Annotated in this window: 38 protein-coding genes and 3 pseudogenes; 37 read left to right on the top strand and 4 right to left on the bottom strand. The window is 64.3% G+C overall.

Going from position 1 to position 45014, the window contains the following annotated elements; all coding sequences use genetic code 11:
* Positions 1-125: 125 nt before the first annotated feature.
* Positions 126-359, bottom strand: a pseudogene (locus H7225_RS04120) (hypothetical protein); the annotation flags it as partial.
* Between the two features lie 354 nt (positions 360-713).
* Between H7225_RS04120 and H7225_RS04125 the strand changes: the two are divergent.
* Positions 714-4508: an ATP-binding protein gene (locus H7225_RS04125; protein WP_290659519.1), complete on the top strand. Its 3795-nt coding sequence runs from the start codon at positions 714-716 to the stop codon at positions 4506-4508.
* Positions 4509-4812: 304 nt separating this feature from the next.
* Positions 4813-5445: pseudogene (locus H7225_RS04130) on the top strand (MBL fold metallo-hydrolase).
* Here H7225_RS04130 and H7225_RS04135 read toward each other — a convergent pair.
* On the bottom strand, positions 5446-6282 hold the full coding sequence (locus H7225_RS04135; RefSeq protein ID WP_290659520.1) for a M48 family metallopeptidase: 837 nt from the start codon (positions 6280-6282) through the stop codon (positions 5446-5448).
* 19 nt (positions 6283-6301) lie between these two features.
* Positions 6302-7819, bottom strand: coding sequence for an MFS transporter (locus H7225_RS04140; RefSeq protein ID WP_290659521.1), 1518 nt, complete (start codon positions 7817-7819; stop codon positions 6302-6304).
* A 156-nt stretch (positions 7820-7975) separates the two neighbouring features.
* On the opposite strand from H7225_RS04140, the gene H7225_RS04145 reads away from it, so the two are divergent.
* The 16 genes from H7225_RS04145 (at position 7976) to H7225_RS04220 (ending at position 25908) form a co-directional block, all read left to right on the top strand.
* Positions 7976-9733: a methyl-accepting chemotaxis protein gene (locus H7225_RS04145; RefSeq protein ID WP_290659522.1), complete on the top strand. Its 1758-nt coding sequence runs from the start codon at positions 7976-7978 to the stop codon at positions 9731-9733.
* 264 nt (positions 9734-9997) lie between these two features.
* Entirely contained in the window at positions 9998-11080 is a 1083-nt protein-coding gene (gene tssA / locus H7225_RS04150; protein ID WP_290659523.1) for a type VI secretion system protein TssA, read from the top strand.
* Positions 11081-11136: 56 nt separating this feature from the next.
* The gene (gene tssB / locus H7225_RS04155) at positions 11137-11628 is read left to right on the top strand and encodes a type VI secretion system contractile sheath small subunit (protein ID WP_290659524.1); all 492 of its coding nucleotides are present in this window, start codon (positions 11137-11139) and stop codon (positions 11626-11628) included.
* A 12-nt stretch (positions 11629-11640) separates the two neighbouring features.
* Positions 11641-13131 carry a type VI secretion system contractile sheath large subunit gene (tssC, locus tag H7225_RS04160; protein WP_290659525.1) on the top strand — a complete coding sequence of 497 codons (1491 nt, stop codon included), beginning with the start codon at positions 11641-11643 and terminating at the stop codon, positions 13129-13131.
* A 65-nt stretch (positions 13132-13196) separates the two neighbouring features.
* Positions 13197-13682, top strand: coding sequence for a type VI secretion system tube protein Hcp (locus tag H7225_RS04165; RefSeq protein ID WP_290659526.1), 486 nt, complete (start codon positions 13197-13199; stop codon positions 13680-13682).
* A gap of 96 nt (positions 13683-13778) precedes the next feature.
* Positions 13779-14270: a type VI secretion system tube protein Hcp gene (locus H7225_RS04170; protein ID WP_290659527.1), complete on the top strand. Its 492-nt coding sequence runs from the start codon at positions 13779-13781 to the stop codon at positions 14268-14270.
* A gap of 11 nt (positions 14271-14281) precedes the next feature.
* The gene (locus tag H7225_RS04175; protein ID WP_290659528.1) at positions 14282-15145 is read left to right on the top strand and encodes a type VI secretion system accessory protein TagJ; all 864 of its coding nucleotides are present in this window, start codon (positions 14282-14284) and stop codon (positions 15143-15145) included.
* A gap of 9 nt (positions 15146-15154) precedes the next feature.
* A complete protein-coding gene (gene tssE / locus H7225_RS04180; RefSeq protein WP_290659529.1) occupies positions 15155-15661 on the top strand; it encodes a type VI secretion system baseplate subunit TssE in 507 nt (168 codons plus the stop codon).
* Between the two features lie 10 nt (positions 15662-15671).
* Positions 15672-17546: a type VI secretion system baseplate subunit TssF gene (gene tssF / locus H7225_RS04185; protein WP_290659530.1), complete on the top strand. Its 1875-nt coding sequence runs from the start codon at positions 15672-15674 to the stop codon at positions 17544-17546.
* Positions 17546-18595, top strand: a complete 1050-nt coding sequence (gene tssG / locus H7225_RS04190; protein ID WP_290659531.1) for a type VI secretion system baseplate subunit TssG — start codon at positions 17546-17548, stop codon at positions 18593-18595. Before tssF ends, tssG begins: the two co-directional genes overlap by 1 nt.
* Before the next feature lie 30 nt (positions 18596-18625).
* Complete coding sequence (tssH, locus tag H7225_RS04195; protein ID WP_290659532.1) at positions 18626-21388, top strand: type VI secretion system ATPase TssH; 2763 nt, start codon at positions 18626-18628, stop codon at positions 21386-21388.
* A 33-nt stretch (positions 21389-21421) separates the two neighbouring features.
* Positions 21422-22441 (top strand): M35 family metallo-endopeptidase, encoded by a 1020-nt coding sequence (locus tag H7225_RS04200; RefSeq protein ID WP_290659533.1) that lies wholly within the window; start codon positions 21422-21424, stop codon positions 22439-22441.
* An 85-nt stretch (positions 22442-22526) separates the two neighbouring features.
* Positions 22527-22856 (top strand): hypothetical protein, encoded by a 330-nt coding sequence (locus H7225_RS04205; protein WP_290659534.1) that lies wholly within the window; start codon positions 22527-22529, stop codon positions 22854-22856.
* A gap of 70 nt (positions 22857-22926) precedes the next feature.
* Positions 22927-23907 (top strand): hypothetical protein, encoded by a 981-nt coding sequence (locus H7225_RS04210; RefSeq protein ID WP_290659535.1) that lies wholly within the window; start codon positions 22927-22929, stop codon positions 23905-23907.
* Positions 23908-23998: 91 nt separating this feature from the next.
* The gene (locus H7225_RS04215) at positions 23999-25006 is read left to right on the top strand and encodes a hypothetical protein (protein WP_290659536.1); all 1008 of its coding nucleotides are present in this window, start codon (positions 23999-24001) and stop codon (positions 25004-25006) included.
* 8 nt (positions 25007-25014) lie between these two features.
* The gene (locus H7225_RS04220) at positions 25015-25908 is read left to right on the top strand and encodes a hypothetical protein (RefSeq protein WP_290659537.1); all 894 of its coding nucleotides are present in this window, start codon (positions 25015-25017) and stop codon (positions 25906-25908) included.
* Here H7225_RS04220 and H7225_RS04225 read toward each other — a convergent pair.
* Positions 25883-27250, bottom strand: coding sequence for a type VI secretion system contractile sheath large subunit (locus H7225_RS04225; protein ID WP_290659538.1), 1368 nt, complete (start codon positions 27248-27250; stop codon positions 25883-25885). The genes H7225_RS04220 and H7225_RS04225 overlap by 26 nt on opposite strands.
* Positions 27251-27341: 91 nt before the next feature.
* Here H7225_RS04225 and H7225_RS04230 point away from each other — a divergent pair, with 91 nt between their 5' ends.
* From H7225_RS04230 to H7225_RS04325, 19 genes and pseudogenes are all read left to right on the top strand, one after another.
* Positions 27342-28634 carry a tetratricopeptide repeat protein gene (locus tag H7225_RS04230; protein ID WP_290659539.1) on the top strand — a complete coding sequence of 431 codons (1293 nt, stop codon included), beginning with the start codon at positions 27342-27344 and terminating at the stop codon, positions 28632-28634.
* Between the two features lie 15 nt (positions 28635-28649).
* Positions 28650-30647, top strand: a complete 1998-nt coding sequence (locus H7225_RS04235; RefSeq protein WP_290659540.1) for a type VI secretion system tip protein VgrG — start codon at positions 28650-28652, stop codon at positions 30645-30647.
* Positions 30648-30653: 6 nt separating this feature from the next.
* The gene (locus H7225_RS04240; RefSeq protein ID WP_290659541.1) at positions 30654-31859 is read left to right on the top strand and encodes a DUF6861 domain-containing protein; all 1206 of its coding nucleotides are present in this window, start codon (positions 30654-30656) and stop codon (positions 31857-31859) included.
* A gap of 11 nt (positions 31860-31870) precedes the next feature.
* Positions 31871-32329: a hypothetical protein gene (locus tag H7225_RS04245; protein ID WP_290659542.1), complete on the top strand. Its 459-nt coding sequence runs from the start codon at positions 31871-31873 to the stop codon at positions 32327-32329.
* 102 nt (positions 32330-32431) lie between these two features.
* Complete coding sequence (locus H7225_RS04250) at positions 32432-32713, top strand: hypothetical protein (protein ID WP_290659543.1); 282 nt, start codon at positions 32432-32434, stop codon at positions 32711-32713.
* On the top strand, positions 32710-32901 hold the full coding sequence (locus H7225_RS04255) for a hypothetical protein (protein WP_290659544.1): 192 nt from the start codon (positions 32710-32712) through the stop codon (positions 32899-32901). Before H7225_RS04250 ends, H7225_RS04255 begins: the two co-directional genes overlap by 4 nt.
* Before the next feature lie 6 nt (positions 32902-32907).
* The gene (locus tag H7225_RS04260) at positions 32908-34101 is read left to right on the top strand and encodes a DUF6861 domain-containing protein (RefSeq protein WP_290659545.1); all 1194 of its coding nucleotides are present in this window, start codon (positions 32908-32910) and stop codon (positions 34099-34101) included.
* Positions 34098-34469, top strand: coding sequence for a hypothetical protein (locus tag H7225_RS04265; RefSeq protein ID WP_290659546.1), 372 nt, complete (start codon positions 34098-34100; stop codon positions 34467-34469). The genes H7225_RS04260 and H7225_RS04265 overlap by 4 nt, the downstream gene beginning before the upstream one ends.
* Complete coding sequence (locus H7225_RS04270; protein ID WP_290659547.1) at positions 34466-34957, top strand: hypothetical protein; 492 nt, start codon at positions 34466-34468, stop codon at positions 34955-34957. The genes H7225_RS04265 and H7225_RS04270 overlap by 4 nt, the downstream gene beginning before the upstream one ends.
* 169 nt (positions 34958-35126) lie before the next feature.
* Positions 35127-35612, top strand: a pseudogene (gene tssI, locus H7225_RS18315) (type VI secretion system tip protein TssI/VgrG); the annotation flags it as partial.
* Between the two features lie 572 nt (positions 35613-36184).
* A complete protein-coding gene (locus tag H7225_RS04285) occupies positions 36185-36754 on the top strand; it encodes a hypothetical protein (protein WP_290659549.1) in 570 nt (189 codons plus the stop codon).
* Between the two features lie 86 nt (positions 36755-36840).
* Positions 36841-37380, top strand: coding sequence for a DUF4123 domain-containing protein (locus tag H7225_RS04290; protein ID WP_290659550.1), 540 nt, complete (start codon positions 36841-36843; stop codon positions 37378-37380).
* Between the two features lie 7 nt (positions 37381-37387).
* Positions 37388-39097: a hypothetical protein gene (locus H7225_RS04295; RefSeq protein ID WP_290659551.1), complete on the top strand. Its 1710-nt coding sequence runs from the start codon at positions 37388-37390 to the stop codon at positions 39095-39097.
* A gap of 8 nt (positions 39098-39105) precedes the next feature.
* Positions 39106-39921 (top strand): hypothetical protein, encoded by an 816-nt coding sequence (locus tag H7225_RS04300; protein WP_290659552.1) that lies wholly within the window; start codon positions 39106-39108, stop codon positions 39919-39921.
* Positions 39922-39931: 10 nt separating this feature from the next.
* Positions 39932-41632 (top strand): type VI secretion system-associated FHA domain protein TagH, encoded by a 1701-nt coding sequence (gene tagH, locus H7225_RS04305; RefSeq protein WP_290659553.1) that lies wholly within the window; start codon positions 39932-39934, stop codon positions 41630-41632.
* Positions 41633-41646: 14 nt separating this feature from the next.
* Complete coding sequence (locus H7225_RS04310) at positions 41647-42402, top strand: protein phosphatase 2C domain-containing protein (protein ID WP_290659554.1); 756 nt, start codon at positions 41647-41649, stop codon at positions 42400-42402.
* 30 nt (positions 42403-42432) lie between these two features.
* Complete coding sequence (locus H7225_RS04315) at positions 42433-42819, top strand: DUF4280 domain-containing protein (RefSeq protein ID WP_290659555.1); 387 nt, start codon at positions 42433-42435, stop codon at positions 42817-42819.
* A 188-nt stretch (positions 42820-43007) separates the two neighbouring features.
* Positions 43008-43787, top strand: a complete 780-nt coding sequence (locus H7225_RS04320) for a transporter (RefSeq protein ID WP_290659556.1) — start codon at positions 43008-43010, stop codon at positions 43785-43787.
* A gap of 23 nt (positions 43788-43810) precedes the next feature.
* Positions 43811-45014: methyl-accepting chemotaxis protein (locus tag H7225_RS04325; protein WP_290659557.1), on the top strand; the 1204-nt coding region annotated here is incomplete at its 3' end.

Below are 45014 nucleotides of genomic sequence, written 5' to 3' on the forward strand. Positions count from 1 at the left end.
GAACCCCGAAAGGGGCCTGAAATCACGTTGGAAACGTCCAAAGCCATGAATTCCGGCTGAATTTGACCGTCATCGCGACATTCAAGCCCACGATAGCTGCTGGGTGTGCGTGAAGCGGTCATTGATCAGCAGCTCCCTAACTCATGCCTCATCTTGGTGGGTTGACTGGCGAGATGCCAATAACAGTTGGCCTCAACTTCTGCTGGAGGGATGCAACCGTTGGGTTCAAGCAGCCGGTTATGGTTGAACCAAGCCACCCATTTCAGCGTAGCCAGCTCGACAGATTCCTTGGTTTTCCATGGTGCCCGCCGATGGATCAATTCAGCCTTGTAGCGCCCATTTGAAGACGCAGGGATCGAAGCCGAGCAGCCGGGTCGGCGCAGTTTTGATGGTTCTGCTCTGGATAGGAGTCGGCACTGTGTTCTGGATTTGGCTTGAACAGCGGTGGTCTTAGCCATCGTCAGTTGCCCGCTACAGTTTGCACTGTGCCTCCTGTTCTTCCTCCCTGAGAAGGCCTCGCGCGATACAGCGTGAAGGATTTAAATCCCCAGCCTTGCGGCCATGGCGCTTCTTCATCACGATAGGCTCGTCATCGTGCGTCGAAGGCCTTCCCCTGTTGTCTTGCCCACCGCCCTTTCCACAGTTGAGTAAACTGTGTTGTTAGGTAACCAGGTTCGCAGTGCCATGGCGCCGGACCGTACACGCGAGCGTCCATGAATCGAAATGACCAGCCAGCCTCCGATTCGGACCCCCAGGCCTTCCTGAAGGGGGGCGGCGAGATGGGAGGCCTGATCCGGTCGATGGACTGGTCAATGACCTCACTGGGGCCTGTTGTCCAATGGTCGCAGAGCTTGCGAACGACCGTCAGCATCTGCCTAGCTTCAGACCTGCCCATTTGCATCATCTGGGGTCCAGGCCTTGTCCAGCTTTACAACGACGGCTATAGGCTCATTTGCGGCGACAAGCATCCCAGGTCGATGGGGCAGAACTTTCCCGACTGCTGGAAGGAAGCGTGGCCGGTCATCGGCGAGGCGCACGACTCGGCTCTGGCTGGCAACACGGCCTTCCTAGAGACACAGCACATCTTCCTCGAACGGTACGGGTACCTGGAGGAGTGCTTCTTCACATTTTCGTTCAGTCCCATCCGGGGCGAGACCGGGCTGGTCGGCGGCCTGTTCCACCCTGTCATCGAGATGACGAGCAAGGTGATCAGCGAGCGGCGAACACGCGCGCTCCGTGACCTCGCTGCCCGCACAAGCAAAGCAAAGACTGTTGACGAAGCCCTGGCCTTGTCAGCCCAGACACTCTCTGAATACGATCTGGACCTGCCCTTCGTCCTTCTCTATGCACTGGAACCCGACGGCCACCAAGCCCGCCTGGTCGGCACAACCGGCCTGAAGCCGAATGGGGCGGCCAGCCGAAGCACGGTCGATCTGGACGTGCCGGAACAAGCTGTCTGGCCATTGAGCGAAGTTGTTCGTTCCGGGACAGCGGTGCAGGTAGACCAGGTGGGGCAGCGGGTCGGCCCGGGCTTCGTCGGCCCCTATCCCGAGCCGCCAACCGCGGCATTGGTACTGCCGATCATTCCGCCAGGAGCGACTCGTGCCGCTGCGGTCTTCATTGCCGGGGTCAGCTCTCGCTTGCCAATGAGCGAGGCCTACCGAAGCTTCTACGACCTTGTTGCTTCAGGCATCACCACCGCCGTCGCCAATGCCCGTGGTCATGAAGAGGAACGGCGGCGGAGTGAAGCGCTGGCTGAGTTGGACCGTGCCAAGACCGCCTTCTTCTCCAACGTCAGCCACGAGTTCCGCACGCCACTGACGCTGATCCTCGGCCAGGTCGAGAACTTGCTCGCGCACAGCCGCACTGACCTGACCCCGAACGCCGCAGCCCAGCTCGAAGTCGTGAATCGAAACGGGATGCGGCTGCTTCGCCTGGTCAACTCGCTGCTCGACTTTTCTCGCATTGAGGCCGGGAGGGCCCGTGCCGCATATCAACCGGTAGACCTTGCCGCTTTTACGGCCGAACTCGCCAGCGTGTTTCGTTCCGCCGTCGAGCGAGCCGGCCTGGCGCTTACAGTCGATTGCCCACCCCTGGACCAGCCGGTCTACGTGGATCGGGAGATGTGGGAGAAGGTGGTCCTGAACCTGTTGTCCAATGCTTTCAAGTTCACCTTCGAAGGTGAGATCGCCGTTACCCTCCGTCAGGTAGGCCGCGCTGCCGAATTGGTCGTGCGCGATACCGGCACGGGCATTCCGGCAGCCGAAATTCCCCGGCTGTTCGAGCGGTTCCATCGTGTTGAAAATGCCCGAGGGCGCACCCATGAGGGAAGCGGCATCGGGCTGGCCCTCGTGCAAGAACTGGTCAAGCTGCACGGCGGCGCGATCACCGCAGAGAGCGAGTTTGACAGAGGAACCACCTTTCGCGTCTCGATCCCGCTCGGCACCGAACACCTTCCTCGCGAACAACTCGGGGGTGGCGATGTCGCCGCCCAACCCAAAACGGAGGCAAGTCCGTTCGTGCAAGAGGCGTTGCGCTGGTTGCCGGAGGGCGACCCGCCCCACGCTCCAGGTGCGGAGTTGCCATCACCAGAAGATCTGCTTGCCTCTGCTTCGTTGTCCCCGCGGATCGACGCCAACCGGCCCCTCGTGCTGGTGGCCGACGACAATCTCGACATGCGCCAGTACCTCGAGCGGCTGCTAAAGGGGCAGTACCACGTTGAGGCTGTGCCAGACGGGGAGGCAGCGCTGGCAGCGGTGCGCCGCCAGCTTCCCGACCTCATTTTGACGGACGTGATGATGCCCCGGCTGGACGGTTTTGGCCTGTTGAAGGCGCTGCGTGCCGATCCCCGGACAGCAGACGTGCCGGTCATCCTTCTGTCGGCCCGTGCAGGTGAGGAAAGCCGAATCGAGGGAATGGAGGCAGGTGCCGACGACTACGTCGTTAAGCCGTTCAGCGTCCGCGAGCTGGTTGCACGCATCGATGCGCAGGTGCTCAGGCAACGACTTCGCGCCGCTGAGCGCTTGCAGGCAGATCGGCTCACCGAAGTATTCGCTCAGACTCCCGTCGGAATCGCCGTCTTGCGCGGCAACGAGCACCGGTTCGAATTCGTCAACGATGCGTACCTGCAATTGCTCGATGGACGAGCTATACAAGGCCTGCCGATTCGCGAGGCCCTGCCGGAGTTGGCGGGACAAGGAATTTACGAGTTGCTGGACAACTGCCTGGTCACCGGCGAAGTTTTTCAGGCGCGCTCCATGCGCTTAATGGTCGATGACGGATCCGGGACCCGCAAAGAACGCTTTTTCGACCTTGTCTACCAGCCAACCCTCGGACCCGACGAGCGTGCGGTGGGCGTCGTGGTCGTGGCCTATGACGTCTCTAAATTGACCGAAGCCCGTCGCGAGGCCGACCGGGCCAATCGCGCTAAAGACGAGTTTTTGGCCATGCTCGGGCATGAGTTGAGGAACCCGCTCTCGCCGATCACCACGACACTCCACGTGATGCGCATGAAGTCGCCCCAGGTGTTTCAGGTCGAGCGCGCATTGCTCGAGCGCCAGGTGGGCCATCTGGTCCGGCTTGTCGACGACCTACTGGACGTATCTCGCATCGCATCGGGCAAGATGGAGCTGCGCCTGGCCAGTATGGATCTGCGAACCGCAGTTGCAATAGGCGTTGAAACCGCAAGCCCGGCGCTTGAGCGCCAACAGCACCGGCTCCTCCTGGAACTCGACAATCAGCCACTCTGGATCATGGGCGACGCTGCACGCCTGGCTCAGGTCGTCTCCAACCTGCTGGTCAACGCTTCCAAGTTCACACCGCCAAACGGCAAGATTCAGGTCCACGTTCATCGCGCCAGCAATAACCAAGCCGTGATCAAAATCATTGACAACGGCGTCGGCATTTCAGAGGAAATGCTTTCACAGGTGTTTGATATCTTCACGCAGGAGCGCCAAAGCGTCGATCGGGCTTCCGGCGGCCTCGGCCTCGGCCTGGCGATTGTCAAGAGCTTGGTACGGTCTCACGGCGGTGAAGTCGTTGCACGAAGCCAAGGCATCGGCAAGGGCAGCACGTTCAAGATTTCGATACCTTTGATGGCAGGAGACGAGGATTCGGGCACGACGGATCATTGTTTGCCGGCACTCTTCACGAAGATGTCGGGCCGGGTCTTGGTGGTCGATGACAACCAAGATGCTGCCGAAACGTTGGCCCATGCGTTGGCCGCAAGCGGGCTGCAGATTCAAACCGCTCCGGACGGGCCAAGCGCTCTGGAACTCGCCAAGTCGTTTCAACCGGACTTTGCCATCTTGGATATCGGCCTGCCAGTGATGGATGGCTACGAGTTGGCAAAGCTCCTGAAGATTGCGCACCCTTCCTTGATCAGGATTGCCTTAACAGGCTATGGCGCAAAGAGCGATGCGGTGGAAGGGAAATGCTTTGAAGCCCGGATGCTGAAGCCTGTCGATTTGCCGGCCCTGCTTTCGCTACTTGAACTCCTCCGGAACTAGTGCCGTGTCCCGCTGATACGTGAACAAAGTCGATTCAATTTTTCGAGGATTGAATCAGCGGTGGCAGTCCATTTGAACGGCTGGCAGACCAAAGCTATGTGGCTCGTCTACTTCCAGACACGCTTGACAACCTATGCGAGAAGTTGCCCACGCTAGGTGCTGGCGAGGCTTTGCTTATCGGTGAAGCGGTTGTCATGCCCTCGTTGGTTAAAGTTGAGCCCTGCAATCCAGGCCCCGGAAGTACCGTTTTGAAACTATGTTTTGAATTTTGAGACTTTGTTATCCGCGTCCTTGTCGCCCCACCATTTTCCACCGCCTAACCATCCCAGTCACCCGATTCGCCCAGAACGCCAGCCTTGTCTGGTGCGATGAAACCAACCACGCCGCCCTGATCGACCCCGGCGGCGACATCCCCGCCCTCATGGCCCCCATCCAGGCCCTGGGCTTGAACCTCAAGGCCCTGTGGCTCACCCACGCGCACATCGACCACGCAGGCGCCACCGGCACCCTGGCGCGCGAGCACACGCTGCCCATCGAAGGCCCGCACCCTGGTGATTAGTTCTGGATCGACTCCCTGCCCCAGCAATCGCAAATGTTCGGCTTTCCACCAGCCGAGCAGTTCAGCCCCACGCGCTGGCTCACCGATGGCGACACGGTTCAGATCGGTCACTGCACCCTGCAAGTGCTGCACTGCCCCGGCCACACGCCGGGTCACGTCATCCTGTTCGAGCCCACCACGCGCCACGCCTTCGTGGGCGATGTGCTGTTCGCCGGCGGCATTGGCCGCACCGATTTCCCGCAAGGCAACCACGCCCACCTGATCCACGCCATCAAGCACAAGCTGCTGCCGCTGGGTGACGACGTCACCTTCACGCCCGGGCATGGCCTAGAGAGCACCTTGGGCGAAGAGCGCCAGTACAACCCTTACCTGGTCTGATCAACGGGCCTGATCAAAGCGCTGCGCGGGCTTCTCAGCCCGCTGGTACAGCGGCATCACCTTGGGCAAGCTGGCCTGGATGTCCTGGATGCGCGTGCTGCTGGCCGGGTGGGTGGACAAGAACTGTGGCGGCGCGCCCTTGCTGGCCTCGCCCATCTTCTTCCACAGGGTGAGGCCGGCACGCGGGTCGTAGCCCGCGCGCGCGGCCAGCTCCATGCCCACCAGGTCGCCTTCGGTTTCATCCTTGCGGCCAAAGCTCAGGCTCAGCAAGCTGCGGCCCGCGTTCAACACCATGTCACCCGTGCTGCCCAGGCCCAACAGGCTGGACAGCAAGCTGGCGCCCAAACCCGTGGCCGCTGATTTGCCCATTTGCTCGCGCGCATGTTCGCGCAGCGCGTGGGCCATCTCGTGGCCCATGATCATGGCCACCTCGTCGTCGTTCAACTTCAGCTGCTCCAAGATGCCGGTGTAGAAGGCGATCTTGCCCCCGGGCATGCAAAAAGCATTGATCTCTTTGGACTGCAGCACGTTGACTTCCCAGCGCCATTGCGCAGCGCGCTTGTTCCACTCCAGCGCGTGGGGGATCAAACGCCGGGCGATGGCGCGCACACGGATCACCTGCGGGTGGTTGTCGGGCAGCAAAGCGTTCTGGGCCTTGGCCTGGGTGGTGAGCTTCACGTACTGCTGCGCCGCCATTTGCTCCACCTGGTCCGCCGACACCAGGCGCGACAGGCCTGATTGCTTGCCCACCTCCACGCCTTCGCGCGCCTGCGCGCCAAAACTGCACGCCACCAGAGACAGCAACACGGCCGCCCTCACCATCTGAACAGACTTCATTCGTTTATCCATGTTGACATTAACGCTCGTCGGAGCGATTCAGCATACGGCGCACCGCCGGCAGCAGCAAATAGGCTGGAAACGACAGCCAGAACGTCAAGAAGAAGAACGAGGCGTAGCCCATTTGCTCTACCCCCAAACCGCCAGCCCAGCCCGCCACCGCGCGTGAGAACGCGAAGATGGACGACAGGATGGCGTATTCCGTGGTGGCCCGCGCCTTGTGGGTGATGCCCATCAAAAAGGCCAGGAACGCGCCCGTGCCCAAGCCGCCCGTGAAGCTTTCCAGGCCACTGGCCGCGTACACCACCAACTGGTATTGCGGATCGACCATGCCCGGCAGGGCGTTAGGCACATACCAGGCCGCCGCCGCGTAGCCCAGGTTGGACAGCGCCTGGGCCAGCCCCAGCACCCACAAGCCCTTGAAGATACCGGCGCGGTCCACGTACCAGCCGCCCAACAGCCCCCCGGCGATCGACAGGCCCAGGCCTACATTGACGCTGACCAGGCCGATCTGGGTAGGCGTGAAGCCCGCGTCCACCCAGAAGGGCTTGACCATGAAGCCCATGGCCGCATCCCCCAGCTTGAACAGCAAGATGAACAACAGCACCGCCAGCATGCCCGGCCGTGCCAGCAGGCTGACCCAGGCGCCAAACACGGGCCCGTCGGCCAAGGCGTGGGCTTGGGGGCCACGGGCGGCCGTCACCATCAGGCTCGCGCCCGCGAACATCAAGCCCACCGGCACGGCCCCTTTGAACCACCAGGTGCCCGACACCGCCTGCACCCACGTCCAGTCAAAGGTTTTGCCCAGCGGCGCCAGGGCCGGCCACAGCAGGCCCGCCATCACCAGGGCCAGGGCCAGCAGCCACAAGGGTTGCTGGCGCAGCACCAGCCACTCGCGCGCCGAAGCCCCTGGCGGGCGCGCGGCCCGGGGCGGTTGCTTGGGCGCCAACAGCACCGCCACGCCGTTCATCAACATCAGCACAGCGCCCAGACCATAAGCCGCCGCCCAATTGGGCTGCCCAGGCGTGCCCATCCAGCCTGCAGCCACCAACAAGCCCCCTGCCGCCAACATGCCCACGCGGTAAAAACCAATCCGCAAGCCATTGGCCACACCGTACTGCCCTTGCGCCAATTGCTCGATCGTGTAGCCGTCGGTGGCGATGTCGTTGGTGGCCGACAAAAACGTGAATACCGCCAACAGCACCCAGGGCCAGGTCTCGCCCTGTCCCAGGGCCTGCGGGTTCATGGCCAACGCGGCCAGCACGGCGGCCATGCCCAGGTTGGCCACAGACATCCACAGCCGGTGGTGCCGCCAGGCGTCCACCAGGGGCGCCCATAAAAACTTCACGGTCCAGGCCAGGCCCAGCAAGCTCAGCAGCCCGATTTCGGCCGGGCCCACCCCCGCCTGGCGCAGGTGCACCGGGAACAGATCGAAGAACAAGCCCAGCGGCAAACCCTCCGAGAAATACAGCAGGCCGACCCAAAACATCAGGCGGCGGGTGGTCGGGGGCTTGGCAACGGCGGCGGGAAAACTCATCCGGGGATTCTAGGGAGACCTGAATGCACAGAATGCAGGGCGCATCCCCCATATTTTTGGCTTTTGCCACTTCAGCTTGCGCGGCAAGATGCCGATAGCGTCAGGAGTCACCCATGAATTGCGCCTGACAAGGGCGCCCGCCCGGAGGCAGAAGTAATGAATTTTCGTACCAAAATCTGGATGTTGCCGCTCAGTGCGGGCGCCGTGTTCGTCGTCGGCGTGGCAGTGAGCTTCTTCGTGGGGGAGCAAACCTCACGCGGGCTCAAGCACCTGGAAGCCATCGACAGCCCGCACAGCGAGTACGTGCTGGCCGTGGACCGCAGCACCGACCAGCTCCGGCTGACCTTGCAAACGGCCGCCGCCGAAGGCGATCCAGACCGCATCAAGGACACCGACACCATGGTCGCCAGCGCCCAAGCTGGCCTGGCCGCCATGCAGAAGCTGAATGGCAAGGAAGCCGTGGCCAAGGAGCTGGACGCCGCCTTCAACGCCTACCAAGCCTCCGCCATTGGCGCCACACGGGCCTTGCTGACCAAGGCGCCTCCGGGCGACCTGGTCGCGCAGATGCAATCGTCGCAAACCGTGCTCAGCAAGCTGCTGAACACTCGCAAGACGCAGGCCAAAGCCGCCATCGCCGAAGCCCAGACCAATGCCAAGAACGGCGTCAACACCAGCCTGTGGGTGTCGGTCATCACCGGCGCCATCGTGCTGGGCGTGCTCGGCGTGGCCTCGGCGGCCATCGTCAAATCCGTGTGGGGCGACCTGGGCGACGAGCCCACCACCCTGCGCGACCTGGTCAGCCGCATCGCCGGAGGCGACCTGGACCTGACCATCCAGCCCAACCCTGGCGACAACACCTCGCTGCGCGCCTCGGTCGTCAACATGACCACCCGCCTGCGCGACACCATCACCCTGATCCGCAACGCCACCGATTCGATCGCCACGGCCTCGCAAGAAATCGCCAGCGGCAACCTGGATTTGTCAAACCGCACCGAGAACACCGCCTCGAACCTGGAGAAAACCGCCAGCTCGATGGGCGAATTGACCGGCACGGTGCGCCAAAGCGCCGACTCGGCCCGCCAGGCCAACCAATTGGCGTCCGGCGCGGCCACGGCCGCCGTGCGTGGCGAGCAAATCGTCTCGCAAGTGGTGTGCAACATGTCGGAGATCAGTGTGGCCAGCCGCAAAATCACCGAGATCATCACCGTGATCGATGGCATCGCCTTCCAGACCAACATCCTGGCCTTGAACGCTGCAGTGGAAGCCGCCCGCGCCGGCGAACAAGGCCGTGGCTTCGCGGTGGTGGCGGGCGAAGTGCGCTCGCTGGCCCAACGCAGCGCGCAGGCCGCCAAGGAAATCAAGACCCTGATCAACGCCTCGTCCGAGAAGGTCGATTCGGGATCCAAACTGGTGCAAGACGCCGGCAACTCGATGACCGAAATCATGACCAGCGTGAACCGCGTGTCGGACATCATTGGCGAGATCAGCGCGGCCTCGACCGAACAAAGCATCGGCATCGGCCAGGTCAACCAGGCGGTCACCGAGCTGGACCAGATGACGCAGCAAAACGCCGCGCTGGTAGAGCAGTCCGCTGCCGCAGCCGAAAGCCTGAAGGACCAGGCCGGGCGCCTGGCGCAAGCGGTGTCGGCCTTCAAGTTGGGCAGCCACCACGCCGCCAAACACCCGCTGGCTGCCTCCCCGGTGAACGCCCACGTCGAAGCCAGCACGGTGATCGCCAAGGCCCAGACCACGGCACGGCACACGCCCACCACGGCATCACGCGCCACGGCCAAGCCCACCCCCGTCAGGGCCGCGTTGCCCAAAACGGCCGCGCCGATGAGCGCACCGGTGGTCACCGCCAGCGCCAGCAAAAACGCCGCACCCCCATCTGACAGCGATTGGGAAACCTTCTAAGCGCTGCCCCTCGCTCCGCGCCCCGCTCACGCCCCGCCACCGCTTAGCCGGTGGCGGGGCGTTGTCGCCTAGGTGTTACCGCTAACAACACCCCCCTAGCTTGCATGTTGACGGCACCCGAAATATCCGAACAGAATCGCCACCCAATGGCTGGCAGCCACTGCAAAGTGATAAATCTCAACAGCTTTTGCAAAGTTGTCCCAGCAGAGCCTTCAATTAGTAGACACTCATGCTCCTCAGCAGTGAATTCAATAGGTTGACGAGATGAGTGAATCGGGAGACTTCCACCCATCCAGCACCGGCGAGCGGACCATCGTGGACGATTGGTTCGAGCCCTTGCCTGATCCTGACGCCCCTTGCGGCGCGGATCTCGAATACGACAACACTTTCCTGGAATTGGCCCAGGCCGCCACCGGCAAGCCCGAAAACCAGTTTGCCCCGGCCGAACCGCCCGACTGGCGCTTGGTGCACGACATCAGCCAATCGCTCTTCGATCGCACCCGCGACCTGCGCGCGGCCATGCACTGGGGCCGCGCGCACATTCAGCTGAACGGTTTCCGCGCGGTGCCCGACGCCTTGCGCCTGCAGCTGGGCCTGCTCGATCGCTTCTGGGCCACCCTGCACCCCCAACCCGACCCCGATGATGGCGACGTCTATGCGCGACTGAACGTGCTGGCTTTGCTGGGCGAGGTCGAAGGGATGGTGGGCGACGTGCGCAGCGCGCTGGTCATCCAGAACCGATCCATTGGCGAACTGCGCGTGCGCGACATCGAAGTGATGATGGGCAAGTACCCGCCACGCGATGGCGAAACGCCCATGACGCGCCACCAGGTTGAGCAGATGCTGGCCGCGGCCACCGCGCAAAACGCCGAGCTGCCCGGCCAGGTCACCGCCGCCCTGGCCATGCTCAAGGCCTTGAGTAGCCTCCTGAACGACCACGTTGGCATCGAACGCGCCCCCGATGTGCGCCCACTGCACAACCTGATCAGCCTGGTGAAGCAGGTCATGCCCACCGCTGGTGCGGGTGATGACGCCAGCGCCGGCGCGGATGATGCCGCCCAGGCCCCGTCCAGCGATGGCGGCTCGGCACCGCGTGCCTCGGGCAAAGGGCTGATGGGCGGGGTGGAATCGCGCGCCGACGCGCTCAAGGCCATCGACATGGTCTGCGACTACCTGGAGCGCACCGAGCCCACCAACCCGGCCCAATTGTTGCTGCGCCGTGCCCGTCGCCTGATCAACAAGAACTTCCTGCAGCTGATGCGCGAACTTGCCCCCGACGCCCTCAACGAGGTGGCCCGCATCATGGGCGTCGATCCTGAAAGCATCCAATCCGAAGACGTCGAATGATGACGCGCTTCGGACGATAACCAACCCTTCCCCACCCAGATTGACCGGAGGTGATCATGAGTAGCCAGAAATTCATTGCGCGCAACCGCGCGCCGCGCGTCCAGATTGAATACGACGTGGAGCTTTACGGCGCCCAGAAGAAGGTGCAATTGCCCTTCGTGATGGGTGTGCTGGCCGACCTGTCGGGCAAGCCCGCCGACCCGCTGGCCCCCGTGGCCGACCGCAAGTTCCTCGAAATCGACGTCGATAACTTCGACTCGCGCATGAAGTCGATGAAGCCACGCGTGGCTTTCCAGGTGCCCAACAGCCTGACCGGCGAAGGCAACATCAGTGTTGACCTGACCTTCGACAACATGGACGATTTTTCGCCTGCCGCCGTCGCCAAAAAGGTCGATGCGCTGAGCAAGCTGCTGGACGCCCGTCAACAGCTGGCCAACCTGGTCACCTACATGGACGGCAAGACCGGCGCCGAAGAACTGATCGCCAAGGTCTTGGCCGATCCCGCCCTGCTGGCCACTTTGGGCAGCGCTGAAAAGCCCGCGGAGTAACTGGAGAACCTCATGGCAGAAACCCAACTCAACTCCGCCCTGGCCAGCGCCACGCTGGAAGGCAGCGACCTCGCGTCCCTGCTGCAAAAGGAATTCAAGCCCAAGACCGACGAGGCCAAGAGCGCCGTCGAGATGGCCATCCAGACCCTGGCTCAGCAAGCCCTGTCGCAGACCAAGCTGATCGGCAACGACGTCATCAAGTCCATCGAGGCCATGATTGCCGCGATCGACAAGAAGCTGTCCGACCAGGTCAACCTGATCATGCACCACGAAGACTTCCAGAAGCTGGAAGGCGCCTGGCGCGGCCTGCACTACATGGTCAGCAACACCGAGACCGACGAGCAGCTCAAGATCCGGGTGATGAACATCTCCAAGGCGGACCTGGGCAAGACGCTCAAGCGCTTCAAAGGCACGGCCTGGGACCAAAGCCCGATCTTCAAGCGCGTCTATGAAGAAGAGTATGGCCAGTTCGGCGGCGAGCCTTTCGGCTGCATGGTCGGCGACTACCACTTCGACCACAGCCCGCCTGATGTGGAACTGCTGTCCGAGATGGCCAAGGTGTGCGCGGCTTCGCATATGCCTTTCATCTCTGGCGCTTCGCCCACCACCATGCAAATGGAATCGTGGCAAGAGTTGGCCAACCCACGCGACCTGACCAAGATCTTCTCGACGCCAGAGTACGCCGCCTGGCGCACCCTGCGCGAGTCGGACGATGCCAAGTACATCGGCCTGGCCATGCCCCGCTTCCTGTCGCGCCTGCCGTATGGTTCGCGCACCAACCCGGTCGAAGCCTTCGACTTCGAGGAAGACACCGGCGCGGCTGACCACAACAAGTACACCTGGGCCAATGCCGCTTACGCGATGGCGACCAACATCAACCGCTCCTTCAAGGAGTTCGGCTGGTGTTCGCGCATCCGTGGCATTGAATCGGGTGGTGCGGTGCAGAACCTGCCCTCGCACACCTTCCCGACCGACGACGGCGGTGTGGACATGAAGTGCCCCACCGAAATCGCCATCGCCGACCGCCGCGAAGCGGAACTGGCCAAGGCCGGCTTCATGCCCCTGGTGCACAAGAAGAACAGCGACTTCGCTGCCTTCATCGGTGCGCAATCGCTGCAAAAGCCCGCCGAGTACGACGACCCGGATGCCTCGGCCAACGCCAACCTGGCCGCCCGCCTGCCCTACCTGTTCGCCACCTGCCGCTTCGCGCACTACCTCAAGTGCATCGTGCGCGACAAGGTCGGTTCGTTCAAAGAGCGCGACGACATGCAGCGCTGGTTGCAAGACTGGATCCTGCAGTACGTCGATGGCGATCCTGCTCACTCATCCGAGTCGACCAAGGCCAGCAAGCCTTTGGCCGCCGCGGAAGTGGTCGTCGAAGAAGTCGAGGGCAACCCCGGCTACTACTCGTCCAAGTTCTTCCTGCGCCCTCACTATCAGCTCGAAGGGCTGACGGTTTCCCTGCGCCTGGTCTCGAAGCTGCCCTCCGCCAAGGCGGGCTGATCGGGCCTGAGGCCGTTTTCCAGACGTTCATTCATTCAACATCACTTGCAATTTAGGAGCACACCATGGCTGTAGACATGTTCATCAAGATCGGCGACGTCAAAGGCGAATCGCGCGACAAGACCCACGCGGGCCTGGTCGACGTTCTGGCCTGGAGCTGGGGCATGAGCAACTCCGGCTCGGCCCACACCGGCGGCGGCGCTGGTTCCGGCAAGGTCAACGTGCAGGATCTGTCCTTCACCAAGTACATCGACAAATCGTCGACCAACTTGATCCTGGCCTGCTGCAAAGGCACCCACTACCCCGAAGCGACCCTGATCGTGCGCAAGGCCGGCGACAAGCCGCTTGAGTACCTCAAGATCACCCTGACCGAAGTGCTGATCACCTCGGTGAGCACCGGCGGCAGCGGTGGTGAAGACCGCCTGACGGAAAACGTCACGCTGAACTTCGCCAAGTTCAAGGTGGCCTACCAGCCGCAAGACAAGACCGGCGCCAAGGAAGGCGGCGAAGTCCTCGCGGTCTACAACATCGCCGAAAACGTCGACGCCTGATCCTCGATCAGACCGCCGATTTCTTGAAGGGCAAGGGGCTGGCCCCTTGCCCTTCAATGGTTTGAATCCATCGCACGCCATTGGCAGAGGTCCCTTATGTCCCTGGGTGACATGTTTTTCAAAGTCGATGGCAGCCGCTCCGGCGCGGTCAAAGGCGAAGCCAACGACACCGCCCACGCTGGCGAGATCGACATCCTGGATTGGTCATGGGGCATGCGTTCGCCCTCGGCCATGGGTGGCGGTGGCGCCGCAGGCAAGACCGCGCTCGATGCCCTGAACATCACCAAGCGCGTGGACAGTGCCTCGACGGCCCTGATGTCCGTCATGCGCAACAACGAATTGATCAAGAAAGGGGTGCTCACCGTTCGCAAGTCCGGCAGCAAGCCTGTTGAGTACTTCATCGTGACGATCGAGAACGCGCGCATCACGTCCTATGACGTGGCCACCGTCGACGGCGCCGCCCATCAGATGGTGGAGAAGCTCAGCCTCAGCTTCCAGAAGATCTCGATCGATTACTACCCACAAGACGGCACGGGCTCGCGCAAAGGCGGCTCCAACTTCTCCACGGACGTGGGTCCCAACACCTGACCGGGCTCGACATGAACGCACCTTCCACCGCACTCTCAGCCCCCGAAGACAGCCTGCGCGCAGGCGATCCCCAGCAGGCGCTCAAGCAACTGCAAGACCTGATCCGCGGCAAGCCGGGCGACGCCAAGCTGCGGGTTTTTCTGTTCCAGCTGCTGTGCGTGCTGGGCCAATGGGAGCGTGCGCTCAACCAGTTGAACGTGGCCACCGAGCTCGATGCCTCCACCCTGGCCATGGCGCAGACCTACCGCGAAGGCATCAAGTGTGAGCTGCTGCGCGCCGAGGTCTTCAAGGGCCTGAAGGTGCCGATGATCTTTGGTCAGCCCGAGCCCTGGCTGGCACTGCTGATCGAAGCGCTGCTGCGCGAAGGCAAGGGCGAGCACGCCGATGCCAAATCGCTGCGCGACCAGGCGTTTGAGCAAGCCCCCGCCGTCAGCGGCACCGTGGGCCAGGGTGATGCCGCACAAGCCTTCGAGTGGATCGCCGATGCCGACATGCGCTTGGGCCCAGTGATTGAGGCCGTCATCAATGGCAAGTACTACTGGGTGCCTTTCTCGCGCCTGAGCGCGCTCACCATCGACCCGCCCGAAGATCTGCGCGATGCCGTGTGGATGCCCGCGCACTTTGTGTTCGAGAACGGCGGCGAATCGGTGGGCCTGATCCCCACGCGCTATGCCGGCTCCGAGGCCAGCCTTGATGGGCTCATCGCCCTGTCGCGCAAGACCGATTGGGTCGAATCGACACCCGGCTTCTACACCGGCCTGGGCCAGCGCCTGTTCACCACCAACGAGGGCGACACGCCCCTGATGGACCTGCGCAGCATCACCTTCAACGCGACGCCGTCCGACGCCACGGACACGGCCGCTGCGGCCGAGTAAGCACCCGCCATGGCCGAGCAGACGCCACAAGAACGCTTGCAGCCGGCGCTGCTGGACCGCTTGATGGACGACAACCCGGACGTTCAGGTCGAGTCGCGCGAGATGCGGGTCATGTCCCGCAACCGCATGCGGGACGCCGTGCTGCGCGACTTGGCCTGGCTGTTCAACTGCACCCAGATGTCGGGCGACTTCAACTGGCCCGCGCACCCGCATGTGCAACGCTCGGTGCTCAACTTCGGGCTGCCCACCTTGTCGGGCGAGACCGCCTCCACCCTGGACGTGGTCGATCTGGAAACGCAAGTGCGCCAGGCCCTGCTGGATTTCGAGCCGCGGATCATGGCGTCCACCCTGCAGGTCAGCGCCCTGATGGACGAAATGACGATGGACCACCACAACGTCATCAGCTTTCGCATCACCTGCAACCTGTGGGCGCAGCCCGTGCCCTTTGAGCTGATGCTGCGCACCGAAGTTGATCTGGAATCCGGCCAGGTTGAAATCAAAGAACTGACACGGTAAGAAGAGCCCCATGGACCCGCGACTGCTGCGCTACTACAACCAGGAACTGCAGCATCTGCGCGAGATGGGGGCCGAGTTCGCCCAGCAGTTTCCCAAGATCGCCGGTCGCCTGGGCATCGATGGCATCGAGGTCAACGACCCGTATGTAGAGCGCCTGCTAGAGGGCTTTGCCTTCCTGACCGCGCGCGTGCAGCTCAAGCTGGACGCCGAGTTCCCGCGCTTCACGCAGCGCCTGCTGGAGATCGTGCACCCGCACTTTTTGGCGCCCACGCCGGCCATGCTGATCGCGCAACTGCAGCCCGACCTGGGCGACAGCAACCTGGCGCGCGGCGTGATCGTGCCGCGTGGCAGCCCGATGCGCGGCAGCCAGTTGGGCAAGGACGAAACACCTTGCCAGTTCCGCACCGCGCACGACGTGACCCTGTGGCCGCTGGAGATCACCGGCGTCGAGTACTTCAGCTACGCGGCCGACCTGCCCTTGTCCACCTTGCCCGTGGGCCGCAAGGTCAAAGGTGGCCTGCGCCTGAAGCTGCGCACCACCGCGGGCGTCAACTTCAGCCAGCTGGCCTTGAACGACCTGCGCCTGCACTTCAGCGGCAGCGACGACATCGCCTACAAGCTGCACGAGCGCGTGCTGGGCAGCACCATCGGCACGCTGGTCATGCCAAGCGGCAAAGGCAGCACGCAGCACACCTTCTTGCCGGCCACCACCGTGCAGCCCGTGGGCTTTGACGACGAGCACGCGCTGCTGCCCTTGAGCCTGCGCGGCTTCTCGGGCTACCGCCTGCTGCAAGAGTACTTCGCTTTTCCGCAGCGCTTTTTGTTCTTCGACCTGAAGGGCGTGGGCGACGCACTGCGCGCACAGGGCGGCACCGAGGCCGAAATCGTGCTGCTGTTCGACCGCGCCGATGCCTCGTTGGAGAGCGTGGTCGATGCCAGCAACCTGGCCCTGAACTGCACGCCCGCCATCAACCTGTTCGAGCGCCGCTGCGACCGCATCCACGTCACGCCCACGCAGAACGATTACCACGTGCTGGTGGACCGCACCCGGCCGATGGACTTCGAGATCTACGACCTGCTGGAGGTGAACGGCTATGGCGTGGGCATCGACAGCGAGCGGCGCTTTTTGCCCTTCTACGCGGCCTTCCACACTGAAGACCGCCAGCACAATGCCTACTACGCCATCCAGCGCGAACCGCGCTTGTTGTCGACCACGCAAAAGCGCAACGGCGCGCGCTCATCCTACGTGGGCACCGAGCTGTACATCTCGCTGGTCGATCCGCGCGAGGCGCCCTACCCCGGCGACCTGCGCCAACTGGGCCTGAGCGCCCTGTGCACCAACCGCGACCTGCCTTTGCTGATGCCCGTGGGCCTGGGCCAGAGCGACCTGACGCTGGATGACTCGGCGCCGGTCAAGGCCATCCGCGTCATCAAGGGTCCGTCCAAGCCTTTGTCGGCCCTGCGCGAAGGCGGCATCGCCTGGAAGTTCGTCAACCAGTTGTCGCTCAACTATTTGTCGCTGCTGGACACCGACGCGCACCAGGGCGCGGCCGCCTTGCGCGAACTGCTCACCCTGTACGCCGACAACGGCGATGGCGGCATGCTCAAGCAGATCGAAGGCCTGCGTTCGGTCAGCACGCAAGCCATCGTGCGGCGCCTGCCCATGCCCGGCCCCATCACCTTCGGGCGCGGCCTGGCCATCAACCTGGAAGTGGACGAGATGGCCTTCCAGGGCCTGAGCGCCTTCCTGTTCGGCGCCGTGCTGGAGAACTTCTTCGCGCGGCACGTGTCGATCAACGCCTTCACCGAAACCACGCTGCGTTCGCAATCGCGTGGCGACATCAAACGCTGGGTGCCACGCGTTGGCACCCGGGCGATCATCTGATGACCACCGAAGTGCGCCCAAGCGATCCGTTCGCGGCCCTGGCCGCCGAGCCGTACCGCTACGACTTCTTCCACGCCTTGCGCTGGATCGAAGCGGCGCACCCGGGCAAGCCGCGGCTGGGCACCGCCCGCAAGCCGTCCGATGAGCCCCTGCGGCTGGGGCAAACGGCCGACCTGGGTTTTGCGCCCAGCACCTTGTCCTCTTTCAAGTACGGCGTGAATGGCGCCATGCCCCGCCTGGAGGTGCGCTTCTTTGGTTTGTTCGGCCCCAACGGCCCCTTGCCGCTGCACCTGACCGAGCACGCGCGCGAACGCATCCTGCACCACGGCGACACCACCTTCTCGCGCTTCGCCGACCTGTTCCACCACCGGCTGTTGTTGCTGTTCTACCGCGCCTGGGCGCAGGCCCAGCCCACCGTCAGTCTGGACCGGCCCAACCAGGACCGCTTCGCCGACTACGTGGGCTCACTGGTCGGCATCGGTGGGCCCACGTGGCGCCAACGCGATGCCGCCCCTGACCACATCAAGCTGTACTTCGCCGGCCACCTGGCGCGCCAGGTGCGCAATGCCGAAGGGCTCGAATCGCTGCTCAGCGGCTACCTGCGCCAACGCGTGCGCATCGAGAGCTTCGTCGGCCATTGGATGTCGCTTCCCGTCAGCGAACGCACGCGCATGGAGCGTGGCGGCAGCATCAGCTCGCAGCTCGGATCAGGCGCCGTGCTGGGCGGCAAGGTCTGGGACCGGCAGCACAAGTTCCGCATCCACATAGGCCCGCTCAGCCTGGCCCAGTACGAAGCCTTTTTGCCCGATGGCCCAGCCATGGCCGGCGTGACCGCGCTGGTGCGCCAGTATTTCAGCATGGAGCTGGACTGGGACGTGCGCCTGCACCTGCGCAGCGCCGACGTGCCTGCCACGCGCCCCGGCCTGAATGGCCGCCTGGGCTGGACCAGCTGGGTGGGCAAGCGCCGCCAGGCTGGCCACGCCGACTCGCTCACCCTTCACCCCGAATCCTGGCGACGACCCTCGCAAGGTCCCCGCGCCGCCGCTTAAACACAAACGATCAGACTGAAAGGATCCCCCATGGGAGAAATCAACCGCGTCACCTTGTTCGGCAAACTCAACAGCACCGGCTACAAAGCCGTCGAGGGCGCCACCGTGTTCTGCAAACTGCGGGGCAATCCTTATGTCGAGCTGGAGCACTGGGTTGCGCAGATCGTGCAGAACCCCGACAGCGACTGGCACCGCATCATCAAGCACTACGGCCTGGACACCTCGGTGCTGGCCAAGGACATCACCACCGCGCTGGACCGCCTGCCGCGTGGCGCCACGTCCATCTCCGACCTGTCGGACAACATCAGCCAAACCGTTGAACGCGGCTGGGTCTATGGCTCGCTGATGTTCGGCGACAGCGCCGTGCGCACCGGTTACCTGCTGCTGGGCATGCTCAAGACGAGCTTTTTGCGCAATGCGCTGTTCGCCATCTCGCGCCAGTTCGAAAAGGTCAAGCCCGATGACTTGAGCGAGAACCTGGCCAAGATCATCGAAGGCTCGCCCGAAGACGGCCTGGGCGCCAGCGATGGCTCCGGCATTGGTGGTGCGCCCGGTGAAACCAGCGGCGCGATTGCGCCCGCGCAAATGGGCAAGCAGGAAGCCCTGAAGAAGTTCACGGTGGACCTGACCGAGCAAGCCCGCAGCGGCAAGATGGACCCCATCGTTGGCCGCGACGACGAGATCCGCCAGGTGGTCGACATCCTGATGCGCCGCCGCCAGAACAACCCCATCCTGGTCGGTGAGGCCGGGGTGGGCAAGACCGCCGTGGTCGAAGGTTTCGCGCAGCGCATCGCGCGTGGCGACGTGCCGCCATCGCTGAGGGACGTGGAGCTGCGCTCGCTGGACGTGGGCCTGCTGCAAGCCGGCGCCAGCATGAAGGGCGAGTTCGAGCAACGCCTGCGCGCCGTCATCGACGAAGTGCAAGCCAGCCCCAAGCCCATCATTTTGTTCGTGGACGAAACGCACACGCTGGTCGGCGCGGGTGGTGCCGCCGGCACAGGCGATGCCGCCAACCTGCTGAAGCCTGCCCTGGCGCGCGGCACCTTGCGCACCGTGGGCGCGACCACCTTTGCCGAGTACAAGAAGTACATCGAAAAAGACCCCGCGCTGACCCGCCGCTTCCAGACCGTGACGGTGGACGAGCCCACCGAAGAACGCGCCATTTTGATGATGCGCGGCGTAGCCTCGACCATGGAAAAGCACCACAAGGTGCAGATCCTGGACGAAGCACTGGAAGCCGCCGTCAAGCTGTCGCACCGCTACATCCCCGCTCGCCAACTGCCCGACAAATCCGTCAGCCTGCTGGACACCGCCTGCGCGCGCGTGGCCGTGAGCCTGCACGCCACGCCCGCTGAAGTGGACGATTGCCGCAAGCGCATCGAGGCTTTGCAAACCGAGCTGGGCATCATTGGCCGCGAGAAGGCCATCGGCATCGACATCGGCAAGCGCGAAAGCGATGCCACCGAGCTGCTGGCCGGAGAACGCATGCGCCTGGCTGGCCTGGAAGATCGCTGGAACGCAGAGCGCGCCCTGGTCGATGAACTCCTGGCCTTGCGTGCCAAACTGCGTGCCGGCATCCGCCCTGTCGAAGGCACAGGCAGCCCGTTGGAAGCCGCCGCCGAAGCCGTCGCGGCCGTCGCGGCCGTCGCGGCCGTCGCGGCCGTTGAAGCGCCCGTGCAAAGCGCCGAGCAGGTGGAGGCCGAACGCGTTGCCCTGCTGGCCCAACTGAAGGAAGTGCAAGACAAGCTGACCACGCTGCAAGGCGAGACTCCGCTGATCCTGCCCACGGTGGATTACCAGGCCGTGGCTGCCGTGGTTGGCGACTGGACCGGCATCCCCGTCGGCCGCATGGCGCGCAACGAGATCGAGACCATCCTGAACGTGTCGTCCTTGCTGGCGCAACGTGTGATCGGTCAAGACCACGCGATGGACATGATCGCCAAGCGCATCCAGACCTCGCGCGCGGGCCTGGACAACCCCAGCAAGCCCATCGGCGTGTTCATGCTGGCGGGCACCTCGGGCGTCGGCAAGACCGAAACCGCGCTGGCCCTGGCAGAAGCCCTGTATGGCGGTGAGCAGAACATGATCACCATCAACATGAGCGAGTACCAGGAAGCGCACACCGTGAGTACCCTGAAAGGCGCGCCGCCCGGCTACGTGGGCTATGGCGAAGGTGGCGTGCTGACCGAAGCCGTGCGACGCAAGCCCTACAGCGTGGTGCTGCTCGATGAAGTCGAGAAGGCCCACCCCGATGTGCACGAGATGTTCTTCCAGGTGTTTGACAAGGGCTTCATGGAAGATGGCGAAGGCCGCTTCATCGACTTCAAAAACACCTTGATTTTGCTGACGACCAATGCCGGCACCGACCTGATCGCCGGCCTGTGCAAAGACCCGGACCTTATGCCCGACCCCGAAGGCATGGCCAAGGCTTTGCGCGAGCCGCTGCTCAAGATCTTCCCGCCCGCGCTGCTGGGCCGCCTGGTCGCCATCCCCTACTACCCGCTGTCGGATGTCATGCTGGGCCAGATCGTCAAGCTGCAACTGAACCGCGTCAAAAAGCGCGTCGAGGCCCGCTACAAGATCCCCTTCAACTACAGCGAAGACGTGGTCAAGCTGGTGGTGTCGCGCTGCACTGAAGGCGAATCGGGCGGCCGCATGATCGATGCGATCCTGACCAACACGATGCTGCCCGATGTCTCGCGCGAGTTCCTTACGCGGATGATGGAAGGGCAGCCCGTGGGTGGCGTGACCGTGGACGTCACCAATGGCGAGTTCTCGTACAACTTTGCCTGAGTTGCTGTCGGAATCAACCAAAAGAGGCACCCCATGGCCACCCGATTTTCTGAAGCCTACGCCGAGGTCATTTCAGGCCTCGGCAGCAAGAAGTTCTCCAGCGACAAAGAGTGGCAGGCGTTCATCGTCCGGGCCCGCAAACTGGCCGGCGCCGACGGCTTCGAGATTGGCGAGGCCAGCTTTGTGGACGAGTTGCGCAAGCACTTGTCCAAAGCCGCGGTGAAAGGCAGCAACGAGGCTGTTTCGTTGTTGAAAGCGGCAGGCGAGGACTTGAGCGGCACGGGCTCGGGCGCCACGGTGGATGGCGAGCTGGCCAAGCGCCTGGGCGCGCTCAAGACCTTGCGACACACTTACCTGCTCAAGCGATTTGGCGGGCACAAGGTGTGGTGCCTGTCGCTCCCGACCTCGTTCACCGACTGGCCCCACGAGGCGCTCAAAGGCGGCATCGCCAACGTGTCGACCAAGCTGGTGGACCAAAGCGAGCGCTTCACGCTGGAGCAGCGCAAGCACCTGAGCAATGCCTCGCAAGAAGGCCTGAAGTGGGTGCACAAAGCCATGTCGGTGGCCAGTAGCCCGAATAACAAAGCCAACTTCGCGCTGATTGAGCGCTGGTTCGCCGACAACAACAGCAAGGACACTGACATCGTCGCGGCCGCGGGCGTGCTCAACGCCGGACTGAAGAAGCTGTCGGCCAAGCTGAAGTCCGGGCGCCTGATCTACACCGATTCGGTGTCAGAGCGCGGCACCGCCGAGAACGCCGGCGCCGAGGCCTTTGTGTGGGGCGACCCGCTGGACGTGGTCTACATCGAAGAAGAATTCTTCGGCTCACAGAACACCTTGAGCGGCCTGACCAACTGGACGCGCATCGTCGTGCACGAGTTGACGCACCGCGAACTCCAGACCAAGGACCACGCTTACGAACACCAAGGCATCAACCCCAAGAAGCTGAACGCCGCCAAGGCCCTTGAGAACGCCGACAGCTGGGCCTGGTTCTGCGCGGACTGCGCGGGCGCCTTGCACGACGGGGTGGTCAAAAGTGCGCTGGAACGTTAAACCGTGGTGCCTGCTGGCCGGCTTGGCCAGCCTTTCGGGCTGCGTGATCAGCGCGCCGTCTCACCCCCCTCAGGAGCAAGTCATCATGCAAAAATCAGGCAGCCGCATCCCCGCCCCCACCGTCCCGCCCGTGTCGATTGGCGGCGTGCGCTATGAGCAGGTCAGGAACGGCCTGAGCGCTGGCTTCGAACAGATGGGCGGCTACCTCGCGGCCGTCGATGAAACCACTGGCTCACAGCTGTGGACCTTGAAGGTCTATGACAACCAGCGCGTGCCTGGCAAAGAGGGCGATGTGCAGGACGTGTTCTTCAAGTCGATGAGCTTGCAGGCCAACGGCCAGTTGCTCATCCAGAACGAACGCGGCGGCCGCTTCCTGGTCGACCCCAAAACGCAGACAGTGAGCACGGCGCCCTGATCGCGCTGAAGTCACGGCGAGTCACCCGTCTGGAATGATTTTGATGCCCACCTGATTGAAAGACCCCGCCATGCCTGAAATGCGTTTCCTCAAAACCAAAGACGAGCGGCTCACCGACACGCTGGCCTACGTCAAGGCCAAGCTGTCCACCGTCGACTGGCAAGAGATGGTGGACGAGGTCAACAAGCTGTCGGCTGGCCAGCAGTCGGCCATCGGAGGCATCCTGTCGCTGGGGGCCACGGGCTCCTCGGACGACCGGACCACCAACCGCGAGCCCAGGCGCGCCAAACGCGCCTTGATGCTGGCCACCCGGCTGTTCCTGACCGATCCGGCCTTTCTGGCGATCGAGCTGGCCCGCGTCAAGGTCTTGCCTGAAACTTCAGAGCTGGACCTGCTGGCCGAGTTGCGCAGCTGGTTCATCCTCCCAGGCGTCACGCCTGGCATGGTGGCCGACGATGCCCTGGCCAACATCGCCTCCATGCCCAACTGGCAGAACGTGAACGTGCCGCCTTCTTTGGCGGTGCGCGGGCAGTACAAGCAAGGCGCCGCCTACGAGTTCAACTGCTACAACGCGGTGGTGTTCTGGGCTTTCCAGGCGGGCGCCATCTCGCGCCGCTTCTTGTTCAACAAGCTGCATGGCCAGGACGGCAACCACTTCTTCCCGGTGTTTTCAAGCTGCGGCTGGTTGACCGACATCGAGTACAAGTTGGCCACGCCCCCCGAGCTGGTGACCAACAAGTTCGGAAACGGCAAGTGGATCGTGCCCAAGGGCATGGCCGTTTACTTCGTCACGCCACACAAGGTGTTCGGCCACGTGGCCTTGTCCTTGGGCGACGGCCGGATCATCAGCCAGAACGCCGTCATCCCGGCTTTCCCTGAAAACATCAAGGACGAAGACCGCGTGGCGGTGACCGAGATGAACCACGCCAAGACGCACATCATCAAGATCAAGCACTTCTGGGACATCCACTACAGCCCAATGAACGGTTACCACAAGCTGCAGCACACGGCGACCGGCTTCTGGGAAGCCTTCCTGGTGGCCGAGCGCTGACAACCGGGGCTATTTCGCACTCGATCTGGCGGGCTTGGCCCCCACGGCCGGCCCGGCTCCTCAAACCATTTTTCCAAGGCAGTAACAACCCATGGCCACCACCACACTGACACGCGCTGACTACATCGGCATGGGCGCCATCGCCAATGCCCGTCGCGACCTGCTGCAACAGACCTTCAAGGGCACCCAGCTCAAGTTTGGCTCCACCGACAAGGTGGCCGTCGCCAAGAAGCTGATGACCTCGGCCAAGAAGGCGCGCTCCTCAAGCAAAAAGTTGGCGGGCCCGGCCAAGACCACCACCAGCAGCGTCTCGGCCATCCCGGGCGTTGAAAAGGCGGTGAAGGAGTTCATCGTGCAGTGCGCCGACCTGGAGGGCATCGAGGACGTGATCGAGGCCATCACCTCCGCCGTGCTGGCCGACATCATTGCCGAGATCGTGCCCGTGGTTGGGGTGTTCGTCAGCGGTGGCAAGCTGGTCAAGGCGGGCAAGGCCGTGGTCGAAGACGGCTACAACCTGTACCAGTGCCGCAACTACAAGAAGGGCTTCCTGCGGGGTGATCCGGTGGCCGCGGCCGAAGCGGTGCAGGTTCTCATCCAGCGCGACCTGGCCAAGCACTCGATCCAGCTGGCGCAGCAGGCCACGGCCACCGGTGCCAAGATCGCCGGGCTGTTCGCCGACATGGGCACCGCGACCACGGTCGTCATCGGCCTGGCCAACGCCCTGGCCAGCCTGGGCCTAGAGCTGTTCTCGCTGGGCCTGGCCATCAAGGACATGCGCGCAGGCAACCGCCGCCTGGCCACGCCTGAAACGCTCGACCTCACGGTGTTCGAGGACTGCCCGATCCTGGGCTGCTACCTGCTGACCTGCGCCGACACCTCGTCGGTGGCCAACTTCTTCGTGGCCGACATCGGACTGCCCGGCTGGATGGACAAGGTCGAGAAGATCAAGAAGACCCAGATGGACCCGATGCTCAAGATCGCGCGCAAGAACATCGCCTCGTCGCGCATCCAGCTGGAAGGGCTGTCGCAGAACAAGGCCACGCACCAGAGCAAGGGCTTCTTTGCGTCGATCAAGCGCAAGGCCGCCAAACTAGTGTGAGCCACGCCATGCACCTCGAATGCGTGGTGTGCGGCACCGGGCTCACCACGCGATCACCCGGCGCGGTGGGGCTTTACCCCATCTGCCACGCGGTGCCCTGCCGCATGGTGCTGGACCAGCGGGCCACGATGGGCGAGGCGGCCTTTCAACGGCACCTGCACTGGCGGGCCAAAAATACGCGTGAGCAACGCACCCGAGCCCGCGTCGAGGACGAACGCTTGCGCGTCTGGACGGCGACCGAGTCTGCAGAGAACACGGCCCAGTGGGCCACGGTCGAGGCCGGGATGCCCGGGCATCAGCCGGATCAATTCATGCGGCTGGCACTGCCCAGCGGGCCCGCGCGCCAGCGCAAACTGGCACAGCGCCGCCGTCAACATTACCTTGATCACCTGACACAAGTCATCGCGCAGGCCCTCTTGCCCGGCGATGATGTGCCGCCCTCGGACACCGTGGCCGTTGACACCCAATCAGCATTGCCCGGCCAGGTGTGCGCCCTGTGCCGTGGCGGTTGCTGCACCCGGGGTGGGGACACCGCCTACCTGTCGGCCGACACGGTGCGCCGTTTCATGGCTCAGCAGCCGAACCTGGCGCCCGCGCAGGTGCTGTCGGCTTACGTGGAGCGCCTGGCCGCCAAGACGCAGGTGGGTTCGTGCATCAACCACACGGCCGGCGGATGCACCTTGCCGCGCGAGATGCGCTCGGACGTCTGTAACCGCTACCTGTGCGAATCTCAGAAAGAACTACAAAACCGCCTGGACGAGGCCCCGCCATTGCTGGGCGTGGTGGTGGTCCAGCGCCGCCAAGACCACTGGAGCCGCCACCTGCCGGAAGGCGACAACGGCATTGTTGGCGCGGCCACCATCACCGAATCGGGCATCAGCCCATGGCCTGGAAACTCATGACGCGCACCGCGTTGCGGTGTTTGTAGCTCAGCAGTGGCATGAGGCCCAGGGCCAGCAGGCGGTCGCCCACGGTCTCGCTCAGGTTGGCCTCGGCGCAGGGCAGCAGGTGCTTCTCGCCATCGCGATCGAGCACATAAGCGGGCAGGTCTTCGACATCGCGCAGATCGCCCACGCGCATGTCCCAGCCTCGGTCCATGAAGGATTGGCCAATGAGTTGTGCGCAGGCCAGCGCGCCATTGCCCCACAGGGCCTGCTCGTGCGCGAAAGCAGGCAGCATCTCTTCAAAAGGCCCGGCCGAGATGGGGTCGGTGGCCTGGCCATAGGGCAGGCGCAACAGGATGCGCGGCCAGGCCAGGTGCACGCCAGCGGCCTCCGGGGTGCGCCTGAAAGCGTCCCAGCGCGCTTGCTCGTCAGGGGCCATGCCGGGCCAGTGTGCGGGGTCCGTGCCCTCCGCCAGGGAGGCCAGGCCAACGACGGCCGGTTGGGCGGCGGCCATGAAGGCGCCCCCTGCCTGGCGGGCCAAGGCGCCCAGCGCGGCCAGCAGGCCCAGGTCGGCCACCGAAGGCCCGAATGCCTGCAGGCCCACGACCAGCGCCACGACGGGCTCGCCTTCTTCGTCAGCTTCGGCCAAACGCTGCAATGCATGCGCCAGGCTGGTCTGGCCTTCGTCGCCACTGGCCGCTTCCACCTCGGCCTGCAACTCGGCGCGGTTCACGTCCAGCAGGTACAACTGCAGGTCGCCATCCAGGTCCAGGCTGCGCACCAGCTGTTGAACACCCAGCCAGGCGGCTTCCAGCGATTGGAAGGCGGGGTGGTGCAACACCGCGCGCCACAGATCGCCCTGGGCGGACTGCTGCGCCGCCACAGACTGGGCTTGGCCCGCCGGCACATCGGGCACCAGGGACGGGGCCACGATGCGCTGGATCAAGGCGTCCAGGCCGGTACTGACCGAAGGCTCGGGCTTGCGGCCTAGCAGGCGCTCCAGGGTCGAGGCATCGTCCTCGCGCGGGGCCGCAGCCGACGCGGCCGATGCCAAGGCTGCCACCGGTGCGGCCACGCTCACCGTCGGCAAGCGCCCCGCCAGTTGGTCGGGGTGGAAATCGTCCACCGCGCCAAATGCCAGCTCAAGCCGATCGCCCACAGCGCCCTGCCAAGGCAAGGACAAGGCCGGAGCCAGTCGTTTGAACACCGCCTCGAAGTTGTCGATGTCCACGCGCTGGGGCACACGCTGCGCCAGGTGCTGGGGGTGGACCTGGCCGCGCAGGCCATGGCCGCTGAAGTCACCCAGCACCACGATCCGAAAGGGCCCGTCGTGTAATCCAAAATCCAAACGTCCTGTCATGACCCCACCTCCGAAATAATTGCCGACATAATGGGACATGCCCGCCAAAAGACACTCGAGTTTGCCTGCAAAAGCGCTTCAGCATGTCAGCTTGAAAGACGCTTTGCCCATCGCGATGCAATTGCATCAAAACGGCCACATGGACGCGGCCCAGCAAATGTATGAACGCATTCTGCGGCTCACGCCACGGCAAGCCAACGCGGTGCACTTCCTGGGCGTGCTGCACCACCAGATGGGCCGCAGCGATCAGGCCGTCAAGCACATCCGCCGCTCCATCGAGCTCGACCCCAAGGTGCCCGATTGGCACAACAACCTGGGCAATGTGCTGCTGGAATCAAAACGCCTGGCCGAGGCCGCCGATGCTTACGAGCAAGCGGCCGAGATGTCGCCCGGCAACGCCACCATCCTGAACAACCTGGGCGCCCTGCGTCGTGCGCAAGAGCGCTTTGACGAAGCCGAGGTGGCCTACACCAAGGCCCTGGCCCTGGACGCCACGCGCCCCGAGGCCCACAACAACCTGGGCAACCTGCTGCGGCTGCAGGGCCGCACGCAAGAATCCTTGCAGCACTTCTGCGAAGCCCTGATCCTCAACCCCAAGCAGCACCACGCCCGCAAGATGCTGGGCATCGCGTACTACACGCTCAGGCGTTTCGACGAGGCCGCCAAGGTCTACCGCGAATGGCTGGCCGAAGAACCCGACAACCCGGTGCCCAAGCACTACCTGGCCGCCTGCACTGGCCAGGATGTGCCCGAGCGCGCCGACGATGCCTACGTCGCCAACACCTTCGACGAGTTCGCCGACAGCTTCGACGCCAACCTGGAAATGCTCACCTACCGCGCGCCCCAGCACGTGGCCGACGTGGTCAAGCGCCTGGGCGGCACCCCGGCCAAACAGTGGCGGGTGCTGGACGCTGGCTGTGGCACCGGCCTGTGCGGCCCCCTGATCGCGCCCTATGCGCAGCGCCTGGTTGGCATCGACCTGTCGGGCCAGATGCTGGCCAAGGCCCAGCCCAGGCAGGTGTACGACGAGCTGATCAAGGCCGAGCTGACCGCTTTCCTGCAGTCACAGCACCAAGCCCATGACCTGATTGTGTCGGCCGACACCCTGTGCTACTTTGGCAAGCTGGAAGCGGTGTCCCAAGCCGCGCGGCGCGCCTTGGCCCCGGGCGGCTGGCTGATCTTCACCGTGGAGAGCCTGGACGGTGGCGATGCTGCAGAGCAGTACCACCTCAATCCCCACGGCCGCTACAGCCACCGCAAGGACCATGTCGAGCACGTGCTCGGCCAAGCGGGCTTCGCGCACATTGGGGCCGAAGCCATCCACCTTCGCAACGAAGGCGGCGTGCCCGTGCCAGGCTGGCTCTTCACCGCCCAACACCCTTAACCTCAGGACCCCACCATGCCCGTACCCCCCCGTCTGATGGAGATCAGCACGCCGCTGGGCAACGACGTGCTGCTGATGCGATCCATGTCGGCCACCGAGTCGCTGGGCCAGCTATACGAGTTCAACATCAGCGCGCTGTCTGACGACAAAGGCATCGCGGTCAACGACCTGCTGGGCAAGCCCATCACCGTCAAGCTGGAGCTGACCGATGGCGGCAAACGCGAGTTCAGCGGCATCGTCACGCGCTTTGGCCAGGTGGGCTTTGTGGGCCGCCTGTTCGAATACCAATTGGTGGTCTGCCCCTGGTTGTGGCTGCTCACGCGCACGCACGATTGCCGAGTCTTCCAGAACAAGTCGGTGCCCGACATCATCAAGCAGATCTTCGAGAAGCACTCCTCCGACTTCTCGGACAAGCTGAGCGGCAGCCACCCGGTGCGCGAGTATTGCGTGCAGTACCGCGAAAGCGACTTCAACTTCGTCAGCCGCCTGATGGAAGAAGAGGGCATCTACTACTACTTCGAGCACAAGGACGGCAAGCACACGCTGGTGCTGGCCAACAAGGACAGCGCCCACACGCCCTACGCCGGCCATGCCGACATGGTCTACCGCGAGACACTGTCGGGCGCCATTGACCTGGAGGCGATCACGCGCTGGCAGTTCAACCACGAGATCCGCACCGGCAAGGTCTCGCTGACCGACTACAACTTCACCACGCCCTCGACCAACCTGCTGGCCAGCAACGAGCATGCGCGCTCGCACTCGCATGCCAGCGGCGAGGTCTACGACTACCCCGGCCGGCACCTGGTCAAGGCCGATGGCGAACGCTATGCCAATCTGCGGCTGGAAGGCTTTCAGTCGCTGCACGCCCAGGTGTATGGCGAAGGCAATGTGCGCGGCCTGGTCACCGGCTCGCGCTTCACGCTGAAAGAGTTCCCGCGCGAAGACCAGAACCGCGAGCACATCGTCACCTCCACCCGCATCCAGATGGGCTATGGCGAGTACGAAGGGCAAAGCGGCGCGGCGCCTTACTTCAATTGCCAGTTCACCGCGCTGGACAGCCGCGAGGTGTTCCGCTCGCCCGATCGCGCCATCCGCGTTCGCGTGGCGGGCCCGCAAACGGCCATCGTGGTCGGCCCCAGCGGCGACGAGATCCACACCGACGAGTACGGCCGCGTGAAGATCCAGTTCTACTGGGACCGCGAAGGCAAGAAGGACGCGAACAGCTCCTGCTGGGTGCGCGTGTCCTCGCCCTGGGCGGGCAAGAACTGGGGAATGATCAACATCCCCCGCATCGGGCAAGAGGTGGTGGTTGACTTCCTGGAAGGCGACCCCGACCAGCCGCTCATCACCGGCCGCGTCTACAACGCCGAGCAGACGGTGCCCTACAAGCTGCCCGACCACGCCACGGTCAGCACCCTCAAGAGCCAATCCAGCAAGGGCGGCAGCACATCGACCTCGAACGAGTTGCGCTTCGAAGACAAGATGGGCTCCGAGCACGTCTGGCTGCAAGCCGAGAAAGACTTCCTGCGCAACGTCAAGAATGACTCGTCACACTCCGTGGGCAACGACGAGTTCGTGACCATCAAGAACGACCTGACCGAGAAGGTGGGCAACGACCACCAGCTGGAAGTGGGCAAGGACTTCAAGCACAAGGTGGGCGGCGACATGCACCTGCAAACGGCCACCGACCTGATGATCAAGTCGGGCGGCCAGTACAGCCTCAAGTCGGCCAAGGACCTGGCGGGCGAAGCGGGCACCGGCGTGTCTTTCAAGGCCGGCACCGATGTGCACATCAAGGGCGGCATGAACATCACCTTGGAGGCGGGCGTGATGCTCACGCTCAAGGCCGGTGGCAGCTCCATCGTGTTGGGCCCCGCCGGGGTGTCCATCGTGGGCGCGCCGCTGGTCAACATCAACTCGGGCGGTGGCGGCAGCGGCGCGCAACCCGTGGCACCGGCGGCCCCGGCCGACCCGGCCGCGCCCAAGGACTTCGCGGACCCGCTGGCGTCCTGATCCGCCATGAGCCGCTGGACCAACTGGCTGGGGCCGCTGGATTGCACCGACAACCTCAAGGCTTTGAAAGAGGCTTATGAGATCGGGGTGATGGAGATGCCTGGTGAGGTTTACAAGGAAACGGGCTACCAGCTCAGCCAGTTCCTCGACGCCCTGATCCCCGGCTTGATCCAGGCCCTGATCGCCCTGGCGGCCAGCACGGCGCTGGGCGGTGCGATCGGTGCGTTGGTCGGGGCGTTCTTTGGTGGCGCGGGCGCCATTCCTGGTGCGGTGGGTGGTGCCGCCGTTGGTTTCGACCTGGGGCTGGCGGTGTTGGGCTGGTTGGGGCTGGGCTTCCTGGCCTATTCCATTGGGCACAGCCTGGGCGAGCTCACGGCCCTGCTGGAGCTGGCCGTGCGCCGCGCCTGGGATGCCCCGCAATCACCGCAGCCTCGCATGCAGATTCGACTGGCGGGCAAAGACTTCGCCCGCAGCGGCGCCATCCTGATCCGCCTGGTGCTGCAAGGCATTGCCCTGTGGCTGACCCAGAAAGGCGTCAACAAGATCGGCGAGTTGGTCGCCGAGTTGCGCAAGAGCAAGCTGGGGCCGCGATTTGCGACCTGGGTGGAAGAAAACGCGGCGGCCTTGATGCGGGATCCGAGGCTCAAGCCCCACCGGGGTCAGGGCTCGGCGGCCAAGGAGGTGGTGTCGGAGGCGCAGTCGCCGAGCAAGGTGGCGAACCGCCCGCCAGAGGCTCCGTCCGAATCGCCCCCACCCAAGCCCAAGCCCAAGCCAGCATCCAAGCCGAAACTGAAGCCCGGCAGCCCCGAACACAAGGCGGCCCGCTGGGATGCATACCAGGAACGCGGTGGAAAATGGGACTACGCACGCTGGAGCAAGCAGTACGACACCAACATGCGCAACTACCAACAGGGGTTGGCCCGTGAAGCGGAATACCGCACATCCATGGGAGCCTCCGAAGGTACGGTGAAAACGCCCCTCACCGACCGGCAGATCGACCTGCTGAAGGCCGACGAGATGTACGCAGGGCAAGTCAAGACCGGCCCGGTCAGCCTGACCAAGGAGAATGCACTGGCCATTCAGAAGGATGCAGAGTTGGTCAAGCGCGGCTGGCAAGTCGAGCACATCCTGGAAAAGGGTGCCTCCAAGCCCTACATCGAGGCCTTGGAAAAACTCGGCATCGATTACAAGATCGGCCCTCAAATTCCATGACAGGAATCGCTATGAACAAGACAGAAGCCCAGGACAAATTTGAAGAGTTCTTGATGATCATGGATGATCAGCTGGAAGCCCTAAAAGACGAAGCTGCGAAGAGAGACATCCAGCTGGATTCATCGTTGGCCGATCTGGAACGACTCGAACGGTTGTTCGACCTGATGTCGGAGGGGCTGGATACCGACGCCAAGGCCAGCCTTGTCGTGACCTTCGCCCGACACTTGGGCGAAATCGTGAGGCTCAGGTTCGGGGGCACATGGCACTTGCCCCTGAGCGATGAAAAGAACATCAACTTCAATGCCCCGGTGATCGTGGGCCACACGCCGATCGCCGGCCTGGAGTTCGCGCCACTGTCCGTGATGCGTGCTTATGCCTTGCGCAGAAAACCTGGGACTTTGCGGCGCGCTGTCGAAGCCGACATCCACATCAAGCCCGTTGATCTCAGTGGGCTGATTGAACCTGAGTGATCCACTTACTGCACCCGATTGCCAATGGAGCCCTCCCGGTACGACCCAGACATTGATCATGGACAGGCCTGGATTTTTAATCGGCGGGGGAGTTTTACATCCATGAAAACCAAACTTGAACTGCTAGAAGCATTGCGCGCCTTCGCTCGCGAACTGGAACAACCCCTGACTCAAGGTGAACTAAAGAACGGATGGACATCCGCCGCTCAGCAAGCATTCATTCAACTCACCAACGAGCTGATAAAGAAAATTGAAAACAATGAGCCCCTCCCAAAACCAAGCCTCTCCCGGGGACTTGATTCGTGGGGCGTTACCGATGGTGCGTTGGTAGAGTTGGCAGCCATCCTTTCAAACGCTCTTCGTGAATTCAAGGGCGGGCCATGAGGCTTTCTCACAGGCCTCGCGGATTATCGAAGCGGCGAAAATCCTTCAAGGCCGGCGTGTCCATCGTGGGCGCGCCGCTGGTCAACATCAACTCGGGCGGTGGTGGCAGCGGCGCGCAACCCGTGGCGCCTGCGGCACCGGCCGACCCGGCCGCGCCCAAGGACTTCGCGGACCCGCTGGCGTCCTGATCCGCCATGAGCCGCTGGACCAACTGGCTGGGGCCACTGGATTGCACCGACAACCTCAAGGCTTTGAAAGAGGCTTATGAGATCGGGGTGATGGAGATGCCTGCCGAGGTTTACAAGGAAACCGGCTACCAGGTGGCCGCTTTCATCCAGGGCCTGATCCCCATGCTGATGCAGGTGCTCATCGCCTTGAGCGCCTCCACCGCATTGGGCGGGGCCATCGGCGCGGCGGTGGGGGTGTTCTTTGGCGGGGCCGGGGCCATTCCTGGTGCGGCCATTGGCGCCCAGGCGGGCTTTGACCTGGGCGTGCTCGTCATCACTTGGCTGGGCTTGGCGTTCCTGGTCGAGGCCATCGGACATGGCATGGTTGAGCTGACATCACTGTTGACACAGGCCGTTCGGCGTGCGTGGGACGCACCCAATACGCCGCAATCGCGTCAGCAGATTCAACTGGCCGGACGCGACTTGGCCCGCTGTGGGGCCATCTTGATGCGGGTGATCTTGCAAGGCATCGTGGCATGGCTGAGCAAGGGCGCGGCCACCAGCAGCTTCACGCGCAGTGAAGCGTCGATGGCGCGGCTGACGGCTGAGTTGCGCCAGAGCAAGCTGGGGCCGCAGTTCACGGGCTGGATCGAGGCCAACATTGAGCGGTTGATGAGCGATCCGAGCTTGAAGCCGCACCGGGGGCGGGGCTCGGCAGGCAAGGAGGTGGTGTCGGAGGCGCGGTCGCCCAGTCAACTGGCCAAGAAGCCGGCGGAGCCCGCGCCTACGCGCGAACCATCCAAACAAGCCGCCGCATCTGGCCCCGTCAAACTCAACGACACCCGAACGATCTCCGCCAGCGAGGCCAATCAAGGCTTTGAGAAGCCTCCGTTCGCGGAAGGCATCCCTGTGAAAGAGGGTAGGCTGGCCGAAGACACTACCTTCGTTCGACTGTATGACGGCGACAACTCAGGCCAATTGGGCCGCTGGATGATGCCCGAATCGGAGGTGCGCGGGCTCAGTCCCGCCCAGATCCAGGAGAAGTTCGCCTTGCCGCAAGCCCCGCAGTACATCATCGAGGTTCAGGCTCCTGCAGGCACACTAATGCGCGTGGGCGAAGCCGGGCCCATTCCGGGCTGGGGCAATGGCGGCGGCGCGCAGATCCAACTCATGGACAGAATCCCGGCCAGCGCTTATCAGAATGCGAGACCCTACCCATGAACAGCCCCCTCTTCACCACGACGGGTGCATCCCTGTCCATCACCCTGCCCGATGGGCACCAGGCGGCCATCGATACCGAGTTCCCCATCATTGCCACCGAGACATCGCCCGACCAGCGCTGGTTGTTCATCGTCACGGAGCCGCCGCCCCAGCACAGCCAGGCAGAGAACCTGCTGGCCTTCGACCTGACCCAAGGGCAACTGATCTGGCGCAAGAAGGCATCTAAAGTCCGCTCGCGGGAAAACATCTTCACGCAAGTGCGCTTCTCCCCCGCCGATGGCTGCCTTTTGGCTTGGGACTGGGATGGATACAAGACCTGGATCGAACCAGCGTCGGGGCAGGAGCGGGTCAGTCATTTCCTGAAGTGACCCAGCCGCATTTGACGACAGATGCAGCCACCATCAGTAGAGCCCAGGCCAATTCGCCAGAAGACGCGATGGGCCCGGAAAGCATGAATCCAAGCAAGGGGAATAGCCACTTTCTCGGCGCAGGCGAACACCTACCGGGAGGCGGCCCAGACATGAACCACGCCATGCCCCCCTGCGTCATCGCCGCCGATCAAGACTTCGTTTCGGTCAAAACGAACAATCCGTCCTTACAGCAAACTCTCTTGCAATTCGGTTTCTTGCCTGCATCTCAGGACAAAGCAGGCGAGTTCATCAAGCGCGCTAATGGAAAATCCGAGAAAGTCGTCGTTTTTGAGTTCTTACGCCCGTTGGGTGTTCACTGGTCGCGCGGCAAGGAATGGAACCCAGCGGGAATCTTTGAATTGCTCAGAGACCAGAACCTCATAAAAAGCACGTTCAAATCCATCTCCTGGACATCGGCAAACACCTGGGTGACCAGAGAAGAGTAGCGGGGCGGAGAACGCTGAACCCCTCCGCATGACGCCCCCATCGAGAACATGCCTCAACTCTCGTCCCATTCAGATGGGGTCCGGCACAAGTCTTGCCCGCCAAAAGTCGGCAACGATCAGCCGCGAGGTGTTCCGCTCGCCCGATCGCGCCATCCGCGTTCGCGTGGCGGGCCCGCAAACGGCCATCGTGGTCGGCCCCAGCGGCGACGAGATCCACACCGACGAGTACGGCCGCGTGAAGATCCAGTTTTACTGGGCCCGCGAAGGCCAGAAGGACGCGAACAGCTCTTGCTGGGTGCGCGTCTCATCGCCCTGAGCCAGCAAGAACTGGGGAATGATCAACATCCCGCGCATCGGGCAAGAGGTGGTGGTTGACTTCCTGGAAGGCGACCCCGACCAGCCGCTCATCACCGGCCGCGTCTACAACGCCGAACAGACGGTGCCCTATAAGCTGCCCGATCACGCCACGGTCATCACGCTCAAGAGCCAATCCAGCAAGGGCGGCAGCGCCAGCAACGCCAACGAGTTGCGCTTCGAAGACAAGATGGGCTCCGAGCACGTCTGGCTGCAAGCCGAGAAAGACTTCCTGCGCAACGTCAAGAACGACTCGTCTCACTCGGTGGGCCACGACGAGTTCGTGACCATCAAGAACGACCTGACCGAGAAGGTCGGCAACGACCACCAGCTGGAGGTGGGCAAAGACTTCAAGCAAAAGGTGGGCGGCGACATGCACCTGCAAACGGCCACCGACCTGATGATCAAGTCGGGCGGCCAGTACAGCCTCAAGTCGGCCAAGGACCTGGCGGGCGAAGCGGGCACCGGCGTGTCCTTCAAGGCCGGCACCGATGTGCACATCAAGGCGGGCATGAACGTCACCCTGGAGGCCGGCGTGATGCTCACGCTCAAGGCCGGTGGCAGCTCCATCGTGTTGGGCCCCGCCGGGGTGGCCATCGTGGGCTCGCCGCTGGTGAACATCAACTCCGGCGGCGGCGCGCAGATCCAACTCATGGACGCAATCCCGCCCAGCGCTTATCAGAATGCGAGGCCCTGCCCATGAACAGTCCCCTCTTCACCGCGACGGGCGCGCATCCCTGTCCATCACCCTGCCCGAAGGGCACCAGGCGACCATCATTCAGCGCCTGGCTCGTCACTCGATCTCAGCGAACGGATCGATTGCTACCATGCACACCCTCACCACACTAAAACCTCTCAGGGAGAGCGCTTTCCATGAAGTCACTGATCATCATTGGCCTGCTCACCAGCAGCGCCGCCGCACTGGCCGCCAACCGCGTCTTGCTCGAAACCCCCATCACCTACGCCCCGGGCGCCAGCGTGGTGGAAAAAGTCAAGCAAGAATGCCAGATCGAAAACATGCTGGAAACACGGGTCGGCAAGGCTTTCGGCAACCTGAACAAGGGTGGCGACAGCACCATCAGCACGGGCGCCCAGGCGACCGATGATGCCGCCGTGGTGCGCCTGCGGATCACGCATGTGCTGGGCGTGGGCGGCGGTGCCTGGTCGGGCCCCAAGGCCATCACCATCGATGCCGACCTGATCGAGAAGAACAAAGTCGTGCGCCACACCAAGATCAACCGCTGGACCACCGGCGGCGCGTTCGGCGGGTTCAAGGGCACGTGCTCGATCCTGGAGCGCAGCGCGGCGGCCATCGGCAAGGACCTGGCCCGCTGGGTCCGCGATCCAGCGTTCACCGTGCCAGACGAACCCCAGCCCGCCGGGCAAGTCGGCGACAGCACCAGTGCGCCATCTCCCGCCGACAAGGCTTCATCCGGGCGCTGACCATCACGCGGCATCTGGCGCAAACACCCGTCAGAAGTCGCGTTTTTTTCGATACCCTCGGGGGCACTGTCATTTGGAGTGTCCCCTTGTCCGCACCGTCTTCTTTGCCCCAGCAAAAAGCCACCTTGTGGACCCAGTCCGACGCGCACGTCTACGCGGTGATCGATGCCTCGCAGGTGCCCGGTCTGCCCGAGGCGCTGCTCAAGGCCGACATCCTGGGCTGGGACTGCCTGCACCGTGGCGCGCTGCCGCCCGATGAAGCCGCCAAAGCGCCCTACCTGGTCGAGCTCAAACCCAACTCGCCCTTCACCGACTGGCTGCTGCTTGATGCCAGCGCCACCATGGAAAACTGGGGCGTGCTGGTGGTCAGCGCCCTGGGCCTGCGCCCATTGCGCGAGCACCTGCGCGATCTGAACGAAGCACAAACGCCGCAAGGCCAGCGCTTCACCCTGCGCTGGTACGACCGGCGCATCCTGCGCGTGCTGCTGCCCAGCTTGTCGGCCCCCCAGTTGCTGCAGTTCTTCGGCCCCATCACCGCCATCGCCCAACCCACGCCCAAAGCGTGGACGTGGTGGCGTGAAAGCGTCGGCCAGTTGATGACCGACACCCGAACCCTGGCAGGATGAGCACCCCATGCTGTCATTGAGCCCCCAACAAATGGACCTGCTGGCGCAGGTCGCCCGCGAACGCTTCGTGCACCGCGTGGCGGCCTACTTCGCGCTGCAGTGGCCCGCCATGCTGGAGCGCCTGGGCGATCGCTACGGCGCCTTCATCGACCTGGCCGTGCAGCACGCGCAAAAGCACCAGCTGGCCGAGGGGCCGTGCGTGGCCAGGTACGTCAACCTGTGGTTCGTGTGGGGCCCGGCTTTTGAAGACAAGCCCGGCTTTGAATGGGCCAAGGACATCCTGATCGATACCCGCCGCAGCGAGTTCATCAAGCCCCACCAACTGGTGCGCCGCACGCTCGACGAACTGCAACGCCTGCACGCCGCCAGCGCCGGCCGCCCCCACACCGGCCTGCCGCCCACCGATTTTGAAGCCGCCGATGCGCGCGTGGTGGCCGACCTGGCCGACCTGGGCCGCCTGGGCGACGTCGTGCCCAGCAACGTGCAAGTGGCGCGCCTCAGTTGCGACCTGGACGCCATCGACATCGGCACCATCGACACCGCCTGGCGCCACGAATACCGCCTGACTGACAAGGACTGGCAACGCGTGCCCGGCCCGGCCGCCGCACCCCGCCTGCGCATCGACACCAGCCAGCCCTTGCCGCCCCAACGCCTGCATGTGCTGACCCATGCGCCGGGCGAAGGCCCGCCCGCGCGCCTGCAAGTGAAGGTGCGCGCCTTGGGCGGCTGTGGCGACCACACCCACCCCCGCGTCGCCTTCACTGGCGGGCATGGCCTGTGGGAGTGGCGCGGCCACGAAGCCACTGCCGTGAGCTGGCCGGTGCATGCCGCCCCCACCTTGCCCGTGCCCGATGGCCTGGTCGCGGGCATTGCCCATGAAAGCTCGCCGCAATGGCACACCCTGCAGGTCGCCAGTTGCGGCCTGCGCGACCATGGTGCCCCGCTAGGCGAGGTTGCCACGCCCGTGCTGAGCTACCCCGCCGACCAATGGCTGCTGGAGCTGCGCCACACCACCAAGCCCGCCACCTGCCGCTTGGAGCGCGACGGCATCGCGCAAGACGGCAGCGCCTGGCAACGCGGCTTTGCCCGCCTGCACGACGATTTCAAAGCCAGCACCGACCAACTGTTGTTGGCCTTTGAGCGCACCAGCGGCGCCACCGCCGCGCAACTGGACATCGAACCCTCGCTGATGGCGGGCCAGGCTGGCCTGAGCTGGGGCTGGCGCGAAGGCCCCCAAGGCTTGGTCGATGACCCCGTCATGCGGCTGGAAGGCTGGCTCGACATGGTCGCCTGCGCCCTGCAACTGCAGCTCAGCGGCGAGCTCAGCCTGGCCGGCGCCCGCGCCCGTTTGCGCCTGCGCGCCCAAGGCAGCACGCCCCTGCGCACCCGAATCCGGCGCGACAGCAAGCTGCCCTTGTTGCCCGAGGTGCTGGCCCCCACCGTGGTCAAGCTGCGCTACCCCTTTGAGCTGGAGATGGACCCCATCGTCACCCCCGACCACGTCGCCTTGCACCCCACCGCGCCCGCCACCGGCGCCATCGTGGGCGAGGCTGGCCTGCGCGCCAAGCCCGGCAACGGCGGCGTGCAGCTCTTCCTGACCTTGCGGATCGAGCCGGTGGCCACCACCCTGGCCATCCACGATCCGGTGCTGGGCACCTCGCGGCAAGCGCGCCCGCTGCTGCCCGCCATGACCTTGCTGGATTGGAGCCTGGGCTGATGGAGCGCTTGCTGTTATTGCGAATCGAAGCGGCGGGCTGCCAGGCCGAGGCCGTGCTCAACGGCGTGCCCGTGGCCAGCGTCGATGCGCGCACCGCGCCCGGCACCCATGTGGCCTGCGTCCCCGTGCACGAGTACACCCTGGCTGGCGGCAACCGCCTGGGCCTGGTGATCAACCCGCATCCTTTGAACCTGCCGCCCGGCCAGCCCCCACCACCGCCCACCCCCAACGTGGCCGATGGGCAAACCTGGGTGAAACTGCGTTTGCTGCTGCCTCGGCAAGGCCAACCCGCCAGCGAGAACTCGGCGCGCACCCTCGCCCAACTGGATTGGGCCCTGCTAGAGAACGAGGTTTACGAAACCCCGCTGCTGCTGCCCCAAACCGTGGACCTGCCCGTGACCTTCCCGCGCTGGCGCTGGCTGGACGCGCCCGTGGTCGACATCACGCCCGCCTTGAAGATGCAAGCCTTGGCCTTCCTGCAACGCCTGGCCATCGACCTGACGCGTGGCGACCCCGAAGGCTTCATCGCCGCCGCGCGCCTGCGCTTTGAAGAGCTGGCCCTGGCCTACCAGCGCGAGGCCGCCGTCGATGTCGGCCGCTTTCGGGCGCACGTGCAGCAACTCAGCGCCAGCAAAACCTTGCGCATCGCCCCACCCACCGCCGCCGACCTGGTCCTGCGCCCCGTGGCCGATGGCCGGCTGCTGGAATGCCTCGGCCCCACCGGCCACCCCATCTTGCGCACCGTGCCCACCGAGTCGGGCAGCAGCCACGCCTGGCCCATCCGGCTGGCGGTGGTGGATGGACAGTTCTACGTGTTGAGATAAGCTGCCAGTCGTGATCACCCTGACCATCCTCACCTTCAACGGCGGCCCCACCGAGCGCCTGTCCGCGTCCTTTGACGAACTGGGCGGCACCATCGGCCGGGCCGACACCAACCAGTTGATCCTGCCCGACCCCGAGCGAACGATCTCGCGCGTGCACGCGCAGGTCGCGTTCCGCAATGACGGCTTCGCCCTGGTCGATCGCGGCAGCAACCCGGTACTGGTCAATGGCCGGGCCCTGGGCAACGGCGCCGAGGCCCCCTTGAAGGCGGGTGACCAGGTACAGATTGGCGGCTATGTGCTGTCGGTTGAGGCCAGTGCCGGTGCCGCCGCGCCGGTCGATCCTTTCGCAGACCTGGTGGGTTTTGGGGGTGGCCTGGCTGGCGCACCGCCTGCGTTTGCGGCCACCGCGCCCATGGACCCGTTTGCCTCGCTGGGATCCGCCGGTGGCATCCCCCTGGACTGGGACCCCTTCGCGCCCGACCCGGTGCCCGCCCATGACCTGGGTCGAAGCTTGGGCGCCGCACCCTCTGCCATCCCCGACGACTTCGGCCTGGGCCTGGGCGGCCCCTCCGCCGCCCCCCTGGTGCCCGATGTAGGCATCCGCGGCACCGCCGCCGAAGACTCGCTGGACGAGCTGTTCGGCCTGGGCCCGGCCAGCAACCGCAGCGGCGACCCGTTGGCGGGCTCGGCCTTCCAAGATCCGCTGTCCAAGCCCAACACCGCGCAGAACGCTGACCCCTTGCGCTCCTTCATGAGCGGGCCCGCCTCGGCCGGCAGCAATGCCATGGCCGACAATGTGTCCGAGCTGAACACGCCTTTCATCCCGCCCAAGGTGGTGGCCCCCAAGCCAGCTTCCCCCCAGCCTGCGGCCCCGATCGCGCCCGCCAGCGGCCCCGCCCCGCAAGGCGCGGTCCTGTCCTGGGGCGACCAGGCCGGTGGCGCGGAAGGCCGCACCATCATCCGGCCGGCCAGCAAACCCACCATGCCAGCCGCCATGCCGACGCCGCCTGTGGCCACGTCCCCCTCGGCCGCCTTTGCCGCTGCCCCTGCACCCGCCTACGTGCCGCCGCCCGTGGCCGCACCGCGCCCCACTTCCAGCACCGCAGGCAGCGCCGATGTCCAGGCCCTGCTGGCCGCCTTCCGCGAAGGCCTGGGCGTGCCCAGCCTGCAGATCGACGCGCTCACGCCCGAGATGATGAAACTCATCGGCCAGCTGCTGCACGAATCCGCCAAGGGCACCGTGGACCTGCTGGTGGCCCGCGCCGCCCTCAAGCGCGAGATCCGCGCCGAGGTCACCATGATCGTCGCGCGTGAAAACAACCCCTTGAAGTTCTCCCCCTCGGTGGATGTGGCGCTGACGCATTTGCTGACACCGCCCGCGCGCGGCTTCATGCAGCCAGCCCCCGCCATGCGCGATGCTTATGACGATCTGCGCGCCCACCAGTTCGGCTTCGTCGCCGGCATGAAGGCCGCCTTGGAAGGCGTGCTCAAGCGCTTCGACCCAGCCATCCTCGAAGGCAAGCTCACGCAAAAATCCGTGATCAACAGCCTGCTGCCCGCCACCCGCAAAGCCAAACTGTGGGAGGTCTTCCAAGACCTGTATGGCCAGATCTCGGAAGAAGCCGCCGAAGATTTCCACGACCTGTTCGGCCGCGAATTCCTGCGCGCCTACGAGGCCCACATCGACCAGCTCAAAGACGGCCAGCACTGAAAGAAGCCCCGCCCGTGGAACTTGAAATCGCCATCATCTCCAAGCAAGGCGGACGCAGCTACAACGAAGACGCCTGCGGCCACTGGAACTCCGACCGCCACCTGTGCTGCGTGATGGCCGATGGCGCTGGCGGCCACGGCGGCGGCGACATCGCCTCCAAGCTGGCCGTGCAGAACGTGCTCAACGGCTTTGCCCTGCTGCCCGCCACCACCTCGCCGCAACTGCGCGAACTGGTGGTCGGCACCAACCACGTCATCCTTGACCACCGCATTGACGGCACCGTGCAAGCCAACATGCACACCACCGTCGCCCTGCTGGCCATCGACTTCATCGACCAAACCGCCTTGTGGGCTCACGTGGGTGATTCGCGCGTGTACTGGTTCCGCCAAGGCCGCATCCAGACCCGCACGCGCGACCACAGCCTGGTGCAAGCCTTGGCCGACGGCGGCCTGATCAAGCCCGAAGAGATGCGCACCCACCCCAAGCGCAGCGAGTTGCAATCGGCCCTGGGCACCCCGGCCGAGTACCTCGAAGTGGGCGTGCCCGAACAGGCCGTGGCCATTGAAGACGGCGATGTCTTCCTGCTGTGCACCGATGGGCTGTGGGAGTATGTGGACGACGAGGTGCTGGCGCAATCGCTGATCGACGCCCCCTCGCCACAAGCCTGGCTGGACGTGCTGGAAGCCACCGTGCTGACCAACGCCGCCCACAAGCCCAGCCACGACAACTTCAGCGCGCTGACCGTGTGGACCAGCGCCACGCCCGCCTGAACCGTTTGCCCCGATCAAAGGAGCCCCGACATGCCCCAACAAACCTGCATGGGTGCCATGATGAAATGCACCTTCGGCCTGGCACCCAGCACGCTGATCCCCACGCCCAAGCCCATCATGACCAGCCACATGGTGGCGGCCAACATCATGGACCACGTGCCCATGATGAACATCCCGCCCTTTGGCATGTGCAACTGCCCGGGCAACCCCATGGTCGCCGCCGCCACCGCCGCCGCGCTGGGGGTGCTGACGCCCATGCCTTGCATCCCCAACACGCCCGCGCCTTGGTCGCCGGGCGCGGCCACCGTGATGCTCAACAACGCCCCGGCGCTGGACAACATCTCCATGCTCACCTGCATCTGGGGCGGTGTGATCACGTTCTCGAATGCGGGCCAGACCACGCACATGATTCCCTGAGCGCCCTGGCGCCCAGCTGAATCCGGTCCTTTCTCACGGAAAGCCGCAGCGCTTTCCGAAAACGTCACTCTTGCACCACGGTGGGCCTACATCCGGCCGCCGCCTTGCCGTTATAAGCCGTGCATCAATCCTGAAGTACCGACTGATGTGAAGTCACCCTTTCCATCAGCCCTTCAGGAGCCGCCACCATGGCCGCACACCACTTCACCCTCATCGCCACCACGCTGGCCGCCGGCCTGCTGCTGCCCCTGGCCGCGCACGCCGAAGAGGCCGTCATGGCCACCGACCGCCCCGACATCGTCGAGTCGAGCGCCGTGGTCGGGCTGGGCCGCTTCCAAATTGAGACCTCATTCGCCTCTGAAAGCAACACGGTCGCCGGCGTGAAGACCACCACGCGCACCACTCCCACCCTGCTGCGCTACGGCATCACCGAGAACACCGAACTGCGCCTGGAGACCGACGGCTTCATCCGCGACGGCCAGGACAACGGTTTCGCCGACGTGGCCCTGGGCCTGAAATGGCACACCCACGATGGCGACGAGGCCACCGGCAAGCCCGCCATTGCCTGGCTGTTCCACGCCGACCTGGACAGCGGCGCCCGCGCCTTCCGTGGCCAGGGCGTGCGCCCCTCCGTGCGCGTGGTGGCCGAATGGGAGCTGCCCCACGACATGGCGCTGGGCATCATGCCTGGCGTGCTGGCCGACAAGAACGACGCGGGTGAGCACTTCGTCGCCGGCATCTTCGCGGTCACCGTGGGCAAGTCCTGGACGGATGGCTTTCGCACCTTCATTGAAGTGGCCGGCCAACAGTTGAGCTCTCGCAAGAACGGCGGCGCCGTCGTCACTTACGACGCGGGCATGGCCTACATGCTCAGCCCCGCGATGCAACTGGACGCGGCCGTCTCGATCGGCGCCAACCAATACACGCCGGACCGCCTGTGGACGGTCGGTTTCTCAGTCAAGTTCTGACCCTGGCCACCAAAGACACGCTTATGAAACTCACCATCCAACAAAAGCTGCTGGGCTTCAGCCTGGTCGGCCTGGGGCTGATGCTGCTGATCGGCATCACCGGGTATTCGGAGGTCTACAAACTGTCATCGGACACCGCCCACATCGCCACCATCGGCCGTGCGTTGCGCGCCCAGATGGAGGCCGACATGATGCACGACGCCCTGCGTGCCGACGCGCTCGGCGCCATGCTGGCCTCGCTGAACAAAGATCCGGCCGAAGAGAAAACCACCAAGGCGGCCTTGGCAGCACACATCGAGAATTTCCGGGACTCATTCCGAACGCTGGATGGCCTGCCGCTTGACGACCACATCTTGAAAGCCACGGCACAGACCCGCCCGGCGCTGGACGCCTACCTGGCCAGTGCCACCAACATCATCAACCTGGCCTTCACCGACCGCGACGCGGCCCAAGCCAAGCTCCCGGCCTTCCAAGCCAGCTTCGAAACCCTGGAAAAGTCCATGGGTGATCTGGGCGACCTGATCGAAGCACAAACCAAAACTGCGCAGGCTGAGAGCGACCACACCGCCGACCTCGCACGGGGCGCGATGGTGGCCACCGTTTTGATCGCCGGCGCGCTTTTTTTCGCGATGGGCCATGTGGTCAGCCGTGGCGTGGTGCTGCCCATTGGCCGCGCGGTCAAGATCGCGCAGGCCGTGGCCAGCGGCGATTTAACTTCGCGCATTGACACCAGCGGCACGGATGAAACCGCCCAGCTGCTGACGGCCCTCAAGGCCATGAACGACAGCCTGATCCTGACCGTGGGCACCGTGCGCCAAAGCAGCGAGAACATCGCCACCGGCTCCAGCCAGATCGCCACCGGCAACACCGACCTGAGCCACCGCACTGAAACCCAAGCCAGCAATCTGCAGCAAACGGCCGCCTCGATGGACGAGCTCAGCAGCACCGTGCGCCACAACGCCGACACCGCGCGCCAAGCTTCGCAATTGGCCAGCTCGGCCAGCGACGTGGCGGCCAAGGGCGGCAGCGTGGTGGCGCAGGTGGTGGGCACCATGGCCGAGATCACCCAGTCCAGCCGCAAGATTGGCGACATCATTGGCGTGATCGACGGCATCGCGTTTCAGACCAACATCCTGGCGCTGAACGCCGCCGTGGAAGCGGCCCGCGCTGGCGAGCAAGGCCGGGGATTTGCCGTGGTCGCCTCGGAAGTGCGCAGCCTGGCGCAAC

The sequence above is a fragment of the Aquabacterium sp. genome (assembly GCF_014378415.1).
GTDB lineage: Bacteria > Pseudomonadota > Gammaproteobacteria > Burkholderiales > Burkholderiaceae_C > Aquabacterium.

What these genes read in the sequence shown, in the direction of transcription:
- H7225_RS04255 (WP_290659544.1), top strand. Translation starts at nt 32,710, where the DNA reads ATGAGGCTTTCTCACAGGCCTCGCGGATTATCGAAGCGGCGAAAATCC.
- H7225_RS04265 (WP_290659546.1), top strand. Translation starts at nt 34,098, where the DNA reads ATGAACAGCCCCCTCTTCACCACGACGGGTGCATCCCTGTCCATCACC.
- tssE (WP_290659529.1), top strand. Translation starts at nt 15,155, where the DNA reads ATGGCCGAGCAGACGCCACAAGAACGCTTGCAGCCGGCGCTGCTGGAC.
- H7225_RS04295 (WP_290659551.1), top strand. Translation starts at nt 37,388, where the DNA reads ATGCTGTCATTGAGCCCCCAACAAATGGACCTGCTGGCGCAGGTCGCC.
- H7225_RS04170 (WP_290659527.1), top strand. Translation starts at nt 13,779, where the DNA reads ATGTCCCTGGGTGACATGTTTTTCAAAGTCGATGGCAGCCGCTCCGGC.
- H7225_RS04215 (WP_290659536.1), top strand. Translation starts at nt 23,999, where the DNA reads ATGGCCACCACCACACTGACACGCGCTGACTACATCGGCATGGGCGCC.
- H7225_RS04165 (WP_290659526.1), top strand. Translation starts at nt 13,197, where the DNA reads ATGGCTGTAGACATGTTCATCAAGATCGGCGACGTCAAAGGCGAATCG.
- tssG (WP_290659531.1), top strand. Translation starts at nt 17,546, where the DNA reads ATGACCACCGAAGTGCGCCCAAGCGATCCGTTCGCGGCCCTGGCCGCC.
- H7225_RS04175 (WP_290659528.1), top strand. Translation starts at nt 14,282, where the DNA reads ATGAACGCACCTTCCACCGCACTCTCAGCCCCCGAAGACAGCCTGCGC.
- H7225_RS04140 (WP_290659521.1), bottom strand. Translation starts at nt 7,819, where the DNA reads ATGAGTTTTCCCGCCGCCGTTGCCAAGCCCCCGACCACCCGCCGCCTG.
- H7225_RS04240 (WP_290659541.1), top strand. Translation starts at nt 30,654, where the DNA reads ATGAGCCGCTGGACCAACTGGCTGGGGCCGCTGGATTGCACCGACAAC.
- tssF (WP_290659530.1), top strand. Translation starts at nt 15,672, where the DNA reads ATGGACCCGCGACTGCTGCGCTACTACAACCAGGAACTGCAGCATCTG.
- H7225_RS04250 (WP_290659543.1), top strand. Translation starts at nt 32,432, where the DNA reads ATGAAAACCAAACTTGAACTGCTAGAAGCATTGCGCGCCTTCGCTCGC.
- H7225_RS04235 (WP_290659540.1), top strand. Translation starts at nt 28,650, where the DNA reads ATGCCCGTACCCCCCCGTCTGATGGAGATCAGCACGCCGCTGGGCAAC.
- H7225_RS04320 (WP_290659556.1), top strand. Translation starts at nt 43,008, where the DNA reads ATGGCCGCACACCACTTCACCCTCATCGCCACCACGCTGGCCGCCGGC.
- H7225_RS04205 (WP_290659534.1), top strand. Translation starts at nt 22,527, where the DNA reads ATGCAAAAATCAGGCAGCCGCATCCCCGCCCCCACCGTCCCGCCCGTG.
- H7225_RS04260 (WP_290659545.1), top strand. Translation starts at nt 32,908, where the DNA reads ATGAGCCGCTGGACCAACTGGCTGGGGCCACTGGATTGCACCGACAAC.
- H7225_RS04210 (WP_290659535.1), top strand. Translation starts at nt 22,927, where the DNA reads ATGCCTGAAATGCGTTTCCTCAAAACCAAAGACGAGCGGCTCACCGAC.
- H7225_RS04135 (WP_290659520.1), bottom strand. Translation starts at nt 6,282, where the DNA reads ATGAAGTCTGTTCAGATGGTGAGGGCGGCCGTGTTGCTGTCTCTGGTG.
- tssC (WP_290659525.1), top strand. Translation starts at nt 11,641, where the DNA reads ATGGCAGAAACCCAACTCAACTCCGCCCTGGCCAGCGCCACGCTGGAA.
- tssB (WP_290659524.1), top strand. Translation starts at nt 11,137, where the DNA reads ATGAGTAGCCAGAAATTCATTGCGCGCAACCGCGCGCCGCGCGTCCAG.
- H7225_RS04145 (WP_290659522.1), top strand. Translation starts at nt 7,976, where the DNA reads ATGAATTTTCGTACCAAAATCTGGATGTTGCCGCTCAGTGCGGGCGCC.
- H7225_RS04125 (WP_290659519.1), top strand. Translation starts at nt 714, where the DNA reads ATGAATCGAAATGACCAGCCAGCCTCCGATTCGGACCCCCAGGCCTTC.
- H7225_RS04200 (WP_290659533.1), top strand. Translation starts at nt 21,422, where the DNA reads ATGGCCACCCGATTTTCTGAAGCCTACGCCGAGGTCATTTCAGGCCTC.
- H7225_RS04245 (WP_290659542.1), top strand. Translation starts at nt 31,871, where the DNA reads ATGAACAAGACAGAAGCCCAGGACAAATTTGAAGAGTTCTTGATGATC.
- H7225_RS04220 (WP_290659537.1), top strand. Translation starts at nt 25,015, where the DNA reads ATGCACCTCGAATGCGTGGTGTGCGGCACCGGGCTCACCACGCGATCA.
- H7225_RS04285 (WP_290659549.1), top strand. Translation starts at nt 36,185, where the DNA reads ATGAAGTCACTGATCATCATTGGCCTGCTCACCAGCAGCGCCGCCGCA.
- H7225_RS04225 (WP_290659538.1), bottom strand. Translation starts at nt 27,250, where the DNA reads ATGACAGGACGTTTGGATTTTGGATTACACGACGGGCCCTTTCGGATC.
- H7225_RS04315 (WP_290659555.1), top strand. Translation starts at nt 42,433, where the DNA reads ATGCCCCAACAAACCTGCATGGGTGCCATGATGAAATGCACCTTCGGC.
- tssH (WP_290659532.1), top strand. Translation starts at nt 18,626, where the DNA reads ATGGGAGAAATCAACCGCGTCACCTTGTTCGGCAAACTCAACAGCACC.
- tssA (WP_290659523.1), top strand. Translation starts at nt 9,998, where the DNA reads ATGAGTGAATCGGGAGACTTCCACCCATCCAGCACCGGCGAGCGGACC.